Annotated in this window: 53 protein-coding genes (1 of these 53 running past the window's edge); 29 read left to right on the top strand and 24 right to left on the bottom strand. The window is 60.5% G+C overall.

Annotation, left to right across the window (positions count from 1 at the left end; translation table 11 throughout):
- Positions 1–293: 293 nt before the first annotated feature.
- The 4 genes from QWI18_RS15475 (at position 294) to QWI18_RS15490 (ending at position 3847) form a co-directional block, all read left to right on the top strand.
- Positions 294–1091, top strand: coding sequence for a hydroxymethylpyrimidine/phosphomethylpyrimidine kinase (locus QWI18_RS15475; RefSeq protein ID WP_065988475.1), 798 nt, complete (start codon positions 294–296; stop codon positions 1089–1091).
- Positions 1092–1114: 23 nt separating this feature from the next.
- A complete protein-coding gene (gene thiE / locus QWI18_RS15480; RefSeq protein ID WP_369319209.1) occupies positions 1115–1741 on the top strand; it encodes a thiamine phosphate synthase in 627 nt (208 codons plus the stop codon).
- 57 nt (positions 1742–1798) lie between these two features.
- Positions 1799–3082 carry a glutamate-1-semialdehyde 2,1-aminomutase gene (hemL, locus tag QWI18_RS15485; RefSeq protein WP_369319210.1) on the top strand — a complete coding sequence of 428 codons (1284 nt, stop codon included), beginning with the start codon at positions 1799–1801 and terminating at the stop codon, positions 3080–3082.
- A gap of 198 nt (positions 3083–3280) precedes the next feature.
- The gene (locus QWI18_RS15490; protein WP_065988476.1) at positions 3281–3847 is read left to right on the top strand and encodes a tetratricopeptide repeat protein; all 567 of its coding nucleotides are present in this window, start codon (positions 3281–3283) and stop codon (positions 3845–3847) included.
- A 54-nt stretch (positions 3848–3901) separates the two neighbouring features.
- Here QWI18_RS15490 and QWI18_RS15495 read toward each other — a convergent pair whose 3' ends face one another.
- Entirely contained in the window at positions 3902–4228 is a 327-nt protein-coding gene (locus QWI18_RS15495) for a DUF1820 family protein (RefSeq protein WP_065988358.1), read from the bottom strand.
- Between the two features lie 131 nt (positions 4229–4359).
- Here QWI18_RS15495 and miaB point away from each other — a divergent pair, with 131 nt between their 5' ends.
- The 5 genes from miaB (at position 4360) to lnt (ending at position 9885) form a co-directional block, all read left to right on the top strand.
- A complete protein-coding gene (gene miaB / locus QWI18_RS15500) occupies positions 4360–5688 on the top strand; it encodes a tRNA (N6-isopentenyl adenosine(37)-C2)-methylthiotransferase MiaB (RefSeq protein WP_172609812.1) in 1329 nt (442 codons plus the stop codon).
- A gap of 262 nt (positions 5689–5950) precedes the next feature.
- Positions 5951–6967, top strand: a complete 1017-nt coding sequence (locus QWI18_RS15505; RefSeq protein ID WP_065988359.1) for a PhoH family protein — start codon at positions 5951–5953, stop codon at positions 6965–6967.
- Positions 6960–7490, top strand: a complete 531-nt coding sequence (gene ybeY / locus QWI18_RS15510) for an rRNA maturation RNase YbeY (RefSeq protein WP_369319211.1) — start codon at positions 6960–6962, stop codon at positions 7488–7490. Before QWI18_RS15505 ends, ybeY begins: the two co-directional genes overlap by 8 nt.
- A gap of 5 nt (positions 7491–7495) precedes the next feature.
- Positions 7496–8338, top strand: coding sequence for an HlyC/CorC family transporter (locus QWI18_RS15515; protein WP_065988361.1), 843 nt, complete (start codon positions 7496–7498; stop codon positions 8336–8338).
- 26 nt (positions 8339–8364) lie between these two features.
- Positions 8365–9885 carry an apolipoprotein N-acyltransferase gene (gene lnt / locus QWI18_RS15520; RefSeq protein ID WP_192133537.1) on the top strand — a complete coding sequence of 507 codons (1521 nt, stop codon included), beginning with the start codon at positions 8365–8367 and terminating at the stop codon, positions 9883–9885.
- A gap of 749 nt (positions 9886–10634) precedes the next feature.
- Here the strand turns inward: lnt and QWI18_RS15525 are convergent.
- The 3 genes from QWI18_RS15525 to QWI18_RS15535 form a co-directional block, all read right to left on the bottom strand.
- Positions 10635–11111, bottom strand: a complete 477-nt coding sequence (locus QWI18_RS15525) for a transposase (RefSeq protein WP_369319212.1) — start codon at positions 11109–11111, stop codon at positions 10635–10637.
- Between the two features lie 474 nt (positions 11112–11585).
- The gene (locus QWI18_RS15530; protein WP_192133533.1) at positions 11586–12347 is read right to left on the bottom strand and encodes a YdcF family protein; all 762 of its coding nucleotides are present in this window, start codon (positions 12345–12347) and stop codon (positions 11586–11588) included.
- Positions 12348–12432: 85 nt separating this feature from the next.
- Positions 12433–12804: a hypothetical protein gene (locus tag QWI18_RS15535; RefSeq protein ID WP_065988365.1), complete on the bottom strand. Its 372-nt coding sequence runs from the start codon at positions 12802–12804 to the stop codon at positions 12433–12435.
- Between the two features lie 300 nt (positions 12805–13104).
- Here QWI18_RS15535 and leuS point away from each other — a divergent pair, with 300 nt between their 5' ends.
- The 5 genes from leuS (at position 13105) to QWI18_RS15560 (ending at position 19163) form a co-directional block, all read left to right on the top strand.
- A complete protein-coding gene (leuS, locus tag QWI18_RS15540; RefSeq protein ID WP_369319213.1) occupies positions 13105–15711 on the top strand; it encodes a leucine--tRNA ligase in 2607 nt (868 codons plus the stop codon).
- 88 nt (positions 15712–15799) lie between these two features.
- The gene (gene lptE, locus QWI18_RS15545) at positions 15800–16405 is read left to right on the top strand and encodes an LPS assembly lipoprotein LptE (RefSeq protein WP_065988367.1); all 606 of its coding nucleotides are present in this window, start codon (positions 15800–15802) and stop codon (positions 16403–16405) included.
- Between the two features lie 42 nt (positions 16406–16447).
- The gene (gene holA, locus QWI18_RS15550; RefSeq protein WP_065988368.1) at positions 16448–17485 is read left to right on the top strand and encodes a DNA polymerase III subunit delta; all 1038 of its coding nucleotides are present in this window, start codon (positions 16448–16450) and stop codon (positions 17483–17485) included.
- Between the two features lie 95 nt (positions 17486–17580).
- Positions 17581–17739, top strand: a complete 159-nt coding sequence (arfA, locus tag QWI18_RS15555) for an alternative ribosome rescue factor ArfA (protein ID WP_037017982.1) — start codon at positions 17581–17583, stop codon at positions 17737–17739.
- A gap of 86 nt (positions 17740–17825) precedes the next feature.
- Entirely contained in the window at positions 17826–19163 is a 1338-nt protein-coding gene (locus tag QWI18_RS15560; protein WP_065988369.1) for a lytic murein transglycosylase, read from the top strand.
- A gap of 85 nt (positions 19164–19248) precedes the next feature.
- Here the strand turns inward: QWI18_RS15560 and lipA are convergent, their stop codons facing one another.
- The 12 genes from lipA to QWI18_RS15620 form a co-directional block, all read right to left on the bottom strand.
- The gene (gene lipA, locus QWI18_RS15565) at positions 19249–20310 is read right to left on the bottom strand and encodes a lipoyl synthase (RefSeq protein WP_065988370.1); all 1062 of its coding nucleotides are present in this window, start codon (positions 20308–20310) and stop codon (positions 19249–19251) included.
- A gap of 1 nt (position 20311) precedes the next feature.
- Positions 20312–20959 (bottom strand): lipoyl(octanoyl) transferase LipB, encoded by a 648-nt coding sequence (lipB, locus tag QWI18_RS15570; protein ID WP_192133528.1) that lies wholly within the window; start codon positions 20957–20959, stop codon positions 20312–20314.
- On the bottom strand, positions 20959–21234 hold the full coding sequence (locus QWI18_RS15575; protein ID WP_065988372.1) for a DUF493 domain-containing protein: 276 nt from the start codon (positions 21232–21234) through the stop codon (positions 20959–20961). The genes lipB and QWI18_RS15575 overlap by 1 nt, the downstream gene beginning before the upstream one ends.
- A gap of 98 nt (positions 21235–21332) precedes the next feature.
- Complete coding sequence (locus QWI18_RS15580; protein WP_192133526.1) at positions 21333–22493, bottom strand: D-alanyl-D-alanine carboxypeptidase family protein; 1161 nt, start codon at positions 22491–22493, stop codon at positions 21333–21335.
- Positions 22494–22688: 195 nt separating this feature from the next.
- The gene (locus QWI18_RS15585) at positions 22689–23732 is read right to left on the bottom strand and encodes a septal ring lytic transglycosylase RlpA family protein (RefSeq protein ID WP_065988374.1); all 1044 of its coding nucleotides are present in this window, start codon (positions 23730–23732) and stop codon (positions 22689–22691) included.
- Complete coding sequence (gene mltB / locus QWI18_RS15590; protein ID WP_296306871.1) at positions 23732–24742, bottom strand: lytic murein transglycosylase B; 1011 nt, start codon at positions 24740–24742, stop codon at positions 23732–23734. The genes QWI18_RS15585 and mltB overlap by 1 nt, the downstream gene beginning before the upstream one ends.
- A gap of 17 nt (positions 24743–24759) precedes the next feature.
- Positions 24760–25863: a rod shape-determining protein RodA gene (rodA, locus tag QWI18_RS15595; RefSeq protein WP_065988478.1), complete on the bottom strand. Its 1104-nt coding sequence runs from the start codon at positions 25861–25863 to the stop codon at positions 24760–24762.
- Between the two features lie 31 nt (positions 25864–25894).
- Positions 25895–27793 (bottom strand): penicillin-binding protein 2, encoded by a 1899-nt coding sequence (gene mrdA / locus QWI18_RS15600; protein ID WP_065988376.1) that lies wholly within the window; start codon positions 27791–27793, stop codon positions 25895–25897.
- A gap of 31 nt (positions 27794–27824) precedes the next feature.
- Positions 27825–28292, bottom strand: a complete 468-nt coding sequence (rlmH, locus tag QWI18_RS15605) for a 23S rRNA (pseudouridine(1915)-N(3))-methyltransferase RlmH (RefSeq protein ID WP_065988377.1) — start codon at positions 28290–28292, stop codon at positions 27825–27827.
- 9 nt (positions 28293–28301) lie between these two features.
- Entirely contained in the window at positions 28302–28721 is a 420-nt protein-coding gene (gene rsfS, locus QWI18_RS15610) for a ribosome silencing factor (RefSeq protein ID WP_369319214.1), read from the bottom strand.
- 66 nt (positions 28722–28787) lie between these two features.
- Entirely contained in the window at positions 28788–29432 is a 645-nt protein-coding gene (nadD, locus tag QWI18_RS15615; RefSeq protein WP_167355788.1) for a nicotinate-nucleotide adenylyltransferase, read from the bottom strand.
- Between the two features lie 82 nt (positions 29433–29514).
- Positions 29515–30789, bottom strand: a complete 1275-nt coding sequence (locus tag QWI18_RS15620) for a glutamate-5-semialdehyde dehydrogenase (RefSeq protein WP_369319215.1) — start codon at positions 30787–30789, stop codon at positions 29515–29517.
- A 698-nt stretch (positions 30790–31487) separates the two neighbouring features.
- Here QWI18_RS15620 and QWI18_RS15625 point away from each other — a divergent pair.
- Together QWI18_RS15625 and QWI18_RS15630 are read left to right on the top strand one after the other, a co-directional pair.
- Positions 31488–32171, top strand: coding sequence for a DNA-3-methyladenine glycosylase (locus tag QWI18_RS15625; RefSeq protein ID WP_296306863.1), 684 nt, complete (start codon positions 31488–31490; stop codon positions 32169–32171).
- A gap of 4 nt (positions 32172–32175) precedes the next feature.
- Entirely contained in the window at positions 32176–33492 is a 1317-nt protein-coding gene (locus tag QWI18_RS15630) for a bifunctional DedA family/phosphatase PAP2 family protein (RefSeq protein WP_369319216.1), read from the top strand.
- Positions 33493–33549: 57 nt separating this feature from the next.
- Here QWI18_RS15630 and QWI18_RS15635 read toward each other — a convergent pair whose 3' ends face one another.
- Genes QWI18_RS15635 through QWI18_RS15645 form a run of 3 tightly spaced genes read right to left on the bottom strand, consistent with a single transcriptional unit; the run spans position 33550 to position 35226 of the window.
- The gene (locus QWI18_RS15635; RefSeq protein WP_369319217.1) at positions 33550–34140 is read right to left on the bottom strand and encodes an LON peptidase substrate-binding domain-containing protein; all 591 of its coding nucleotides are present in this window, start codon (positions 34138–34140) and stop codon (positions 33550–33552) included.
- Between the two features lie 10 nt (positions 34141–34150).
- Positions 34151–34861, bottom strand: coding sequence for an LrgB family protein (locus QWI18_RS15640; protein ID WP_192133651.1), 711 nt, complete (start codon positions 34859–34861; stop codon positions 34151–34153).
- A 2-nt stretch (positions 34862–34863) separates the two neighbouring features.
- Positions 34864–35226: a CidA/LrgA family protein gene (locus tag QWI18_RS15645; protein ID WP_065988384.1), complete on the bottom strand. Its 363-nt coding sequence runs from the start codon at positions 35224–35226 to the stop codon at positions 34864–34866.
- Positions 35227–35422: 196 nt separating this feature from the next.
- Here QWI18_RS15645 and QWI18_RS15650 point away from each other — a divergent pair, with 196 nt between their 5' ends.
- The 3 genes from QWI18_RS15650 (at position 35423) to QWI18_RS15660 (ending at position 38588) form a co-directional block, all read left to right on the top strand.
- A complete protein-coding gene (locus QWI18_RS15650) occupies positions 35423–35878 on the top strand; it encodes a MaoC family dehydratase (protein WP_065988385.1) in 456 nt (151 codons plus the stop codon).
- 171 nt (positions 35879–36049) lie between these two features.
- The gene (locus tag QWI18_RS15655) at positions 36050–37744 is read left to right on the top strand and encodes a C13 family peptidase (protein ID WP_296306856.1); all 1695 of its coding nucleotides are present in this window, start codon (positions 36050–36052) and stop codon (positions 37742–37744) included.
- Positions 37745–37946: 202 nt separating this feature from the next.
- A complete protein-coding gene (locus QWI18_RS15660) occupies positions 37947–38588 on the top strand; it encodes an oxidoreductase (protein ID WP_369319218.1) in 642 nt (213 codons plus the stop codon).
- Between the two features lie 138 nt (positions 38589–38726).
- On the opposite strand, the gene QWI18_RS15665 is transcribed toward QWI18_RS15660, so the two are convergent.
- From QWI18_RS15665 to QWI18_RS15680, 4 genes are all read right to left on the bottom strand, one after another.
- Complete coding sequence (locus QWI18_RS15665) at positions 38727–39014, bottom strand: YceK/YidQ family lipoprotein (RefSeq protein WP_369319219.1); 288 nt, start codon at positions 39012–39014, stop codon at positions 38727–38729.
- Positions 39007–39636: a flavin prenyltransferase UbiX gene (gene ubiX, locus QWI18_RS15670; RefSeq protein ID WP_065988388.1), complete on the bottom strand. Its 630-nt coding sequence runs from the start codon at positions 39634–39636 to the stop codon at positions 39007–39009. The genes QWI18_RS15665 and ubiX overlap by 8 nt, the downstream gene beginning before the upstream one ends.
- Positions 39633–40982 (bottom strand): UDP-N-acetylmuramate:L-alanyl-gamma-D-glutamyl-meso-diaminopimelate ligase, encoded by a 1350-nt coding sequence (gene mpl, locus QWI18_RS15675; RefSeq protein WP_369319220.1) that lies wholly within the window; start codon positions 40980–40982, stop codon positions 39633–39635. The genes ubiX and mpl overlap by 4 nt, the downstream gene beginning before the upstream one ends.
- Before the next feature lie 391 nt (positions 40983–41373).
- Entirely contained in the window at positions 41374–43278 is a 1905-nt protein-coding gene (locus tag QWI18_RS15680; protein WP_369319221.1) for a sigma-54-dependent Fis family transcriptional regulator, read from the bottom strand.
- A 313-nt stretch (positions 43279–43591) separates the two neighbouring features.
- Between QWI18_RS15680 and QWI18_RS15685 the strand changes: the two genes are divergently transcribed.
- From QWI18_RS15685 to QWI18_RS15725, 9 genes are all read left to right on the top strand, one after another.
- Positions 43592–45112 carry an aldehyde dehydrogenase family protein gene (locus QWI18_RS15685; RefSeq protein WP_065988391.1) on the top strand — a complete coding sequence of 507 codons (1521 nt, stop codon included), beginning with the start codon at positions 43592–43594 and terminating at the stop codon, positions 45110–45112.
- A 366-nt stretch (positions 45113–45478) separates the two neighbouring features.
- On the top strand, positions 45479–46126 hold the full coding sequence (locus QWI18_RS15690) for a DedA family protein (RefSeq protein ID WP_065988392.1): 648 nt from the start codon (positions 45479–45481) through the stop codon (positions 46124–46126).
- A 4-nt stretch (positions 46127–46130) separates the two neighbouring features.
- The gene (locus QWI18_RS15695) at positions 46131–46949 is read left to right on the top strand and encodes a zinc-dependent peptidase (RefSeq protein WP_369319222.1); all 819 of its coding nucleotides are present in this window, start codon (positions 46131–46133) and stop codon (positions 46947–46949) included.
- Between the two features lie 107 nt (positions 46950–47056).
- On the top strand, positions 47057–47584 hold the full coding sequence (ppa, locus tag QWI18_RS15700; protein ID WP_369319223.1) for an inorganic diphosphatase: 528 nt from the start codon (positions 47057–47059) through the stop codon (positions 47582–47584).
- Positions 47585–48025: 441 nt separating this feature from the next.
- A complete protein-coding gene (locus tag QWI18_RS15705) occupies positions 48026–48748 on the top strand; it encodes a helix-turn-helix transcriptional regulator (protein WP_369319224.1) in 723 nt (240 codons plus the stop codon).
- Between the two features lie 371 nt (positions 48749–49119).
- On the top strand, positions 49120–49629 hold the full coding sequence (locus QWI18_RS15710; protein WP_369319225.1) for a TIR domain-containing protein: 510 nt from the start codon (positions 49120–49122) through the stop codon (positions 49627–49629).
- Positions 49629–50480 (top strand): macro domain-containing protein, encoded by an 852-nt coding sequence (locus QWI18_RS15715; RefSeq protein ID WP_369319226.1) that lies wholly within the window; start codon positions 49629–49631, stop codon positions 50478–50480. Before QWI18_RS15710 ends, QWI18_RS15715 begins: the two co-directional genes overlap by 1 nt.
- Positions 50477–50917 (top strand): HIT family protein, encoded by a 441-nt coding sequence (locus tag QWI18_RS15720; RefSeq protein WP_369319227.1) that lies wholly within the window; start codon positions 50477–50479, stop codon positions 50915–50917. The genes QWI18_RS15715 and QWI18_RS15720 overlap by 4 nt, the downstream gene beginning before the upstream one ends.
- A 500-nt stretch (positions 50918–51417) precedes the next feature.
- Positions 51418–52329, top strand: coding sequence for a restriction endonuclease (locus QWI18_RS15725; protein WP_369319228.1), 912 nt, complete (start codon positions 51418–51420; stop codon positions 52327–52329).
- A 122-nt stretch (positions 52330–52451) separates the two neighbouring features.
- Here QWI18_RS15725 and QWI18_RS15730 read toward each other — a convergent pair whose 3' ends face one another.
- The gene (locus tag QWI18_RS15730; protein WP_369319229.1) at positions 52452–55064 is read right to left on the bottom strand and encodes an AAA family ATPase; all 2613 of its coding nucleotides are present in this window, start codon (positions 55062–55064) and stop codon (positions 52452–52454) included.
- Between the two features lie 1892 nt (positions 55065–56956).
- On the opposite strand from QWI18_RS15730, the gene QWI18_RS15735 reads away from it, so the two are divergent.
- Positions 56957–57200: the 5' end (the start) of a site-specific DNA-methyltransferase gene (locus tag QWI18_RS15735; protein WP_369319230.1), read on the top strand. The gene runs 1289 nt beyond the window's last position; only the first 244 of its 1533 coding nucleotides appear in the window; the start codon lies at positions 56957–56959; the stop codon falls past the right edge of the window.

A 57200-nucleotide genomic window follows, 5' to 3' on the forward strand; every position in this document is an offset into this window, starting at 1 on the left:
GCCGGGAAGGCGTCGGATGTCTCGCTGCAAAATCAATGGTGAACGCACCTGCCTCTTCCCGGCTGAAGCCGGTCCTACTGAAACACAGCGTTCCCTTGTAGGACTGGCTTTAGCCGGGAAGGCGTCGGATGTCTCACCGCAAAATTGATGGTGTTTGCACTGGCGCTTTCCCGGCTGAAGCCAGTCCTACTAACAGCATGCGTCCTGCCGCAAAATTGATGGTGTTTGTACTGGCGCCTTCCCGGCTGAAGCCGGTCCCACCGGCAAAAACTTTAGTGGTAAGCTCGCGCACCATGAATATCTATAGCTCCCGCCCTGTTGTCCTCTGTCTCTCCGGTCACGACCCCAGTGGCGGCGCCGGCTTGCAGGCAGATATCGAAGCCCTGCTCGCCCAGGGTTGCCACGCGGCTCCCGCCATCACCGCCCTCACTGTTCAAGACACCGTGAACGTCACTGACTTTCGCGTGCTGGATCGTGAGTGGGTGCTGGCGCAAGCCAATGCCGTGCTCAACGATTCCGTCGTCGCGGCAGTGAAGCTGGGCATGCTGGGTTCGCTGGAGATGGTCGACACCGTCGTCGAACTGCTGACGGCGCATCCGCACCTGCCCATGGTCTGCGATCCGGTGTTGCGTGCCGGTGGCGGCGGTCGGCTGGGCAAGGACGAAGTGGGTTACGCCATGCGCGAGCGTCTTTTGCCTCTGGCGACTATCGCCACGCCGAACCTGCCGGAAGCGCGCATTCTGGCTGAGCTGCCTGAAGGCACGGCCGATGAGTGCGCCGAGAAGCTGCTGCCGTTCTGTGAGCACCTGTTGATTACCGGCGGTCATGGCGATGAGCACGAAGTTCACAACCGCCTGTACATCCGCGGCGGTCAGTCACGCACCTTTACCTGTCAGCGTCTGCCGGGCAGCTATCACGGCTCCGGCTGCACACTGGCCAGCGCACTGGCGGGAAGACTGGCCCAGGGTCAGGACCTGATCGGCGCTGTGCAAATGGCGCTGGACTACACTTGGCGCACGCTGCGCGATGCCGAACAGCTGGGCCGGGGACAATTTGTTCCGCGCCGCCTGCCGCTGGATTTCTGCTCGTAACGCCACGAAAAAGAGGCACCTTGATGAGATTACGTGGCTTGTATGCCGTGACCGACAGCCAGCTGTTGGCCGGTAAATTCCTGTCTTACGTCGAAGCCGCCCTCGATGGCGGTGTGACCCTTCTGCAATACCGCGACAAATCCGGTGACGAGACCCGCCGCCTGCGTGAGGCCTCGGCGCTGCTCAAACTGTGCGAGCGCTACAAGACCCGCCTGATCATCAACGACGACGCCGAAGTGGCCGCGCGGCTGGGTGTCGGCGTGCATCTGGGGCAAACCGATGGCTCGCTGCCGGACGCCCGCGCCCTGCTCGGTCACAAAGCCATTGTCGGGGCGACCTGCCACGCGCAGCTTGAGCTGGCCGACAAGGCCAAGGCCGACGGCGCCACCTATGTCGCCCTCGGACGCTTTTTCAATTCCCAGACCAAACCCGGCGCGCCGACGTGCAGCCTCGACCTGCTCAGCCAGGCGCGCAAGCGCATCAATCTGCCCATCGCGGTGATTGGTGGGATTACCCTGGAAAACGCCGCGCCGCTGGTGGCCCATGGCGCCGACTTGCTGGCCGTCGTGCACGGGCTGTTCGGCGCGGAAACCACCCAGGAAGTCACCCGCCGCGCCCGCGCCTTCAACGATTTGTTCAAGCCCGCCTGATTCTGAATCAGGCCGGTTACGCACTCATTCATTCCCGATTCAAACAGAGACCTCATCATGTCCCGTTCTGAAACCCTGTTCGCCAACGCCCAGAAACACATCCCCGGCGGCGTCAACTCGCCGGTCCGCGCCTTCAAAAGCGTCGGTGGCACGCCGCTGTTCTTCAAGCACGCGGTGGGCGCCTACGTCACCGATGAAGACGACAAGCGTTACGTCGATTACGTAGGCTCGTGGGGCCCGATGATTCTGGGCCACAGCCACCCGGACGTGCTGGACGCCGTGCGCAAGCAGCTGGAACACGGTCTGTCGTACGGCGCGCCGACCGCGATGGAAACCGAGATGGCCGATCTGGTCTGCTCGATCGTGCCGTCGATGGAAATGGTGCGCATGGTCAGCTCCGGCACCGAAGCGACCATGAGCGCGATCCGTCTGGCCCGTGGTTTTACCGGTCGGGACAGCATCATCAAATTCGAGGGCTGCTACCACGGCCACTCCGACAGCCTGCTGGTGAAAGCCGGTTCGGGGGCACTGACCCTGGGCGTACCGAGTTCGCCCGGCGTACCGGCGGCGTTCGCCAAGCACACGCTGACCCTGCCGTTCAACGACATCGACGCGGTCAAGACGATGCTGGCTGACGTTGGCCAGGAAGTGGCGTGCATCATCGTCGAGCCGGTGGCGGGCAACATGAACTGCGTGCCGCCCGCGCCGGGTTTCCTGCAAGGCCTGCGCGAGGCCTGCGACGAACATGGCGTGGTGCTGATTTTCGACGAAGTGATGACCGGTTTCCGCGTTGCCCTCGGCGGCGCGCAGGCGTACTACGGCGTGAAGCCGGACCTGAGCACCTTCGGCAAGATCATCGGCGGCGGCATGCCGGTCGGCTGCTTCGGCGGCAAGCACGAAATCATGTCGCACATCGCGCCGCTGGGCCCGGTGTATCAGGCCGGCACTCTGTCGGGTAACCCGCTGGCGATGGCGGCGGGTCTGACCACCCTGCGTCTGATCAGCCGCCCGGGTTTCCACGACGAACTGACTGCGTTCACCACGCGCCTGCTGGAAGGCCTGCAACAGCGCGCCGACGCCGCCGGCATCCCGTTCGTGACCACCCAGGCGGGCGGCATGTTCGGCCTGTACTTCAGCGACGCCAAAGAAATCGTCACCTTCCAGGACGTGATGACCAGCGACGCCAATCGCTTCAAGCAGTTCTTCCACCTGATGCTGGAAGGCGGCGTGTACCTGGCGCCAAGCGCCTTCGAGGCCGGCTTCACCTCCATCGCCCACGGTGATGCGGAGTTGCAGCAGACGCTGGACGCGGCAGAAAAAGCATTCGCTCAACTGAAATGACCGGCAGACCGGGCGGAACGGATGCCGCCCGAGTGTCTACGGCCTGCTCAACCGCCCTGAATTCAGGTCTATCAAGCCCGCGCAGCAGAAAATCAGTAAAGACTTTGTAAGGTTGCCCTCGCTTATTTCATAATGCGCAGCCAGCACGTTTCGCTGGACGGGCATGCCCGCACCTTTTTCAGAGGTAAGTCGACTTCCATGAATCGCACCGGCCGCACCCTTGCATTGGGCTGCCTGTTGCTTCTTCATCCCCTGCTGGCTAATGCAGGTGGCAACTCGTTGTTGATCCCGGCGGTGGGTCGTTGCACCCTCGATACCCAGCCAGACAACCTGCCAGCAGCGTTGTCCGCTTGTCAGCAGGCGGCTCAGGATGGGGATGCGCAGGCGCAATACGAGTTGGGGGAGTTCTATTACGAGGGCAAAAGTGCGCCACGTGACTTGCCCCAGGCACTCAACTATTTCGAAAAAGCTTCGTTGCAGGGCCATGCCCAGGCGCAGTACCAGCTGGGTTTGATGTTCTTTCGTGGCGAAGGGGTGCAGGCCAATAACATTCAGGCGTATATCGTGCTGAAGATGGCGGCGGTCAACGGTTCGGAAGATGCACTGGACCAGGCGGATGAAGTGTCGGCACAGATGAAGCGCGAGGATCTCGAAGTGGCCACACAAGTGCTCGGGCAGATCTTCCGCAAATACCTGCTGGAGCTGCAAACCGCTGAAGGACGCACACCGTTTGCGCCCTTCCCTGCCGACAGCGTCAAGCCCTGATCCCGGTGTTATTGCCGATCGCCTGTCCGGTATCGGCTACTTGTAGACCGTCGGTTACTTGTCCGGCATGGGCATCGGAAACGGCATGACGTTGCCGGTGTGACGCGCCTCGGTGATCTTCGCTGTGCCCATCCGCTCGACTTCATCGATCCGCACGATCGAGTGCATCGGCACGAAGCTGCGTACGACACCATCGAACTGCGCCTTCAGCTTCTCTTCACTCGGGTCGACCACCACGGTGGTGCGCTCGCCGAAGACGAATTCTTCCACTTCCAGAAAACCCCACAGATCGCTCTGATAGATCTGTTTGGCGTACATCTCGAACACCTGTCCCTGGTTGAGAAAAATCACCTTGTAGATTGGAGCTTCGCGTTTGGTCATAACAGGCAGGCAGTGGTCAGCGTTTTGAAAAGGGCGCGAACTATAGCATGCCGCTGGTTAGACGACGCTAGGAAGCCGGGGCCCGCATCCCTATAATGCGCGGTTCTTTGAATCACCTGATGAACCCGCGCATGGCCAAGAAGCTTTACATCGAAACCCACGGCTGCCAGATGAACGAGTACGACAGCTCGCGCATGGTCGATCTGCTGGGCGAACATCAAGCACTGGAAGTCACCGCACGGGCGGAAGACGCCGACGTCATCCTGCTCAACACCTGTTCAATCCGCGAGCGGGCGCAGGATCGGGTGTACTCCCAGCTTGGCCGCTGGCGGGAACTGAAGCTGGCGAACCCGGAAATGGTCATCGCCGTCGGTGGCTGCGTGGCGAGTCAGGAAGGCGCGGCCATCCGCGACCGCGCACCGTACGTCGACGTGGTCTTCGGCCCGCAGACCCTGCACCGCCTGCCGGAAATGATCGACGCGGCGCGCATCACGCGCCTGCCCCAGGTTGACGTCTCGTTTCCTGAAATCGAAAAATTCGATCACCTGCCCGAGCCCCGTGTCGATGGCCCGAGCGCTTATGTGTCGGTCATGGAAGGCTGCAGCAAATACTGCACGTTCTGCGTGGTGCCTTACACCCGTGGCGAGGAAGTCAGCCGGCCGTTCGACGACGTCATTAACGAGGTGCTTCATCTGGCCGAGAACGGCGTGCGTGAAGTGACCCTGCTGGGCCAGAACGTCAACGGCTATCGTGGCACAACCCACGACGGGCGCCTCGCTGATCTGGCCGAATTGATCCGCGTGGTTGCAGCCATCGACGGCATCGACCGCATTCGCTACACCACCTCGCACCCGCTGGAATTCTCCGACAGCCTGATTCAAGCCCACGCCGAAGTGCCGGAACTGGTAAAGCATCTGCATTTGCCCGTGCAATCAGGTTCCGACCGGATTCTTGCGGCGATGAAACGCAATCACACCGTGCTCGAATACAAGTCACGCCTGCGCAAGCTGCGCGCGGCGGTACCGGACATCTGCATCAGCTCCGACTTCATCGTCGGCTTCCCGGGCGAAACCGAGAAGGATCACCTGCAAACCATGAAGCTGGTTGAAGACGTCGGCATGGATTTCTCCTACTCCTTCGTTTACAGCGCGCGCCCCGGCACGCCCGCGGCCGATCTGGCCGATGACACGTCGGAAGAAGTGAAGAAAGAACGCCTCAAGCAGCTGCAGGACCTGATCAACCGTCAGGGTCTGGATATCAGCCGCAAGATGGCCGGCACCGTGCAGCGCATTCTGGTCACCGACTATTCGAAGAAGGACCCGGGCGAATTGCAGGGCCGTACCGAGAACAACCGGATCGTCAATTTCCGCTGCGACAACCCCCGGCTGATCGGCCAGTTCACCGACGTGTACATCGACAGCGCCCAACCCCACTCGCTGCGCGGGTCGTTGTTGCAATAAGCCAAAAGCGCCCCAATGTAATCGTCACGTCTATTTTTTCGTGCAGGCCCAAGCGTTGAATCAGGTGCCGGACAGCCGCCATACGTCGGCTGCACCGGCCCGCGATTCGGCGCACGGACACGGCGGGCTGTCTGCCAAAGGGCATCCTGCCGGGCGTCTGCTGACCTCATTTACCCATTAGTGCGCGAACCCTTCCGGACACTGCCTGCAGGGGTTATCCTTCACGTCACTTCACATTGCCGTCGGGCGGCCCAAAACCACTTTGAACGCACCTATCGAACCACATCGCTTCAGCCTCGAACCTATCGAGGCTCACCGCTTCGCCAATCTGTGCGGGCAATTCGACGAGCATCTGCGCTTGATCGAACAGCGCCTGGACATCGAGATCCGCAATCGCGGAGGCCAGTTCGAGATGATCGGCGAACGCAAACAAACCACCTCGGCAGAGAACCTGCTGCGCCGGCTGTATCGGGAAACGAAAGCGACCGAGCTGTCACCGGACATGGTCCATCTGTTTCTGCAGGAATCCGGCGTCGAAGAGCTGGACAACCACCCTGCTGCCGAGGTCGGCGTCGCTTTGCGTACCAAGAAAGGCATGATTCGCCCCCGTGGCTTGAATCAGCAGCGGTACGTGAAGGAAATCCTCGCCAACGACATCAACTTCGGCATCGGCCCGGCCGGTACCGGCAAGACCTATCTGGCGGTGGCCGCTGCGGTGGATGCGCTTGAGCGCGAGACCATCCGCCGCATTCTGCTGGTGCGTCCTGCCGTAGAAGCGGGCGAAAAGCTCGGCTTCCTGCCCGGCGATCTGTCCCAGAAAATCGACCCGTACCTGCGCCCGCTGTATGACGCGCTGTACGAAATGCTCGGCTTCGAATACGTCGCCAAGCTGATCGAGAAGCAGGTGATCGAAGTCGCGCCGCTGGCTTACATGCGCGGTCGCACGCTTAACAATAGCTTCATCATTCTCGACGAGAGTCAGAACACCACCGTCGAGCAGATGAAAATGTTCCTGACCCGTATCGGCTTCGGCTCCACGGCCGTGATCACCGGTGACGTGACCCAGATCGACTTGCCCAAGGGCACGAAATCCGGTCTGAACCACGTCATTGAAGTGCTCAAGGACGTGCCGGGCATCAGCTTCACCCACTTCAAGCCCAAGGACGTCGTGCGCCACCCGCTGGTGCAGCGCATCGTCGAAGCCTACGAGCGCTACGAAGAACGCACCGACAATCCGGCCGCTCCCCACGGTTCACCGGACACTCGCCGCGATGCTTGAGCTGGATCTGCAACTTGCGAGTCAGGCCAGCGCCCCGAGCGAAGCCCAGTTCCGCCTCTGGTGTGAAATGGGCCTGCGTCAGCGTCCGGCTGACTCGGAACTGACGATTCGCCTCGTCGACGAAGCGGAAGGCCGAGAGCTGAACAACACGTGGCGGCACAAGGATTACGCCACCAACGTGTTGTCGTTTCCTGCCGACGTCCCCGACGAGATGCTGGACATTCCGTTGTTGGGCGATCTGGTCATCTGCGTGCCTGTGGTCACCCGTGAAGCCACTGAACAGGGCAAATCACTGGATGCCCATTGGGCGCATCTGGTGATTCATGGTTGCCTGCATCTGTTGGGCTACGATCACATCGATGATGACGAAGCGGAAGAGATGGAAGCGCTGGAACGGGAGTTGCTTGCAGAACTTGGCTATCCGGATCCCTACGCGGACGACGAACCTGTCGACGCTGTTCATTCAGAAGCATCGCATTCCGATACACCCCATTTAGAAACATCAGCCAAGGACCACGAGTAAGGGCTATGAGCGAAGACCGATCGAGCAACGGGCAAAAGTCATGGTTGGGCAAACTGACCCAGGCATTTGCCCATGAGCCGAAAAACCGTCAGGAGCTATTGGAGCTGCTGCGCGAAGCCCATCAGAACAAGCTGCTGGACAGTGAAGCGCTGGCCATCGTCGAGGGCGCTATCCAGGTCGCCGACCTGCAGGTCCGCGACATCATGGTGCCGCGTTCGCAGATGATCAGCATCAAGGCCAGCCAGACCCCGCGCGAATTCCTGCCAGCCGTGATCGATTCGGCGCACTCACGCTACCCGGTCATCGGCGAAAGCCACGATGACGTGCTGGGCGTATTGCTTGCCAAAGACCTGCTGCCGCTGATTCTCAAGGAAGACGGTGGCAGCGGCGACGTGAAAAGTCTGCTGCGCCCGGCGACCTTCGTCCCTGAATCCAAGCGCCTGAACGTGCTGTTGCGGGAATTCCGCGCCAACCACAATCACATGGCCATCGTCATCGACGAATACGGCGGCGTGGCGGGTCTGGTGACCATCGAAGACGTGCTCGAGCAAATCGTCGGCGACATCGAAGACGAGCACGACGTCGAGGAAGACAGCTACATCAAGCCGCTGCCCAGTGGCGATTTCCTGGTCAAGGCGCTGACCCCGATCGAGAGCTTCAACGAGTTCTTCGACAGCGGGTTCTCCGATGACGAATTCGACACCGTCGGCGGTCTGGTGATGAACGCGTTCGGGCATCTGCCCAAGCGTAATGAAATCACCGAAATCGGCGCGTACCGTTTCCGCATCCTGAATGCCGACAGCCGTCGTATTCACTTGCTGCGCCTGAGCCCGATCAACCGCACGTAATGCCCTACCCGCTTTAAGGAATGTAAATGCGCTGGATCACCCGCCCCGGCTGGCCCGGTAACCTGCTGGCCATGGTGGCCGGCGCGTTGATTACCCTGGCCCTGGCACCGTTCGATATCTGGCCCCTGGCGATTGTCGCGCTGGTGGTTTTCTATCTCGGTCTGCGTGACCTCACACCGCGTCAGGCCCTCTGGCGCGGCTGGTCCTACGGGTTCGGCCTGTTCGGCGGCGGCACCAGCTGGATTTACGTCAGCATCCACACCTATGGCGAGGCGCCGGTCTGGCTGGCGGCTTTCCTGATGGTGCTGTTCTGCGCAGCGGTGGCGTTTTTCTTCGCCCTGCCGGCGTGGATCTGGGCCCGCTGGATCCGTCGTAACGAAGCGCCGCTGGCAGACTCTCTAGCCTTCGCAGCCCTGTGGTTCGGCCAGGAGATGTTTCGCGGCTGGTTCCTCACCGGTTTCCCCTGGCTTTATTCCGGCTACAGCCAATTGGACGGCCCCCTCAAAGGACTCGCGCCACTGGGCGGCATGTGGCTGATCTCCTTTGTGCTCGCCCTGAGTGCCGCGCTGCTGTGCAATCTGCCTCGTTTGCGCACCCGCGCGCCAAAATTGGCGGCAGGCATTGCGTTGCTGCTGGCGCCATGGGTTGCCGGGCTGGCCCTGAAAGATCACGCCTGGACCGAGCCTGCCGGCAAGCCGCTGACCGTCGCAGCCATGCAGGGCAACGTCGAACAGAGCATGAAGTGGGACCCGGCGGCGCTCAACGCGCAACTGGCGCTGTACCGCGACATGACGTTCACCTCGAAGAAAGCTGACCTGATCATCTGGCCGGAAACCGCCGTGCCTGTGCTCAAGGAATCGGTCGAAGGCTACCTGTCGGTGATGGGCAAGTTTGCGGCCGAGCGCGATTCGGCGCTGATCACCGGCGTGCCACTGCGAGAGAAAGGCACCCATGGGGAATACCGTTACTACAACGCCATTACCGTAACCGGTGAAGGCGATGGCACTTACCTGAAGCAGAAGCTCGTGCCGTTTGGTGAGTACGTGCCGTTGCAGGACCTGCTGCGGGGGTTGATCGGGTTCTTCAACCTGCCGATGTCCGACTTTGCGCGCGGGCCGTCCGGGCAAGCGCTGTTGCAGGCCAAGGGTTATGAGATCGCGCCGTTTATTTGCTACGAAGTGGTGTACCCGGAGTTCGCCGCAGGGCTGTCGGCGCAAAGCGATCTGCTGCTGACGGTGAGCAATGACACGTGGTTCGGCACCTCGATCGGTCCGCTGCAGCACTTGCAGATGGCGCAGATGCGCGCCCTGGAAGCCGGCCGCTGGATGATCCGCGCCACCAACAACGGCGTCAGCGCGCTGATCGACCCGTTCGGCGAAATCACTACCACCGTGCCGCAGTTCGAGCGCGCCGTGATGTACGGCGAAGTCACCCCGATGCAAAACCTCACGCCGTACCTGCACTGGCGCTCGTGGCCGTTGATCGTGCTGTCACTGCTGCTGATCGGCTGGGCGTTCTTCGCGGGTCGGATGGCGAAGGCGGTGTGAGCCCTCGAGCGCAGCCAGCTCCGCTGACTGCGCTTGGTCCTACAACTGGCCTGCTCCCGCCTGACTGAATGCACGCGGACCATTAGTGGGACCGGCTTCAGCCGGGAAAGGGCCAGCGCGGACACCATCAAACATGCGGTGTGACACCCGACGCTTTCCCGGCTAAAGCCGGTCCCACAATAAATCTCAGCCAGTCTCACCGAATGCGGACAGTCCCACCATTGAGCCACAGCCAGCCCCGCTGACCGCGCGCGATCCTACAATTGGGCCTGCACCAGCCTGAATGAATGCACGCGGACCATTAGTGTGACCGGCTTCAGCCGGGAAGAGGCCGGCACGAACACCATCAAACATGCGGTATGTCACCTGACGCTTTCCCGGCTAAAGCCGGTCCCACAATAAATCTCAGCCAGTCTCACCGAATGCGGACGGTCCCACCATTGAGCCACAGCCAGTCCCGCTGACTGCGCGCGATCCTACAATTGGGCCTGCACCCGCCTGAATGAATGCACGCGGACTATTAGTGGGACCGGCTTTAGCCGGGAAGAAGCCGGCACGAACACCATCAAATATGCGGTGTGACACCCGACGCTTTCCCGGCTAAAGCCGGTCCCACAATAAATCTCGCCAGTCCCGCTGACTGCGCACAGTCGCACCATTGAGCCTCAGCCAGCCCCGCTGACTGCTTGAGGTCTCACAGTTGGCCTGCACCAGCCTGATTGAACGCACGCGGTCTATTAGTGGGACAGCTAAAGGCAGTCCCACTCAAGCATCCATTCGCAGTCCCACAGTGGATAGTCCCCCCGGTGCATCACCAGCCCTGCTCGAATCGGGTTGTTAATGACATAGCGAGCCATTTCGACGAGCTCCTCATCGGCCCTGACCCCATGATCGTGATAACCCTTCTGCCATGTCATTTTTTTTGCGCCATGTGCCTTGTTCACTGCGAAAGCGGTTCTGCCCTTCAGCGCTTGCATGAGCGCAGGCAGTGATCCTGACTTGAGTTCAAACAGCCAATGCAGATGATCGGGCATAACCACCCAGGCGAATGAGTGCACAACGCCTGAGTCGTGCAAACGTTTCATTTCCTGAACCGCTAGGCGGCCTATTTGAATATTACTGAACAGAGGGGTGCGATCCTTCACCACAGAGGTTACGAGATAGACGTTCCCCTGTTGGGAATATCGACCGATACGCAAAGACCGTTCATGTTTGCTTCCATACATTTCGCCGCTCTCCCTCGTTGTGAAGGCGAACAGTAAAAGCAGTGAACCCTTTACCTATAGCGGGTGGGTATCGAGAGATTTCTGATAGATGATGACATCCCCATGGGACCGGCTTCAGCGGGGAGAGGCCCGCATGAACACCATCAAATATGCGGTGTGATACCCGACCCCTTCCCGGCTAAAGCCGGTCCCACATTAAACCGCAGCCAGTCTCGCTGAACGCGTACGGTTCCACCATTGGGCCACCGCCAGTCCCGCTGAGTGCGCATGATCTTACAATTGGGCACCAGCATGACTGGATGCATGCGGTCTATTAGTGGGACCGGCTTTAGCCGGGAAGAGGCCAGTTTGCGCATCATCAGATTTGCAGTGTGACACCCGGCGCTTTCCCGGCTAAAGCCGGTCCCACTAACAGCGTGCGCGGTGTCAGGGGATACGCGCTTTGACAGCGGGACCGAACGCCTGCTGCTCAGCTCACCGGTAAAACAACCGATACCCCACCAACCCCGCCGCTTCGTTGATCAATTGCCCGTTCTGCCACACCGCCCTCGCCTCCGGCGTCCAGCCTCCAAATGGGCGGGCGTTGTCCACGCTCAGGAAGCCGACCGGAGCTGGAACCACGCTGAACCCGGCCTTCTCGAAACTCCAGACCGAACGCGGCATGTGCCACGCCTGGGTCACCACGACCACACGCTTGATGCCCTGGGGCAATAGGATCGCGGCCGTCATCTTGGCGTTTTCCCAGGTCGTGCGGCTTTCACCTTCCTGCCAACGGACAGTCACGCCAAAGTCGTCGCGCAGGGAGTCGGCCATGATCGCCGCCTCGCTCGGCGGCTCGCCGTAATGCAGCCCGCCGGTGGTGAGGATCGGCAGGCCCGACGCCTTCGACAGACGCGCGGCGTATCTCATGCGTTCCAGCGCAACCCCCGTCGGGATGTCGGTGCCCCAGCTCGGGTCATTGCGTTCCCGGCCCGAGCCCAGAATCACGATCGCATCGGCGCGCTGGGCCAGCGTTGCCCACTTGCTCTGCGGCAGCGGCGGGATGCGCTCGATGCCCTTCGCCGACCACTCCACCACAATCGGCAGACTCATCGCGGCCATCCCGCCAACGCCCATCACGAACAGCACCCGCGCCAACACCGGTCGCCTGTTTCTCAACCACCAGGCGAGCACTAACAACAGCAGGAAAAGGCCCGGAGGCAGCAGCAGATTTTTGATGAAGTAACGAAAGGGCATCGGGCATCTCCAAAGATGCCCGAAGCCTAGAAGCAATGACGCTAAGCAGCAATGCTCGATTGGCCGGGGTCAGCCCCCGCAGAAGTTAACGCTTGAAATGTTTGCTGGAACTGTAGCGACTCAACTTTGCCGACACCTTGGCTCGGCGCTGATCCTTGAGCCAGATGACATTGGCGTGGGGATGGGACGCTCGCATCGGCTCTGAAGGCTCCCGTGAGGTGCTGGAACTTCCCCTCGTGGCGATCGGAGAATCCTCTTTGACAACGACTTCGGTTCTGCCCAGATAAGCCTCGATCAACTGAAACTCGGCGTGACTCAAGCCACGCAACTCAAGCTCAACGGGGGATTCGTTTCGAAGTCGCACCGCTGTTTTTGCCGTGTCCAGAGCCAGGCCCAGACGATCGATCAGACGGTCATACACATCAGGTTGCTCTACTTCATGCTGCAGCTCTGCCATCCGTTCACCTCACTGAAGATAAACACTTACCCCCGTCAGTGAGCTTAGCGCCACTGCAAAAACCGGCGCGATGCCGCGACCAACGGCGGATGCCGCAGATGCCGAGTCTTGAGCACGCAATCAGGGTTTCCCTCGGCTTGGTAGCCTCATGTATGCTACGGCGCTTCCTGTAAATCCACTTCCGCCCAACCGGGCATGGATGCATCGCAATGCGGACGGCCCCGTCTGGCATGCGAAGGCTTCCTGATCCGGTCACGCCGAGAAGCGGTCAAGGGTCACTCATTTCAGCCAAAAGTAGCCATGCACGAACTCTACCAGCCCCGCGAAATCGAAGCCGCCGCCCAGACCTTCTGGGACGAGCAAAAGTCTTTTGAAGTCAGTGAACAGCCAGGCAAGGACACCTTCTACTGCCTGTCGATGTTCCCTTACCCCAGCGGCAAGCTACACATGGGTCACGTGCGCAACTACACCATCGGCGACGTGATCGCCCGCTATCAGCGCATGCAAGGCAAAAACGTGCTGCAGCCGATGGGCTGGGACGCGTTCGGCATGCCGGCGGAAAACGCCGCGATGAAGAACAACGTCGCCCCCGCCAAGTGGACCTACGAAAACATCGCCTACATGAAGAACCAGCTCAAGAGCCTGGGTCTGGCGATCGACTGGTCCCGCGAAATCACCACCTGCAAACCCGATTACTACCGCTGGGAACAATGGCTGTTCACTCGCCTGTTCCAAAAAGGCGTGATCTACCGCAAGAACGGCACCGTGAACTGGGACCCGGTCGACCAGACCGTCCTGGCCAACGAGCAAGTCATCGACGGGCGCGGCTGGCGGTCGGGCGCGGTGATCGAAAAGCGCGAAATCCCGATGTACTACTTCAAGATCACCGCCTACGCGGATGAGCTGCTGGAGAGCCTCGACGAGTTGCCGGGCTGGCCTGAACAGGTCAAGACCATGCAGCGCAACTGGATCGGCAAATCCCGCGGCATGGAAGTGCAGTTCCCGTACGACCAGGCGTCCATCGGCGAAGCCGGCACCCTGAAAGTCTTCACCACCCGCCCCGACACCCTGATGGGCGCGACCTACGTCGCCGTTGCCGCCGAGCACCCGCTGGCGACCCTGGCCGCGCAGAATAATCCCGAGCTGCAAGCGTTCATCAACGAATGCAAAAGCGGCAGCGTCGCCGAAGCCGACGTCGCTACCCAGGAAAAGAAAGGCCTGCCGACCTCGCTGTTCGTCGAACACCCGCTGACCGGCGAGAAGCTCCCGGTGTGGGTCGCCAACTACGTGCTGATGCATTACGGCGACGGTGCGGTCATGGCCGTGCCTGCACACGACGAACGCGATTTCGAGTTCGCCACCAAGTACAGCCTGCCGATCAAAGCCGTTGTGCGCACCAGCGCGGGCGATGAAACCCCTGCGCCTTGGCAGGACGCGTACGGCGAGCACGGCCAGCTCATCAATTCCGGTGAGTTCGACGGCCTGGACTTCACCGGCGCGTTCGACGCCATGGAAGCCGCGCTGCTCAAGAAAGAACTGGGCAACTCACGCACCCAGTTCCGCCTGCGCGACTGGGGCATCAGCCGCCAGCGCTACTGGGGCTGCCCGATCCCGATCATCCACTGTGACACGTGCGGCGACGTGCCTGTCCCGGAAGATCAACTCCCGGTCAAGCTGCCTGAAGACGTGGTACCGGACGGCGCGGGCTCACCGCTGGCGCGCATGCCCGAGTTCTACGAGTGCAGCTGCCCGACCTGCGGTGCGCCGGCCAAGCGCGAAACCGACACCATGGACACCTTCGTCGAGTCCTCGTGGTATTTCGCCCGCTATGCCTCGCCTCATTACGAAGGCGGCATGGTCGACCCGAAGGCCGCGAACCACTGGCTGCCGGTTGATCAGTACATCGGCGGTATCGAACACGCGATCCTGCACCTGCTGTACGCGCGCTTCTTCCACAAGCTGATGCGCGACGAAGGCCTGGTCAGCTCCAACGAGCCGTTCAAGAACCTGCTCACCCAGGGCATGGTCGTGGCCGAGACGTTCTATCGTCTGGAAGCCAACGGCAGCAAAACCTGGTTCAACCCGGCGGATGTCGAGTTCGAACGCGACAGCAAGGCCAAGATTATCGGCGCCAAGCTGATTGCCGATGGCCAGCCGGTTGAAATCGGCGGCATCGAAAAGATGGCGAAATCGAAGAACAACGGCGTCGACCCCCAGTCGATGATCGACCAGTACGGCGCCGACACCTGCCGCCTGTTCATGATGTTTGCCTCGCCGCCTGACATGAGCCTGGAGTGGTCTGACTCCGGCGTGGAAGGCTCCCATCGCTTCCTCAAGCGCGTCTGGCGTCTGGCGCAGGCTCACGTGACGGCGGGCGCTGCAGGCGCACTCGACAAAACCGCGCTGAACGACGACCAGAAGGCCATTCGCCGCTCGATCCACCTGGCCATCAAGCAGGCAGGTCAGGACGTGGGCCAGCACCACAAATTCAACACCGCTATCGCTCAGGTGATGACGCTGATGAACGTCCTGGAAAAAGCGCCGCAGGTGTCGGCTCAGGACTGCGCGCTGTTGCAGGAAGGTCTGGAGACGGTCGCCCTGCTGCTGGCGCCGATCACCCCGCACATCAGCCACCAATTGTGGGCGGCGCTGGGCCACTCAGGTCCAATCATCGACGCCGGCTGGCCTGTGGTGGATGACTCGGCACTGGTGCAGGACACGTTGCAGCTGGTGATTCAGGTCAACGGCAAGCTGCGTGGCCATATCGAGATGCCGGCCAGCGCCACCCGCGAGGAAGTCGAGGCTGCCGCACGGATCAACGAAAACGTGCTGCGCTTCATCGACGGCCTGACGATCCGCAAGGTCATCGTGGTGCCGGGCAAACTGGTTAATATCGTCGCCAGCTGACGCAATCATCGGGCGCCTGTCTGCAGGCCCCGCATAAATTTCAAGAACCCGGGATGCCGGGTTCTAACGGATTCAAGGGAGCAACAAGATGATCAAACGCAATCTGCTGGTAATGGGACTCGCGGTTCTGCTGAGCGCCTGCGGTTTCCAGCTGCGCGGCACCGGCACCAACGCCCTGTCGATCAAGGAACTGGACGTGAGCGCGCGCGACGCTTACGGCGACGTCGTCACCCAGCTGCGTCAGACCCTGACCAACAGCGGCGTGCACGTCTACACCGGCGCCCAGTACAAGCTGTTCATCGCCCGTGAAGACGAAGCCCAGCGCACGGCGAGCTACGCCGGCTCCGGTCGCTCCGCCGAATACGAGCTGACCACCGTGCTCAAGTACGAAATTCACGGCAGCAAAGATGTTCTGCTGCTTGATGACTCCGTGCAGTCGCAGAAAGTCTTTGTCCATGACGGCAACAACCTGATCGGCTCTGACCAGGAAGCCGATCAGATCCGTAAGGAAATGCGCACTGACCTCGTGCAGAAAGTGCTGGCCCGTCTGCAGCAGCTGACACCTCAGCGCCTTGACGAGCTGCAAGCCAAAGCCGACGCCGCTGCCCGCGCCCAGGCGGATGCCGAAGCCGCTGCTCAGCGCATTCGCGACGAGACGCCACAGCAGTCGCCTATCGAAATCCCGTCCAAGTGACGGCGTCGGGGCCGGTTCGCCGGCCCTGATCTTTTCTGACCCATGAAACTCGCCCCCGCCCAGCTTTCCAAACACCTTCAAGGTGCGCTTGCGCCTGTCTACATCGTCAGCGGCGATGACCCGCTGCAATGTCAGGAGGCGTGCGACGCCATCCGTGCGGCTGCGCGCCAGCAAGGCTATGACGAACGTCAGGTGTTCAGCGCAGACTCGAGCTTCGACTGGGGCACCCTGCTTCAGGCGGGCGCGAGCATGTCGCTGTTCGCCGAGCGCAGGCTGCTGGAGTTGCGCCTGCCGTCCGGCAAACCCGGCGACAAAGGCGCCGCCGCACTGCTGGAATACTGCGGCCGCCCTGCCGAAGACACGCTGCTGTTGATCAGCCTGCCCAAGCTCGACGGCTCGGCGCAGAAAACCAAATGGGGCAAAGCGCTGGTCGAAGGGCCGCAGACACAGTTCGTGCAGATCTGGCCGGTGGACGCCAGCCAGTTGCCGCAATGGATTCGTCAGCGCCTGTCACAGGCCGGCCTCGCAGCGACCCCGGACGCCATCGAACTGATCGCGGCGCGGGTTGAAGGCAACTTGCTCGCCGCTGCGCAGGAAATCGAAAAGCTCAAGCTGATGGCCGAAGAAGGCCAGATCACGGTCGAGACCGTGCAGGCGGCGGTGGCCGACAGCGCACGCTTCGATGTTTTCGGTCTGACTGACGCCATCCTCAACGGCGAAGCGGCCCACGCGCTGCGGATGCTCGAAGGCCTGCGCGGAGAAGGCGTCGAGCCTCCGGTCATTCTCTGGGCGCTGTCCCGCGAGCTTCGCGTGCTGGCCAATCTGGCGTTGCAGTTCAGTCAGGGCATCCCGCTGGACAAAGCCTTCAGCCAGGCGCGTCCGCCCATCTGGGACAAGCGCAAGCCGTTGATGAGCAAAGCCCTGCAACGCCACTCGGCGCGACGCTGGGGCCAGTTGTTGATGGACGCCCAACACATCGACGCGCAGATCAAAGGCCAGGCCCAGGGATCGGTCTGGAGCAGCCTCAGTCGTCTGACGCTGCTGATGGCGGGGCAACGGCTGGCATTGCCGGCGGAATAATCTGTAACGTTTCGATAGCTCAGGTTAATTGGACAGCGGCGCCTAACTGGCAGAATATCCCCGCTGCTCCACCCCACCACTTGAGCGAGAACGCCATGAGCAAAGCCAAAAAGCGGCCGAACAAGGCCAAATCCATCATCGCCCAGCCACTGTTCCGCAGCCGTCAGGAACAACCCGGCAAGGGCAAAGGCAGCTACCGCCGCGAAGCCTTCCAGTCTAAAAGCTGGGAGGCTTCTTCCGTTATGGCGGCTTGAAAACTTCAGGTTACTGACTGACGCCCCACCGACAGGGCCGGCATGTTAAGGTCTGCACCTTCCGGTTTAGCCCTGTGGACCCCAGAATGCCCCCAAGCTTTCCCCGTCGCTGGCACCTCCGCCAGTTGATCGCCGCTTCCAGCCTCTTCGCGCTGGTCGCCTGTGCCGAGCAGCCTACCGCTGCCGTTGCCACCCCGCTCCAGGCCGCACCCGCGGCGCAAGTCGTCAAAAGTCTGCCCGTGCCCTCCGGCGCTGTTGCGCAACCTGACGACGGTAACTTTGAAATCCAGCCCGCAATGACCTTCAGCGAGTGGCAGAGCCAGTTTCGTGCTCTCGCGCTGAACGCGGGTGTGCGCCCGGAGGTGTTTGATAACGCATTTGCCGGCGTCACGCCGGACATGAGCGTGGTCAAGGCCGATCGCAGCCAGCCGGAGTTCAGTCGTCCGGTGTGGGAATACCTCGACGGCGCAATGTCCGCCGTGCGTGTACGCAAGGGTCAGGCCCTGCTCAATCAATACGCCGACGCGCTGAGCGCCATCGAGCAGCGTTATGGCGTCGATCGCCAGGCACTGGTCGCCGTGTGGGGGATGGAGAGCAGCTTCGGTCAGTTCCAGGGCACGCAGTCGGTGATTCGCTCGCTGGCGACGCTGGCCTATGAGGGACGCCGACCACAGTTCGCCCAGGATCAACTGATCGCCGCGCTGCAGATCATTCAGCACGGCGACATCGATGCGCCGAGCATGCTGGGCTCCTGGGCTGGCGCCATGGGCCAGACGCAGTTCATACCGACGACCTACAACACCCACGCGGTGGATTTCGACGGCGACGGTCGCCGTGATATCTGGAACTCCCCCACCGACGCACTGGCCTCCACTGCACATTACCTGCAAAGCTCGGGCTGGCAGAAAGGCCAGCCCTGGGGATTCGAAGTGCAGCTGGCTCAGGGGTTTGACTACGCCCTGGCGGACGCCTCAACGCGCAAATCCATCGGCGAATGGCAGCAGCTGGGCCTGAAGCTGCCGAGCGGCTCTGCGCTGCCGGCCAATCTGCTGCAACAGCAAGCCGCCTTGCTGCTGCCTGCGGGCTATAAAGGCCCGGCCTTTCTGGTGATGGATAACTTCCGCGCCATCCTGAAGTACAACAACTCGTCGTCCTATGCGATGGCGATCGGCTTGCTGTCCGAACGATTCAGCGGCGGCGGTTATGTGCAGGGAAGCTGGCCGCGCGGTGATCGTCCGCTGAGCCGCACCGAGCGTATCGAGCTGCAGACGCTGCTCTCGGCCCGACAGTACGACGCAGGCGCGCCGGACGGGATCATCGGCGCCAACACGCGCAAGGCGATTCGCAGCGCGCAGCAATCCTTTGGCTGGCCGGCGGACGGGTACCCGACCCAGGAATTGCTGCAGCAGTTACGCCAGCCGTAACTGCGCAGAATGAAACGCAACACAAAAAAACGGGCCGGATATTTCTATCCGGCCCGTTTTGCTTTCTGCGTCAGCGACGCCGTGATCAACCCGCCGTGAGCAGCGACTTGACCAGCTTGGCTTGCTCGTCCGCATGGTACGAGGAGCGGACCAACGGGCCGGAGGCGACGTTCTTGAAGCCCATTTTGTAGCCTTCTTCGGCGAACCAGTCGAATACGTCAGGGTGCACGAAGCGCTGCACCGGCAAGTGGTTGCGCGACGGTTGCAGGTACTGACCCAGGGTCAGCATGTCAATGTTGTGCTCGCGCATGCGCTGCATGACTTCGATGACTTCTTCATCCGTCTCGCCCAGGCCCAGCATCAGCCCGGATTTGGTCGGCACGTGGGGAACCATTTCCTTGAAACGCTTGAGCAAGGTCAGCGACCACTGGTAATCCGAACCCGGACGCGCGGCCTTGTACAGGCGCGGTACGGTTTCCAGGTTGTGGTTGAAGACGTCTGGCGGCGTCGCGGCGGTGATTTCCAGCGCGATGTCCATACGGCCACGGTAATCCGGGACCAGGGTCTCCAGCTGGACGTTCGGCGACAGCAGGCGGATTTCGCGGATGCAGTCGGCGAAGTGCTGAGCGCCGCCATCGCGCAGGTCGTCACGGTCCACGGAAGTGATCACGACGTACTTGAGTTTGAGGTCAGCGATGGCGACGGCGAGGTTCTTCGGCTCATCGGTGTCCAGCGCCTTCGGACGGCCATGGCCGACGTCGCAGAACGGGCAGCGACGGGTGCAGATGTCGCCCATGATCATGAAGGTCGCGGTGCCGCCAGAGAAGCACTCGCCCAGGTTCGGGCAGGACGCCTCTTCGCACACGCTGTGCAGCTTGTGCTTGCGCAGCAGCGCTTTGATGCGGTCGACTTCCGGCGAGACCGGGATACGCACACGAATCCAGTCCGGCTTCTTCGGCAGATCGACCGTCGGAATGATCTTCACCGGGATGCGCGCGACTTTTTCGGCGCCGCGCAGCTTCACGCCGGCTTCCACTTTAGGACGCGCCACACGCTCAGGCGTGGCCACGTTCACCGTCGGGATCAGGGTTTGTACGGCATTCTCTGTATTCACGACAGTGTCAGCTGCCTCATACGCAGTAGTCATATCAATCGATTCCGCCCGTTAGGGTCGTCTGCTCAGCGTAGTCGAGGTGGTTGACGAGCTGCGCACGCAGCCGGGCACTAACCTCGGCAAATTCAATCGGACCTGCCTGTTCGCGCAGCTGGGTCATTGCCAGCCCCGCATACCCGCAGGGATTTATCCGTTTAAAAGGGTCCAGATCCATATCGACGTTCAGCGCAAGGCCATGAAACGAACAGCCGTTACGGATGCGCAGCCCCAGTGAGGCAATCTTGGCGCCGTCGACGTAGACCCCTGGCGCATCAGCCTTGGCTGCGGCGGTGACACCATAACCGGCCAGCAGGTCGATCAGGCTGTGTTCGATCCGGGTGACCAGGTCGCGAACGCCAAAGCCCAGACGGCGCACGTCCAGCAGCAGATACGCTACCAGTTGGCCGGGGCCATGATAAGTCACTTGGCCGCCGCGATCGACCTGCACCACCGGGATATCCCCCGGGAGCAATAAATGCTCGGGCTTGCCGGACTGGCCCTGGGTGAAGACAGGCGGATGCTGCACAAGCCAGACCTCATCGGCGGTTTCGCGGTCGCGGCCGTCGGTGAAGCGTTTCATGGCCTGCCAGGTGGGCTCGTAGTCGGTCAGACCGAGTTCACGAAAGCCCAGAGCAGCACCCATCACAGCACCATGTGCACGAAGCCGGTGGCCCGCAATTCGCTGTTGATGTCGTAAAGCTGGTCTTGCCCGGTGGCAATGATGTGCAGCTGAACGGTGGTGTACTTGCCGTTGCTGCTCTGGCGCTCGGCCAGGGTTTTCATATCGACGGTGGCGTGCTTCTCAAGAATCTCGATGACCTTGTCTTTGAAGCCCACGCCCGTGTCGCCGATGATCTTGATGGGATAGTCGGCGCAGGGAAATTCGATTTTTGGCGCTTTTACTTCGGTATCTGTCATGGCAGTAACGGCCTCGTAAGCCGGAAAACGGACAGGCCCCCGGCGCGATCGGCGACGGGGGCGTACGGAGCAACGGTCAGCGTTTGATCAATCGTTGATCAGTTGAACAGACCGTAGAAGAACAAGCGGATGCTATCCCACAGGCGGCGGAAGATACCACCCTCCTCGACGGCGTCCAGAGCGATCAGGTTGGCACTGTGCACGACCTTGTCGTCCAGCTTGACCTCAACCTTGCCGATGACGTCGCCTTTGGCGATCGGCGCAACCAGCTGTGGATTCATGGTCATGCTCGCGGCCAGCTTCTTCAGCTCGCCTTTTGGCATGGTCATGGTCAGGTCTTCAGCCAGACCGGCTTTGACTTGACGCTCTGTGCCTTTCCAGACCGGCGCCTGAGCCAGTTCGGTGCCCTTCTGATAGAAGGTCTGGGTTTCGAAGAAACGGAAACCGTAGGTCAGCAGCTTCTGGGTTTCGGCAGCACGAGCTTGCTCGCTGTTGGTGCCGAACACGACAGCAATCAGACGCATGCCATCACGCACGGCCGAGGACACCATGCAGTAGCCGGCTTCTTCGGTGTGACCGGTTTTCAGACCGTCGACGGTCTTGTCACGCCACAGCAGCAGGTTGCGGTTTGGCTGCTTGATGCCGTTCCAGAAGAACTCTTTCTGCGAGTAGATCGCGTAGTGCGCCGGGTCTTCGTGGATGATCGCGCGCGCCAGCAGGGCCATGTCATGGGCGGTGGCGTAGTGATCAGGGTTCGGCAGGCCGGTCGGGTTCATGAAGTGGCTGTTGACCATACCCAGGTCGGCAGCGGTCTTGTTCATCAGGTCGGCGAAGGCGTCTTCGCTGCCGGCGATGTGCTCGGAAAGCGCAACGCTGGCGTCGTTACCCGACTGAATGATGATGCCGTGCAGCAGGTCACTGACGGTGACCTGGCTGCCCACTTTGATGAACATCCGCGAACCGCCGGTGCGCCAGGCGTTTTCGCTGACGGTCACCGGGTCGTTTTCGCCGATCTGGCCACGACGGATTTCCAGCGTGGCGATGTAGGCGGTCATCAGCTTGGTCAGACTGGCCGGTGGCAGGCGCTGGTCGCCATTGTTTTCGACCAGAACGTTGCCACTGTTGGCGTCCATCAGCACATAAGCCTTGGCAGCCAGTTGCGGTGGCGATGGCGTCATCTGTTCGACCGCAAACACGGCAGGCGTGGTGAATAGCGGGATAAGCAGGCAAAGGCGTTTTGCAAAGCTGGTGATGTTCATCCGTCTCTCGAAAATGCTAATGGGCAAACATGCCCTTGCGGGCAAAGCGGGTGCCGGGCTACCCCGGCAAACGGGTTCACATTCTACAGAACGTGCCGTGAAAAGCTGCTGACAACGACAAACCCGGTCGGCATGTCGTCGGTCAGGCAGCGAAACGCGCCTCCGTTGCCGGGGCGTTAATCGCTGATGAAAGCGTTACTGGTCCGACGTGACGACGCTTGGCGAGCCGAGATTGGCCGACCTTACGCTGTTTTGCAGCTGCTGGGCTTCACCCGGCGTGTCGACCGGTCCCATCCGCACGCGATAGAGCGTCTGTTGGTTGCGCGCGATCGAACTCACGAACACCGGCGCGCGGACCATCCCGCTCAATTTCGACCTCAGGAGTTCCGCAGCGTCCGGGTTGGCGAAGGCTCCCACTTGGAGAAACAGCCCAGACGCTTGTCCGGAAGCGTTTTTTTTTGCGTCAATCGGCACGGGCGTGACCGGAGCCGCGTGTTGCTGCGGCGGTGGCGTCCATTGCTCGATCGTACCGGCCGATGCGGTAATCACCGGCGCCGCTGCCTGCCGAGGCGGCGGATTGCTGCTTGCCACTTGCGGCTGATCCAGCATCAACGGCGCCGGTTTGCCGCGCTGCGCCCAATACTGAGAAGGGTCGATGCCTTCAACTTTCACCCGTGCGGTGCCGTTTTCGGCATAACCGAGCTTCTTCGCCGCTGCATAGGACAGGTCGATGATGCGGTCCGAATAGAACGGGCCGCGATCGTTGACCCGCAGGATCACGGTGCGGTTGTTGTCCAGGTTGGTCACGCGAACATAGCTGGGCAGTGGCAGCGTCTTGTGCGCCGCGCTCATGCCATACAGGTCATAGACTTCGCCGTTGGCCGTATTTTGCCCGTGGAACTTGGTGCCGTACCACGACGCCGTTCCCGTCTGGGAATAGGTCCTGGAATCGCTGAGGGGGAAATAGGTCTTGCCCAGCACAGTGTACGGGTTGGCCTTGTACGGGCCGGTGTGCAGGGTCGGAATGGCATCGGGGATGCGCGACACATCAACGTCCCACCAGGGCGCGCCGTCTTTGTGCGCCCTGTTGATATCCAGCCCGGGCTGCGAGCGAATGACGTTGCCCTGCTGCCGCTGCGTCGTTGTCGTCGGGCGGCTGGTCGAGCAGCTGACGATCAGCAACGTCAGTGCCGTGAAGGCCATCAGTTTCAATGGTTGGTGCATCGGCAGTGGCCGCATTACTTGACGTCCCGGGCTTGAACAAGCATTTCAGACAGTTGATGCACGGCCATGGCGTACATCACGCTGCGGTTGTATCGCGTGATTGCGTAAAAATTCTTCAGGCCCATCCAGTATTCAGGGCCTTTGTCGCCATCGAGGCGAAATGCCGTGACCGGCATGTCGTCGCGCAGCGCATCATGACTCGCCCAGCCCAACGCTCGCAACTCCCCAACAGTCTTCACCGGATCGATGCCCGGGCTCAAGCCCTGATCGACGCGGTCACCGCGCACGTCCGCGCGGCTAACAACCGGCTGGCCGGCCACCCAGCCGTGACGCTGAAAGTAGCTGGCCACGCTGCCGATTGCATCGTCCGGGTCGTTCCAGATGTTGATGTGGCCATCGCCGTCGAAGTCCACTGCATAGGCGCGGAAACTGCTCGGCATGAACTGGGGCAAGCCCATCGCCCCGGCGTAGGAGCCTTTGAGCGTCAGCGGATCGACCTGCTGTTCGCGGGACAGCAGCAGGAACTCGCGCAGCTCCTTGCGGAAAAAGTCGGCGCGCTGGGGATAGTCGAACGCCAGGGTCGACAATGCGTCCATCACCCGGTAATTCCCGGTATTGCGGCCGAAAAACGTCTCGACGCCGATGATCGATACGATCACCTGAGCGGGCACGCCGTACTCCTGCTCGGCGCGCGCCAGGGCGGCCTCGTGCTGACGCCAGAAGTCGACGCCCCGGGCAACGCGGGCGTCGGTGAGGAACATCGGGCGATAGTCTTTCCACGGTTTGACGCGTTCGGCAGGCCTGGAAATGGCATCGAGGATTGCCTGCTTGCGCTGCACATCGCGGAACACATCGATCAGTTGTTCACCCGCGAATCCATAATCGCGGGTCATTTCGCTGACGAACTGGGCGACTTGAGGAGAGCCGTCATAGTCACCGGCAAGTGATTCCTGCACTGAGCCGAAGATGCCCATCAGACCGACCAGCGGCGCATATCGAGCAGCCCAGCCACGCACTACTTGCATTGAGTTCTTCACCTTAATCAAACCTGAGCGATCCATTTGCGATGCGTATGGACCGACATCAAAACACCAAACGCTGACAGCAGCGTCACCAGCGAAGTTCCGCCGTAGCTAATGAAGGGCAACGGCACGCCTACGACCGGCAGCAGACCGCTGACCATACCGATATTGACGAAAACGTAAACAAAAAAGGTCATGGTCAGGCTGCCCGCGAGCAGCTTGCCGTAGAGCGTCTGCGCCTGGGCGGTGATCACCAGCCCGCGGCCGATGAGCAACAGATAGATCAGCAGCAGCGCGCAAATCCCGACCAGCCCGAATTCCTCGCCGAGCACCGCAATGATGAAGTCGGTGTGACTTTCAGGCAGGAAGTCCAGGTGCGACTGCGTCCCCATGAGCCAGCCTTTGCCGAACACGCCCCCCGAACCGATCGCCGCCTTGGATTGGATGATGTTCCAGCCGGTGCCGAGCGGATCGCTTTCCGGGTCGAGGAAGGTCAGGATCCGCTGCTTCTGGTAGTCGTGCATGAAGAAGAACCACATGCCCACCGCCACCGGGACCGCTGCCGCCACCACGCTGATGATCCAGCGCCAGCGCAGGCCGGCCATGAACAGTACGAAGGTGCCGGAGGCCAGAATCAGCAGCGAGGTGCCGAGGTCTGGCTGACGCACGATCAGAATGAACGGCAGACCAATCAGCCCGAGGCTCACCGCCACGTGCTTGAGGTGCGGCGGCAGCGTGCGCTTGGACAGGTACCAGGCGATGGTCGCCGGCATGATGATCTTCATGAATTCCGAGGGCTGAAAGCGGATGACCCCGGGAATGTTGATCCAGCGCGTCGCGCCCATGGCGTTGTGGCCCATGACGTCCACCGCCACCAGCAGCAGAACGCCGATCACGTAGGCGGCGGGCACCCAGCGGGCCATGAATCGGGGTTCAAGCTGCGCGATGACGAACATCGACACCAGGCCGATGCCGAAGGAGGTTGCTTGCTTGATCAGCAGGTCCCAGCTCTTGCCGCTGGCCGAATACAGCACGAACAGACTGCCCGCCGCCAATGTCAGCAGCAGGATCAGCAGCGGGCCATCAACGTGGATTTTCTGCAGGAACGTGGCGCGACGGCGCATCACATCTTCGCTGGACAGGATGCGGTCGAAATTACTCTTCACGGGCCGCGGTCTCCGGAGGCTGTGCATTGCTGGCGTATTCGGGTTTCAGATGGCCCTGGGGATCAAGCAGCCAGGCGTCCATGACCTGCCGCACCACCGGCGCGGCAACGCCCGATCCCGACTCGCCGTTTTCGATCATCACCGCAACGACGATCTTCGGGCTGTCGGCCGGCGCGAAGCCGACGAACAAGGCGTGGTCGCGGTGGCGTTCCTGAACTTTCGAACGGTCGTACTTCTCGCCCTGCCGAATCGCCACGACCTGGGCCGTACCGCTCTTGCCGGCGATGCGGTACTGGGCACCGATCGCGGCCTTGCGAGCGGTGCCGCGAGCGCCGTGCATCACTTGCTGCATGCCGTGGTTGACCTTGGCCCAGTCCGACGGATCACGCAGGACGATGTCCGGCATCGGGTTGTGGTCCACCGGCTTCTGCCCTTCGACGGTCCTGGCCAGATGCGGGCGGTTCCATTTGCCTTTGTTGGCCACCAGCGCGGTGGCCTGGGCCAACTGCAGCGGGGTGGCCTGCATGTAGCCCTGGCCGATCCCCAGAATGAGTGTTTCACCCGGGAACCACGCCTGCCGCCGTGTGACACGTTTCCAGTCACGGGACGGCATCAGGCCGGGGGATTCTTCGAACATGTCCAGCGAGACTTTCTGGCCGATGCCGAACTTGTTCAGGTAGGCCGACAGCCGATCGATCCCGACCTTGTGGGCCAGATCGTAAAAGTAGGTGTCGTTGGAGCGCATGATCGCCGTGTCCAGATCCACCCAGCCATCGCCGGTGCGGTTCCAGTTGCGGTATTTGTGGTCGTAGTTCGGCAGCATGTAGTAGCCGGGGTCGAATACCCGCGTGCTCGCTGTGATCACGCCGGTGTCGAGACCGGCAATCGCCACCGCCGGCTTGATCGTCGAACCCGGTGGATACAGGCCTCGAAGGATGCGATTGAACAGTGGGCGGTCGACCGAATCTCGCAGTTCGGAGTACGCCTTGAAGCTGATGCCGGTGACGAACAGATTCGGGTCGAAGCTCGGCTGGCTGACCATCGCCAGCACCTCGCCGGTGCTTGGGTCCAACGCCACCACGGCGCCGCGACGCCCGGCCAGCGCGGCTTCGGCGGCTTCCTGCAACTGGATGTCGAGGCTCAGGACGATGTCCTTGCCGGGCACCGGATCGGTCCGTTTGAGCACGCGCAAGACGCGGCCGCGGGCGTTGGTTTCGACTTCTTCGTAGCCGACCTGGCCGTGCAGCTCGGGCTCGTAAAAGCGCTCGATACCGGTTTTGCCCATGTGGTGAGTGCCGCTGTAATTCACGGGATCGAGGCTTTTCAGCTCTTTCTCGTTGATCCGCCCCATGTAACCCACCGAGTGGGCGAAGTGCTCGCCCTGCGGATAGTGACGAACCAGCTGCGCCACCACTTCAACGCCCGGCAGCCGGAACTGATTAACGGCGATACGGGCGATTTGCTCTTCGGTCAGCTCGAACAGAATGGGCACCGGCTCGAACGGCCGTCGCCCCTGCTTCATGCGTTTTTCGAAGATGATCCGATCATCCGGCGTCAGCTCAAGCACTTGAACGATGGTGTCCAGCACTTGGGTCCAGTCACCGGAACGTTCGCGGGTCATGCTCAGGCTGAAGCTCGGCCGGTTGTCGGCAATGACCACGCCGTTGCGGTCGTAGATCAGCCCGCGACTCGGCGGAATCGGCTGCACGTGAACGCGATTGTTCTCGGACAGCGTCGAGTGGTACTCGTACTGGATGACCTGCAGGAAATACAGCCGCGCGATCAGCACGCAGATCAGCACGACGACCGCGACTGCACCGACCACGACTCGGCTGCGCACCAGGCGTGCGTCCTTTTCGTGGTCTTTCAGGCGGATCGGCTGAGACATTTAGGGCAGGTTCACAGTGAAGGCAGCGGCGCTACTTGTGATAAGGGTGACCGGACAGCACGGTCCAGGCACGATAAATCTGCTCGCCGATGAGGATGCGCACCAGCGGGTGCGGCAACGTCAGTGGCGACAACGACCAACGCTGCTCGGCCCGTGCACAGACTTCCGGCGCCAGCCCTTCCGGACCGCCGACCATCAGGTTGACCGTGCGCGAATCCAGACGCCAGCGATCGAGCTCGCCCGCCAGTTGCTCGGTGCTCCAGGGCTTGCCATGCACTTCAAGCGTGACGATCCGCTCGCCCGGCTGCACTTTCGCCAGCATGGCCTCGCCTTCCTGACGGATGAGGCGTGCCACGTCGGCGTTCTTGCCACGGGTATTGAGCGGAATTTCCACCAGGTCCAGCGCCAGCTCGGATGGCAGACGCTTGGCATACTCATGCCAACCCTCTTCCACCCACTTGGGCATGCGGGAACCGACAGCGATCAGACGCAGACGCACAACGACGCCTTAGGCCTGGTCTTTGTTCAGCTTGTCGAAATGCTCGTGAGCGCTTTCCGGGCTGTGGTGTGCAGCGCTGGCCGAACGGCTCTGCTCGGCACCGGCCCACAGACGCTCGAGGTCGTAAAACTGGCGAGCGGAGGCGGTCATCATGTGAACAATGGCGATGTCCAGGTCCAGCAGCACCCAGTCGCTGTCGCCCTTGCCTTCTTCGCCCAGCGGCTTGAGGCCCTGCTTTTTGACTTCTTCGCGGACCTTGTCGAGCATCGCGTTGATCTGGCGATTGGAAGTACCGGTCGCGATGACCATGTAATCAGTGATGCTTTGTTTGTCACGAACGTCCAGCACCTGGATATCCTGGGCCTTGACGTCTTCCAGGGCAGCCCTGATCACTTCGATGATTGGGTTTACAGCGCGTTTGTCAGTCATAAAAAACTCTTTTAACTCGTATGTTTGGGCGTTTCTTCGCGCACTTGGCTGCGTAGCAACACACCTTCAGTTCGACGCACGGTACAGCCCGTGCGTATCGATATAGGCCAGTACCGCGTCTGGCACCAGAAAACGTACCGACTTACCGCTGGCCAGCAGTTGACGGATCTGGGTGGCAGACACCGAAAGCGGCGTCTGCCAGACGAACGTAATCTTTCCGCCGGGCCCCTTGAGGGCCTTTGGATCACTGACGGCACGTCCCGCGAGCAGATTTCGCATCGCATCCGGGGACTCGCTGTCGGCGTCCGGGCGTTGCAGCACCACGATATGGCAGTGCTCCAGCAACTCTTCCCACCGATGCCAGGAAGGCAGCCCGCAAAAGGCGTCCCAACCCAGCAATAAAAATAGCTGGTCATCGGCGGCGAGTTCCGCGCGCATCGATTCCAGCGTGTCGATCGTGTACGACGGCTTGTCGCGCAACAGCTCGCGATCATCCACCGTCAAGGGTGGCACCCCGGCGACCGCGCACTGCACCATCGCCAGACGGTCCTGCGCCGACACGCTCGGCGTGTCGCGATGAGGCGGTCGGGCGCTGGGCGTCAGGCGCAGCTCATCAAGTTCCAGCAGTTCGGCAACTTCCAGTGCGCCACGCAAGTGGCCAATGTGCACCGGGTCGAACGTGCCGCCGAGTATGCCGATGCGCTGTGGCACCCGTGCCGTGTTCAGCGGAACCGCAATCGGATCGGCCATTGCCTGCGCGCCGCTGCCTGAAGCCTGACCGACGTGGGCCAAGTCAGACCGGCCCCTGCCCGCGCAACTGCGTGCCATCGCCGACGACGATGTATTTCTCGCAGGTCAGGCCTTCAAGCCCCACGGGACCGCGCGCGTGAATCTTGTCGGTCGAAATGCCGATTTCCGCGCCCAGGCCGTATTCGAAACCGTCGGCAAAACTGGTGGGCGCGTTGACCATCACCGAACTCGAGTCGACTTCAGCCATGAAGCGGCGAGTCTGGGCTTGCGAGTCGGAGATGATGGCGTCGCTGTGATGCGAGCCGTAGTGATTGATGTGTTCGATGGCTTGGTCCAGACCGGTGACGATGCGGATCGACAGGATCGGCGCAAGGTACTCGGTGTGCCAGTCGTCTTCGGTGGCCGGCAAGACATCGATCAGGTCGCGGGTGCGCTCGCAGCCGCGCAGTTCGACGCCTTTCTCGCGAAACTGGGCGGCCATGGGGGGCAGAAACTCTGCGGCAATAGCTTGATCGACCAGCAGGGTTTCCATCGCGCCGCAGATGCCATACCGGTAGGTCTTGGCGTTGAAACTGATGCGCTGGGCAGCGGCCAGGTCGGCATGGGCACTGACGTAGACGTGGCAGATGCCGTCCAGGTGTTTGATGACCGGGACTTTGGCGTCACGGCTGACGCGTTCGATCAGGCCTTTGCCTCCACGGGGAACGATGACGTCCACGTACTCCGGCATGGTGATCAGTGCGCCAACGGCGGCACGGTCCGTGGTTTCGACGACTTGTACGACGGCGGCCGGCAAACCTGCGTCATCTAGGCCGCGCTGGATGCAGGCGGCGATGGCGCGGTTGGAATGTATGGCTTCGGAGCCGCCACGCAGGATGGTGGCGTTGCCGGATTTGAGACAGAGGCTGGCGGCGTCGATGGTTACGTTGGGACGCGACTCATAGATGATGCCGACGACGCCCAGTGGCACGCGCATTTTGCCGACCTGGATGCCGGAGGGCTGGAAGCTCATGTCGCGCAGGGTGCCGATGGGGTCTGGCAGGCTGGCGACCTGGCGCAGGCCGGCGATCATGCTGTCGATGCGGGCCGGGGTCAGGGAGAGGCGTTCGAGCAGAGCGGGTTCGAGTCCATTGGCGCGGCCAGCGGCGAGGTCCTGTTCGTTGGCGGCGGTCAGCTCGGCACGGGAAGCGTCCAGCGCGGCAGCGGTGGCTGCGAGGGCGCGGTTCTTCTGTGCGGTGCTGGCACGGCCGATCACGCGGGAGGCTTCGCGGGCGGCGCGACCCAGGCGGGTCATGTAGTCAAGAACGGACTCAGTCATGGTCTCGGGGGTCTTGGCAAATGGGAAAGCGGCGGATTATAGCTGTCGGGCGTGCTGAACGACAGCGGCGACAGGCGGATGGTCGGAATAAGGAGGTTTTGTTCAGTGAACCAGGCCCACCGAGCGTGGATTCCGCCTAACGGCGGAACTGTTTCGCCTTCGGCGAGTTACTTGGAAAAGCACCCCAAGTAACCAAGGGTGCCTGCTCCTGGTTGGGCCCTTCCTTCGTCAGGGTTCCTTCACTCCGGTCTCGCTCCGTGGGCCCGCGCGGAACGGACATCCATGTCCTGACGGCGCTCTCGCCGCATCCATGCGGCTCGGCCCACTGCGCGAGACCTGCGTTCAGCCTGCACCCAAGTCGCGTTTGGCGGTGTCTGGGCTTTTTGTGTATGGAGATCAAGATCAAAAGCGCGTTTAGGCAGATCAAGAGCTTCCCGGCTGAAGCCGGTCCTACAGGGATCGCCGCCGGTCTCACTGGCGGGACGCGATGCTTTTTAGTGGGACCGGCTTTAGCCGGGAAGGCGCACGTGTGGGCAATGAGATTTTTGATCTGCTCCCCGTTGGTAGGGGACTGATTTATTTACAGCGCTTCACCGTAAATCAATCTGTCCCCGGCTTCGCGCCCACCCTCACCCATTCAGCTCCAATTAAGGCCGATGTTGATATGATCGCGGTCCATTCTCTGACTGCATTTGTTTATGCCTGACCAATCGCCACGCGCCCTGCCGGACAGTTTTTTTCATCGCGACGCGCAGACGCTTGCCCGGGAGTTACTCGGCAAGGTCATTCGTCACAAGGTCGACGGGGTGTGGTTGTCGGCCCGGATTATTGAGACGGAGGCGTATTACGTGGCCGAGAAAGGCAGTCATGCGTCCCTCGGTTACACGGAAAAACGTAAGGCTTTGTTTCTGGAAGGCGGGCACATTTATATGTATTACGCCCGCGGCGGTGATTCGCTGAATTTCAGTGCGGAGGGCCCGGGCAATGCGGTGTTGATCAAATCGGCCTATCCCTGGGTCGATGCGGTGTCCGATGAGAACGCCCTCGCCCGCATGCTGTTGAACAATCCCGACGCCAGTGGCAACGTGCGCACGCCCGAGCGGCTGTGCGCTGGACAGACATTACTGTGCAAGGCGCTGGGCCTGAAAGTGCCGATGTGGGACGCCAGGCGCTTCGATGAAGAGCAACTCTTTGTCGAGGACGTGGGTCAGCGACCGCCGCGGATTATTCAAACCACGCGCCTGGGCATTCCCGCCGGGCGTGACGAACACCTGATGTACCGGTTCGTTGACGCCGCCTATGCCCGCTTCTGCACACGGAACCCGATCAGACGCGGGCAAGTCGAAGGGCGCGACTATATTCTCATCGAGCAAGGAAACTGAACCCATGGGCGCATGGCTCGACAGCATCACTTCTTGGCTAAGCGCCAACCCTTCCTGGCTCGGCGCGGCGATTTTTATCGTCGCGTTCATCGAATGCCTGGCGATTGCCGGCATCGTCGTCCCCGGCACCGTTGTGCTGTTCGCGATTGCCGCACTGGCCGGCAGCGGGATACTCCCATTGAGCGAAGCGCTTTTGCTGGGCTTCCTCGGCGGTATCCTGGGCGACCTGGTGTCGTACTTCCTCGGCCGGCGCTTCCATCAGAGGATTCGTCAATTGCCGGGTCTGCGCAGTCACCCGGAGTGGATCAGCGGCGCCGAGACCTACTTTCAGCGCTACGGCATTGCCAGCCTGCTGGTCGGCCGCTTCATCGGCCCGCTGCGCCCGATGCTGCCGATGGTGGCCGGGATGTGCGACATGCCGTTCGTGCGCTTTGCCGGCGTCAGCCTGATCGCCGCGGCCGGATGGTCCGTGGCCTATATTCTGCCGGGCTGGGCGACCGGTGCTGCGATCCGCCTGCCGCTGCCGGAAAACTTCTGGCCCCAGGCTGCCGTGGTGGGCGGCGGGCTGGCGCTTCTGCTGGGCATCAGCATCCAAAGCAGCCTGCGACAAAAGCCCTACGCGACGAAAGTTATCGCCTTGACCTGCTTCATTTTGCTGGCAAGCGTTTTCCTGGGCTGGCCGTACCTGGCCGATTTCGATCAGGGCATCATGACTGTGGTGCAGGCCAGCCGGAGCGCTGCAGCCGAGAACTTCGTGGTGATGGTGACGGGCCTGGGGGATTTCCGGACTCAGTTCTGCGCGGCCGCCCTGCTGACCATCCTGCTGGTCGTCACGCGGCAATGGCGCCATGCAATCTTCGTGATCGGCACCACCCTTGGCGCGGCGCTGATCAATCAGAGCATGAAATACACCTTCGCCCGCGCACGGCCTGAGGTCCTGACGGAGGCCCTGGGGACTTACAGCATGCCGAGCGGACATGCCTCGGCCTCGTTTGCGCTATTCATGTCGCTGGCGGTGCTTGCCGGCCGGGGTCAGCCGGTTCGGCTGCGATTGACCTGGCTGCTGCTGGGCGGGATTCCGGCGCTGGCGATCGCCATGTCTCGGGTGTATCTGGGGGTGCACTGGCCGACGGATGTCACGGCCGGGATGCTGCTGGCGTTTTTCACCTGCGCCGCGAGCCTTGCCTTCGTGCAGAACAAGAAGCCGTTGGAGGCGCTGCCAATCAAGGTGTGGTGGCTGGTGCTGCCGGCGATGGTGGCGCTGTTCGGCGGGTTCGGTCTGCACTCGTTCCCCCACGGTTTGATCCGCTACCAGTACTGACGCGACGTGCATGCGGCCCGGCGGGGTAACGAGCCGGGCTGCGAGCAACATCTAGCATCAGGCCTGCATGTCGCCCTGCATTTCGTCGAGCAGGTCCTGAATCGCATCAAGCCGTTCTTCGGCGTCTTCGATTTCCAGCAGCTCGATCTTGTCTTCTTCCGCGAACGGCAACAGGTACGCCAGTTGATTGGCCAGCGAGTGCTGACCGCTGGCGGTGAGGCCCATGTTCAGCGCGGCCACCATCGGGTGTTCAGCCAGCGCAGCGAGCAACGCGACCAGATCGTCGTCCTCTTCCTGCAGCGGTTGCTCCTGGGGATCGTCCAGCCACTCGACTTCGCCGACCAGCAGGTTGTCGCGCTGGGTGCTGTAGTGCTTCACCCGAAAACGTCGAGCCCCAACAACGCGAATGCCGAGCAGGCCGTTGTCCTGCTTCTGGAAATCGGTCACCCGTGCTTCGCAGCCGATCAGCGAGAAACCGTCCGGCACGTCGCCCGTCTCACTGCCTTCAGTGATACAGACCACGCCGAAGCCTTCGCCCTGCTTCATGCAGCGGCCAATCATGTCGAGGTAGCGCGCCTCGAAGAGCTGCAGATCGAGCACGCACCCCGGGAACAGCACGGCATTCAGTGGAAACAACGGCAACGACATAAACCCATCCTCAAGCAACCAGAGACACCGCCAACGGCAGGAACAAGGCCGTGGCGACACCCATCAAACTCATTGCCAGCGCCGCGAAGGCGCCGCATTCCTCACTTTCCTGCAGGGCCGCCGACGTACCCACCGCGTGGGCCGTCAGCCCGAGGGCCATGCCTCGCGCTTCCGGGCTGGTTACCCGCGCCAGGGTCAGCAGACCGGGGCCGAATATGCCGCCGATCACCCCGGTTATCAACACAAACACCGCGGCCAGCGCCGCCACGCCGCCAATCTGCTCGGCGACGAGCATGGCGATCGGCGAGGTCACGGACTTGGGCGCCATGGTCATCAGGATCATGTGATCGGCGCCGAGCATCCAGCCCAGCCCCACGCACAGCCCGGTGGCCAGCACGCCACCCACCACCAGCGTAGTCAATACCGGCCAGAACAGTTGCCGGATGCGCCGCAGATTCAGATAAAGCGGCACCGCCAACGCAACCGTGGCGGGGCCCAGCAGAATGCTGAGGATTTCAGTGCTCTTGCGGTACTCGACGTAGGACAGTCCGCAGCTCACCAATACGCCAATCACCACCAGCATGGAGATGAGCACCGGTTGCAGAAACACCCAGCGGGTTTTCTCGTAACCGGCCAGCACCAGTTGATAAGCGCCCAGCGTGATGGCGATGCCGAACAAGGGGTGATGAATCACCGACAGCCAGGCGCCGTGCCAGTCCAGACTCATGATGGCTCCCGGCGATTGGCCTGACGGTCGATGAGTTTCTGCATCAGCCAGCCGGCGAAGGTCAGCGAGACCATCAGAGAAATCACCAGCGAGCCGACGATCGCCCAGAAATCTTCGGCGATCTGGTCCGCATACACCATCACGCCCACGGCAGGCGGTACCAGCAGCAGCGGCAGGTAGCGCAGCAGGCTGCTGGCCGCCAAACTGATGGGTTCGCTGACTTCGCCGCGGGTCATCAGGTAGATCATCAGCAGCACCAGCCCGATGATCGGGCCGGGCAGGATCGACAGAAACAGGTGATTGAGCGCGGTTCCGATCAGTTGGAACAGCACAAGCCAGGTCAGGCCTCTTAGCAACATAGAAAACTCCAGCAGATTCGCGCCGACATTATAGGCACGCCACCCGCTCTGCCTATGGGGTGGCATTCGCCAGTTGAGGGAACGTTGACCCGCGCGGTGCGGCGTGCTGATCTTCAATGCCAAGCAATAACAGCGCCGACGCCACCGTGCCTGTGAAGATCGCGCGCAAAAACAATAACTGACAAGGAGAGTAGCGATGCCCCACGTACCCGTTGCAGAACTCAAACGCTATGAAGGCAAGGACCTGGGATGCTCCGAATGGCTGACCATCGATCAGGCGCGGATCAATCTGTTTGCCGAGGCCACCGGCGACTTTCAGTTTATCCACGTTGATCCGGTCAAAGCAGCGCAAACCCCGTTCGGATCGACCATCGCCCATGGCTTTCTGTCGCTGTCGCTGATCCCCAAGCTGATGGAGTCCCTGATGGTCGTACCCGAAGGCATGCAGATGGCGATCAACTATGGCCTGGACAGCGTGCGATTCATTCAGCCGGTGAAAGTGAATTCGCGCGTTCGTCTAAAAGTCACGCTGGCGCAGGTCACCGAAAAGAAGCCCGGCCAATGGCTGCTCAAAGCCACGGCAACGCTTGAAATCGAAGGCCTGGACAAGCCCGCGTTCATTGCTGAACCGCTTTCGCTGTGCTTCGTATAACCCCGCCGTCCCTCTACAAAGCCTCTGCAAACCTTCCAGAAACATGAAACAGTCGTAACAGACTGTTTCATGAGCGTTCCTCGCTGCGGCATACTCGCTGCGGCTGTGTGAGCGACTCGATACACGTACGCGATCAGATCACGCCGAAACATTTTTTTTTCGGGATTTACCATGCGCGCGTTTGCTCCTTTGGCCCTGACCTTCCTTCTTACCGCTTGCGGCGACGGCGAATCGCTGTTGCCCCCGGACGCTCGCCTGCCCGACGGCGGACGCTATCGCGGCGACGTGATCAATGGCGTGCTGCAAGGCAAGGGCCGGATCGATTACCCCAATGGCAGCTGGTACGCCGGGGAATTCAAGAGCGGGCAATGGAACGGCCAGGGCGAGTGGCACGCCAGCAACGGTGACGTGTACCGCGGCGGTTTTCAGGACGGGCTTTTCCATGGCCAGGGCTCGCTGACGACCAGCGCCGGCAGTTACGTCGGCGGCTACAAGCTGGGGCGGCGCGACGGGGAAGGCACGCTGAAAGAGCACGGCATGAGCTATCGCGGCGAGTTCAAGGCCGACCTGTACGACGGCGCCGGTCATCTGGAACTGGACGACGGCAGCGAGTATCAGGGCCAGTTCGCCCACGGCAAACCCAACGGCGAAGGCCAGCGCAACGATTCGGCGGGCAACCAGTTCAGCGGCAAGTTCGTCGATGGCCAGCTTGAAGGCACGGGCAATTTCAACAGCGCCGATGGTGATCAGTACGTCGGCGGCTTCCATAACAACCAGCTCAATGGCCGCGGTCGCTACGAAAACGCCGATGGCGATGTCTGGTCGGGGCAGTTCAAGGATGGCGCGTTCACCGGCAAGGGCGAGTTGATCGGCTCCGATGGCACCCGCTATCAAGGGGAGTTCAAGAACTGGCGCTTCGCAGGCTCAGGCAGCCTGAAGCTCCCGGACGGCAGCGTGTACATCGGCCAGTTCGAGAACGATAACTATCAAGGCAGCGGCGTGCTGACCACGGCGGACGGCGAAGTCCAGAGCGGCACCTGGTCCAACGGCCAGCGCGTGCGCGACGCGGCCGGCAAGCTGCTGCCGGACCCACTGGAAATGGGCCTGCTCGCCCAGGGCGCACTGGTCGAAAAAGCCCTCGCCGCCGTGCCCGCCTCCACGCCGGCCATCGAGCTGTACAGTCTTGTCGTGGGTGGCGATGGCAAGCAGAGCGTCTTTCTGCGCGAGGCCGATTACGTGAACAAGCTGCTCGCCACGCGCTTCGGTGCGTTTGGCCAGATCACGCTGGTCAACCATCGCGATCACATGGCCGATCGCCCGCTGGCAACCCGCGAAACCATCAGCCGCGCCGTGCAGACGTTGGCCAAGCGCAGTGGTCCGGAAGATTTGATCTTCATTTACCTCACCAGTCACGGCACCCATGAACACGAGCTGGTGCTGGATCAGCCGCGCCTGGAGCTGTCCGACCTGCCCGCCAACGAGATGGCCGGCGTGCTGGCTCCGCTGAAAAATCGCGACAAGGTGGTGGTGATTTCCGCGTGCTATTCGGGCGGTTTCATTCCGGCGATCAAGGACGAGCGGACGATGGTGATTACCGCATCCCGTGAGGACCGGGTGTCCTTTGGCTGTTCTGAAGAGGCGGATTTCACCTACTTCGGCGAGGCGCTGTTCGGCAAGGCGCTGGTGGAAACCGACGATCTAGTGCAAGCATTCAATGAGGCAAAAGACATCGTCGCTCAGCGTGAAACGGACGAAAGCTTCGAAGCCTCCGAGCCGCAGATGTGGGCACCGAAAGGCGTGGTCAACCATTGGCGGCAGCTGCGCAAAAGTCAGGCGGAGCGCGCGCTGAATACCGTTCGACGCTGAGTCCCATCGCACCTGATGCAGGACCGGCTTCAACCGGGAAGGGGCCGGGCGGGTCCGCCTGTAAACCGGTTCCGACAGATTGATCCAGGCCCAAGTGCGGGATGCGCGAACATTTCATGTGTTTTTGTGAAACCCTCCCGCTACGCCCGCAGTCTGTTCCGGTACAGCGCCTATGCTTGTGGCGTATCAAGGGAGAAAGATCATGTACTTGACGCCTCAGCACATCTTGCTTGCCGGAGCTACCGGATTGACTGGCGAGCACTTGCTCGACCGCCTGCTCAACGAACCCACTGTCACCCGCCTCCTCGCCCCCAGCCGTCGTCCCCTGGCTGAACACCCACGTCTGGAAAACCCGGTCGGCGATCTCCAGCGTTTGCTGCCCACCCTCGAAGGTCCTGTGGACATCGCCTTCTGCTGCCTGGGCACCACGATCAAACAGGCCGGCTCCCAGGATGCCTTCCGGGCCGTCGATCTGGACATGGTCGTAGCGTTTGGCAAACGTGCTCGCGAGCTGGGGGCGCGTCATTTGCTGGTGATCAGCGCAGTGAACGCGGACCCGCAATCGAGCATCTTTTACAGCCGTGTGAAAGGCGAGATGGAAGAAGCGCTGAAGCTTCAGGGCTGGCCGCAACTGACCATTGCCCAACCGTCGCTGCTGATTGGCGAGCGGCAGGATCAACGGTTTGTGGAACAGCTGGCCGCGCCTCTCGCCAAGCTGATTCCCGGCAAATACGGCGGCATCGAAGCCTGCAACCTCGCCCGCGCGCTATGGCGCCTGGCGCTGGAAGAGCAGGACGGCGTGCGGGTGGTTGAATCGGATGATTTGCGGCGGCTGGGGAAGTAGCGCCAAGCTGATCCACCTGACGACACAAACGGTGTAGGAGTGAGCTTGCTCGCGATCAGGTTCTGACAGTCACCATTAATGGAACGGTCAGACCGCAATCGCGAGCAAGCTCACTCCTACAGGGATCGCCGTTCTGAGTTACATCCCGCCCGTCGCCTGAAACCCCACACCCAGCGCGGTCAGAATCGACAATGGCAATAGCAGCGTGTCCAGCAGCGCGCTACCGGGCAGGTCGAGCATCGGGTATTTCGGCGCCTCGGTGCCAAAGCGCTCCCTCTCGCAGCAGCCCCCTTCAATGGCGTACAGATCCAGTCGCGTGCCGGCATAAACGACCGGTGCGCCGGGCTGATTGGCGTCGAGGGTGCGCACGGTCGAGCAGCCTGTCGTCAGCAACAGGCCCAGCGCAAGGACAACGAGCTTATTCATCGGCGCCAAAATGATGCTCGCCCCAACGCGGCAGCATGTCCTGCGGGATGTTGAGCAGGTTCAGAATCCGCGCGACGACGAAATCCACCAGATCGTCGATCGTCTGCGGCTGGTGATAGAAACCGGGCGACGCCGGCAGAATCACCGCGCCCATGTTCGACAGCTTGAGCATGTTCTCCAGATGAATGCTGGAGAACGGCGCCTCGCGGGGCACCAGGATCAACTGCCGACGCTCCTTCAACGTCACGTCCGCAGCGCGCTCGATCAGGTTGTTGCAGGCCCCCGTGGCGATTGCCGACAAGGTCCCGGTCGAACACGGCACCACGACCATCGCACTCGGCGAGCCTGAACCGGACGCCACTGGCGACATCCAGTCTTCCTTGCCGTACACGCGAATCTGGCCCGCTGTCGCGCCGGTGTATTCGTTGAGGAAGGCCTGCATCATCTGCGGTTTGGGCGGCAGATTGACGTCGGTCTCGGTGGCCATGACCAACTGCGCGGCTTTGGAAATGAGGAAGTGTACTTCGCGGTCCTCGCGCACCAGGCAGTCCAGCAGGCGCAGGCCGTATTGCGCGCCGGACGCGCCGGTCATCGCCAGGGTAATGCGTTCCGGGCCGCTCATCGCAGGGCCTCCGCGAGCTTGCCGTGCAGGCCGCCGAAGCCGCCGTTGCTCATGATGACCACGTGGGTGCCGGGCTCGGCCTGGTTTTTCACAAGCTCGATGATGCCGTCGAGGCTGTCGCACACCAACGATGGAATGGTGCACTCCGCGGCGGTTGCCGCCAGATCCCAACCCAGATTGGCCGGCGCATACCAGACCACCTGATCGGCCTGGACGACGCTTTCCGGCAGGCCGTCGCGGTGGGCGCCGAGCTTCATGGAGTTGGAGCGCGGCTCGACGATGGCGATGATCGGCGCATCGCCAACCTTTTTGCGCAGTCCATCCAGCGTGGTAGCGATGGCGGTCGGGTGGTGGGCGAAGTCATCGTAGATGGTGATGCCGCGCACTTCGGCGACCTTCTCCATGCGCCGCTTCACGCTCTTGAACGCACTCAGCGCGTCGACGCCCTGCTGTGGCACGACGCCAACGTGGCGGGCGGCGGCGAGGGTCGCCAAGGCATTCGCCACGTTGTGCTGGCCGGTCATGCCCCAATCGACGACGCCCTGGACCGCACCTTCGAAAATCACTTCGAATTTTGAACCGTCTTCGCTGAGCAGGTTCGCCTGCCATTGACCGCCCTCTCCGGTGGTCTGCACCGGCGTCCAGCAGCCCATTTGAATCACGCGCTCAAGTGCGGGCTCGGTGGTCGGGTGGATGACCAGGCCTTCGCTCGGGATGGTGCGCACGAGGTGGTGGAACTGCCGTTCGATGGCCGGGAGATCGGGGAAGATGTCGGCGTGATCGAATTCCAGGTTGTTGAGGATGGCGGTGCGCGGGCCGTAGTGGACGAACTTGGAGCGCTTGTCGAAGAAGGCGCTGTCGTATTCATCCGCCTCGACGACGAAGAATGGCGTTTCGCCCAGGCGCGCCGAGACATCGAAGTTCTGCGGCACGCCGCCAATCAGGAAGCCCGGGGCCATGCCGGCGTGTTCCAGCACCCAGGCGAGCATGCTGCTGGTGGTGGTTTTGCCGTGGGTGCCGGCGACGGCCAGCACCCAGCGACCGCGAAGGACGTGATCGGCCAGCCATTGCGGCCCGGAAACATAGGGCAGGCCCTTGTTCAGGACATGTTCGACCGCAGGATTGCCGCGCGACATGGCGTTGCCGACCACCACCAGATCCGGTGCCGGTTCGAGGTGCGAAGGGTCGTAACCCTGCATCAACTGAATGCCCTGCGCTTCGAGCTGCGTGCTCATCGGCGGGTAGACGTTGGCATCGGAGCCCGTGACTTTATGGCCCAGATCCTTGGCGAGCACCGCCAGCGAACCCATGAACGTGCCGCAGATACCCAGAATATGAATGTGCATGACCGACCTCTTAGAACATGGGCCGCAGGTTAGCGTAGAAGGCAGTGGATGCGCACGGGGGAATTGAGGGTGCTCGATCAGACTGGTTGAAGGGAACTGAAGGTTGAAGGGGACTGATTTATTTACAACGCTTCACCGTAAATTAATCTGTCCCCGCTTCAGACAGTGCCCCCTGCGGTGTGACGCCTGGCGCCTTCCCGGCTAAAGCCGGTCCCACAAATTGACCGCGATCCCCCTGCAGGACTGGCTTTAGCCGGGAAGACGTCAGATCGCACACTGCAGAATTGATGGCGCTCAAACCGGGCTCTTCCCGGCTGAAGCCGGTCCTACAGGGGACCGCATGCACACGCAGAATTCCGAGCATTCACACCGGTTTCATCCACCCAGAACCTCAGCGATTGATCCCATGCTTGCGCAGCTTTCTGTACAGCGTATTGCGGCTCACCCCCAGCTCCCGGGCGGCGTGGGTCATGTGCCAGCGCTGGGCGTCCAGGGTGGCGATGAGCGCTGCGCGTTCGGCATCGTCCAACGGCGAATGGGCCTCATCGGGCTTGGTCTGCGCACTCCCCTGCCGAATCGCCGCCGGCAGATCTTCATAACCAATCCGCCCCTCATCACACAGCGCCGCCAGGGTCCGCAGCACGTTGCGCATCTGCCGCACGTTGCCGGGCCAGTTGAAGTCGAGCAGCGCCTGCCTCGCCTTCGCCTCAATCACAATCGAAAGCCCATCCGCCTCTTGCTTCAGCAACAACTCCATCAACTGCGCCTTATCACTCCGCTCTCTCAACGGCGGCAAGGCGATTTCCAGCCCATTAAGCCGATAAAACAAATCCTCGCGAAAGCTGCCATCCTCCACGCGCTCCAGCAGATTCCGGTGGGTCGCGCTGATCAGTCGTACATCCACTTCTTGCGGCTCGCCGCCGATGGGCACCACCAACCGGTCTTCCAGCACTCGCAGTAAACGGGTCTGCAAGGCCACCGGCATGTCGCCGATCTCATCCAGAAACAACGTGCCGCCATCGGCCTGTTGCAGCTTGCCGCGCATGCCTTCCTTGCGCGCGCCGGTAAAGCTGCCGCCGCGATAACCGAACAGCTCGCTCTCGATCAGGCTTTCCGGAATGGCCGCGCAGTTCAGCGCCACGAACGGCTTGGCGGAGCGCTGACTCGCCTGATGCACTGCCTTGGCAAACGCCTCCTTGCCAGAGCCGGTTTCACCGTTGATCAGCAACGGCACGTCGCGCTCGAATACCTTCAGCGCCCTGCGGAAATCAGTTTGCAGCGACGCGTCGCCCAGGCAGATGTCGTGCGAAAAAAGCGGCACAGCCAACGTGCTGACCATCGGCTTAACAAGGCCCTTCAGCTCGGCACGCGATTGCCCACGCAGTAAGGCGAAGAATCCCCGCCCGTCACGGGTACGCAAAGGCCAACTGGCGGCAGCCTCCGGCGAAGCGCGGCCCAGCAGTTCATCCAGCGAGCAGTCAAATATCGATTCCACGCCCTGGCCCACCAGATCGCCACGGCTCAAGCCCAGCAGATTCAGCGCGCTCTGGTTCAGCGCACTGACGCGGCCCTCACCGTCTAACGCCAACAGCCCCTCGCTGAACAAACCGACTGCACCGGCCTGAAGATGAAAACGCAGGAGCCACTGACCGTCGAAATGACGCAGGAAATAGCTGCTTTCGATCATCTTCGCCGACAGATTCACCAGCGCCATGGTGTGAAACTGGCTCTGGCGGGACACGTCATGACGCGCCGATGAGACGTCCAGCACCGCAAGCAGATCGCCATGGGGATCGAACACCGGGCTCGCCGAACAGGTGAGCCCGGTATGTCGGCCGCGAAAATGCTCGTCACGATGGATCGTCACCGATTGACGCTCGACCAGGCAGGTGCCGATGCCGTTGGTACCCTCCCGCGCCTCGCTCCAGTCGGCCCCCAGCCAGAGGCCGGCGCGCTCGAAAATCCGCCGATCGCCTGGCTCGGTCACGCAGTTGAGGATGATCCCGCGGGCATCGGTCAATAGCACCGCGCTGCCGCCGGCAAGCTGGCGATGAAGGCTGTTCATCTCGTCGCCGGCGATGGTCAGGACCTGCTGCAACTGCTCGCGACTCTCCAGCACGCGCGCATGCTCCAGCACGGTGGGCGCCATCGCTTGCGCGGGGTCGAGGTGGTAATCCTCCAGGCAGCGCAGCCATGAACGTGCAATAGACGGGTCGGTAGCAAGGTGATGGGGCGTTTTGCCTTGGGCAACGGTCAACACTTGTTCGGCGTGGCGCGTCAGGTGATTACTGTGCATTTTTATTCTTCATCCTGAGCCAGGGCTCTGCGGAGGATTTGCCGATCAGCATCCTCCTCGCCCCGATTCATTGCAATGCTGCGAAAGGCGGGGTCCGCCAAGCTGTCACGCAAAGGATACAAAGTGTCACTCCCGCCGTCCCGACGTTGATACATCACGCGGCCAGAACCGCACGATGCATCGACAAAACCCCGCTAAAACGGGGGCCGGACGGCAGTGGCCCGCGCTTTGCTCTACGCTCTACCCATGCGACCTCGTCATGCGCCGCAACGCGTTATCCCCAGACAATCACAAGAGCAAGGAGATATTCACCATGCGTTATGCCCACCCCGGTACTGAAGGCTCAATCGTTACCTTCAAGACCCAGTACGGCAACTACATCGGTGGCGAATTCGTGCCGCCGGTCAAAGGCCAATACTTCGAAAACATTTCGCCGATCACCGGCAAGCTAATCGCAGAATTCCCTCGCTCCACCGCCGAAGACATCGACAAAGCCCTCGACGCCGCCCATGCCGCGGCCGATGCGTGGGGTAAAACCTCGGTGCAGGAACGCTCGCTGACCCTGCTGAAAATCGCTGACCGCATCGAACAGAACCTGGAATTGCTGGCCGTCACCGAGACCTGGGACAACGGCAAAGCCGTGCGCGAAACCCTCAACGCGGACATCCCCCTGGCAGTCGACCACTTCCGTTATTTCGCCGGCGTGCTGCGTGCCCAGGAAGGCTCTGCTGCGGAGATCGACGGCAACACCGTGGCGTATCACATTCACGAGCCGTTGGGCGTGGTCGGGCAGATCATCCCGTGGAACTTCCCGCTGTTGATGGCCGCCTGGAAACTCGCGCCCGCCCTCGCCGCCGGTAACTGCATCGTCCTCAAACCCGCCGAGCAAACGCCGCTGGGCATCACCGTGCTGATGGAACTGATCGGCGATCTGCTGCCAAAAGGCGTGCTCAACGTGGTGCAGGGTTATGGCCGCGAAGCCGGTGAAGCGCTGGCCAGCAGCAAGCGTATCGCCAAGATCGCTTTCACCGGTTCGACGCCGGTGGGTTCGCACATCATGAAACTGGCGGCCGACAGCATCATCCCGTCCACCGTGGAACTGGGCGGCAAGTCGCCGAACATCTTCTTCGAAGACATCATGCAGGCCGAACCGGAGTTTATCGACAAAGCCGCTGAAGGCGTGGTGCTGGCGTTCTTCAACCAGGGCGAAGTCTGCACCTGCCCGTCCCGCTGTCTGGTTCAGGAATCGATCTACCCGCAGTTCATGGAAGTGGTGATGAAGAAGGTCCTGAAGATCCAGCGCGGCGATCCGCTGGACACCGACACCATGGTGGGTGCGCAGGCGTCGCAGCAGCAGTTCGACAAGATTCTTTCGTACCTCGAAATTGCTCAGGGCGAAGGCGCCGAGCTGCTGACCGGTGGCAAGGTCGAGAAGCTCGAAGGCTCGCTGGCGACCGGCTATTACATCCAGCCGACGCTGCTGAAAGGCAACAACAAGATGCGCGTCTTCCAGGAAGAAATCTTCGGCCCGGTAGTCAGCGTGACCACCTTCAAGGACGAAGCGGAAGCCCTGGCCATCGCCAACGACACCGAATTCGGCCTGGGTGCCGGCGTCTGGACCCGCGACATCAATCGCGCCTATCGCGTGGGCCGCGCAATCAAGGCCGGTCGCGTCTGGACCAACTGCTATCACTTGTACCCGGCCCATGCTGCCTTCGGCGGTTACAAGAAATCCGGCGTCGGCCGCGAAACCCACAAGGTCGCGCTCGAGCACTATCAGCAGACCAAGAACCTGCTGGTGAGCTACGACATCAACCCGCTGGGCTTTTTTTGATCAGCGTATTCGGGTGACAAGCAACGGCCTCTTCGGAGGCCGTTTTTGTTGGCAGATAGCGACTAGCACCCTGTAGGAGCGTGGCTTGTCCCGCGATCTGGCGCGCAGCGGCAGCAATCCGGCCAATGCGGGCTATCCATAATCGCGCGGCGGCAGGTTTACGACTGCTTCGCAGCCGATCGCGGGACAAGCCACGCTCCTACCGGTTCGTACCCGCCGTTGACACGTAGCAGACGCAAACCCTGCGGGAGTGAAAGGGGGCGGCATGTCGAGCGCCATAATTGCATTGCATGCCTCTATAATGCCGCGCACATTTCCCCTCTTCGCCCCGCACGACCCGGATCGGGTCTCAAAACCAGGTGCCTAATGGATTTCAATCCGCTTGATCTTATTCTTCATCTCGACGTTTACCTCGACCTGCTTGTGACCCAATACGGCACCTGGGTGTACGCGATCCTGTTCCTGGTGATCTTTTGCGAAACCGGCCTGGTGGTCATGCCTTTCCTGCCAGGCGATTCGCTACTGTTCATCGCGGGCGCCGTCGCGGCCGGTGGCGGCATGGACCCGGTGTTGCTGGCGTGCCTGCTGATGGCGGCGGCGATACTCGGCGACAGCACCAACTACATCATCGGCCGCACGGCCGGCGACAAGCTGTTCAGCAACCCGAATTCGAAAATCTTCCGTCGCGATTACCTGACCAAAACCCAGGAATTCTACGGTCGCCACGGCGGCAAGACTGTCACCCTCGCGCGCTTCCTGCCGATCATCCGCACCTTCGCCCCCTTCGTGGCCGGTCTTGGCCGCATGCCTTACCTGCGCTTTCTCGGGTTCAGCGTGCTGGGCTCGGTGCTGTGGGTCGGCGGGCTGGTCACTCTGGGCTTCTTCTTCGGCAATATCCCGTTCATCAAGAAGAACCTCACGCTGCTGGTGCTGGCGATCATTCTGATCTCGCTGCTGCCGATGATCATCGGTCTGATCCGCAGCCGCGCAGGTCGCTCCGCCGAGGCGCGCTGAGGCCATGTGGTGGTTCCGGGAATGGCGCAAACGGCGCACGTTGGCCCGCCATCCGGTCGATCCGCAGGTGTGGGAACGCGTACGCCAGCGCCTGCCGATCCTCGACGGGCTGACGGCCGATGAGGACCGCTACTTGCTCGACAGTTGCGTGCTGTTCCTGCAGGCCAAACACTTGACCGCGCTGGAAGGGGTCGGGCTGGATGATGAATCGCGGCTGTTTCTGGCTGCTCAGGCGCAACTGCCGTTGCTCGCCCTGGGCGATCTGAACTGGTACCAGGGTTTTCACGAAATCATCCTCTACGCCGACGATTTCATCAGCCCGCAACGCCATCGCGACGCCAGCGGCGTCGAGCACGAATGGGATGGCGAGCACAGCGGTGAGGCGTGGTCCCAGGGCCCGGTGATTCTGGCCTGGCCCGGTGTGCTGACCAGCGGCGGGTGGGAAGCCTATAACCTGGTAATCCACGAACTGGCGCACAAGCTGGACATGCTCAACGGCGAGGCGAACGGGCTGCCACCGCTGCACCCGGACATGCGCGTCAGTGACTGGGCCAGCGCCATGCAGAGCGCGTACGACGATCTCAACCGGCAACTCGACGCCAACCCGGACGCTGAGACGGCCATCGATCCGTATGCCGCAGAAAACCCCGCCGAGTTTTTCGCGGTCATCAGCGAATACTTCTTCAGCGCCCCGGATTTGCTCGTCGACGCCTATCCCGCCGTCTACGGGCAGCTGAAAGCGTTCTATCGGCAGGATCCGTTGGCGCGGCTGACGGCACTTCAGCACGACAACCCTGTCTATCAGGCTCAACACGACGCCTGAAGCCCGCCGTCACGCATGGCAACGCTTCAGGAATGTGCCTATAATCCGGGCCACTTTTTGGCGTTGCATGCCAGATTCTGAATGGTCAACCAAGGGGGCAAAGCCCAATGAGCTACAGCAAGATTCCGGCCGGTAAAGACCTGCCGAATGACATCTACGTCGCAATCGAGATCCCGGCAAACCACGCGCCGATCAAGTACGAAATCGACAAAGAAAGCGACTGCCTTTTCGTTGACCGTTTCATGGCCACTCCGATGTTCTACCCGGCCAACTACGGTTTCATCCCCAACACACTGGCTGACGACGGCGACCCCCTCGACGTGCTGGTCGTGACCCCTTATCCGGTCACCCCGGGTTCCGTGATTCGCGCCCGTCCGGTCGGCGTGCTGAACATGACCGACGACGGCGGCGGCGATGCCAAAGTCATCGCAGTCCCCCACGACAAGCTGTCCCAGCTGTACGTGGACGTGAAGGAATACACCGATCTGCCAGCGCTGCTGATCCAGCAGATCGAGCACTTCTTCGCGAACTACAAAGACCTCGAAAAAGGCAAATGGGTGAAGATCGAAGGTTGGGCTGGCGCTGACGCCGCTCGCGAAGCGATCACCAAATCGGTAGCGGCCTACAAGGGCTGATCCGGTTGTGCCCCGCCGAAGCGCTCGCCGCTTCGACGGGGCCACCTTTTACCCGCACGTCCCCGCCTCCTGCTTTTTGACCCCCCCTCCTCCGTACATCCCGCTTTTTTTTCGTCCTCTGTCGTTACGCAAATGTTTAAAACTCGCCTCGTGCACACAGAGTGTTTAATTGCGTCGTATGATTTTCTTCTTTGAACACGATCGGGCGTTTGAAACTTCTCTGGCAGCCGCTTTAATCAGGCCCCTGTGCCCGTTAATCGCCCATACCCAAGAAGGACAACGGTTTCAGCCATTGTTGACGCAAACGAAAACAGTGAAAGAAACGGCCTACAAAAACAGCCGAAGGTTGTAATCCCTACATTCACGCTCAAGCATGACGGCCTGCTCATTTGAACACTTCGTTCATTTAAACGAGCTTCAACCCACCGTAAACTTCGGCCCATGAATACATCAGGTGATCGACTGCGCGGCCTTTTGCGAGAGTGCCATCTCTCCGCAACAGACTTTGCCGCCAACCGAAAAGTTACGCCGCAACACGTGAACAACTGGTTCAAGCGCGGCATCCCCATGGCGCGTATTGAAGAAGTCGCCGAACTGCTGAGCGTCAACGCGCGTTGGCTGCGCAGTGGCGAGGGACCCAAGCACCCTGGACACGATCGGGACACTGGCCAAAAGGCAGAGACTCAACCACCCCGGCCCGAGCGAAACGTACGCGAAGAACTGGAAATGCCGGTCTACACCGAACTGGAGACGCAAAGCTCCGGCCGGACCGCGGTGGCCGAAATCCATAACCACAAAGTGCGCTTGTCCCGGCGCGTGCTCGAAACCATGGACGTTGAGCTGCACAACGCGATCTGCGTGGCGATGGTCGGCAACAGCATGGCGGACAAGATCCAGGACGGTTCGCTGATCGGCATTGATCGCGGGCGCGTGCAGATCATCGATGGCGAAATGTACGCCCTCGAACACGACGGCATGCTGCGGGTGAAATACCTGTATCGCCTGCCGGGCGGCGGGTTGCGCTTGCGCAGCCACAATTGCGCCGAGTACCCGGACGAGATTTTCAGCGCCGAACAGGTGCAGGCGCAGCACATTCAGATCCTGGGCTGGATCTTCTGGTGGTCGACGCTCAATAACCGCCGCCATCCGGCCACATTGCGGTGAGGCTAGGAATGAGCGTGTTTCGGAACTGGGCAGACGCGAACAACATGGGTATCCTGCACGCCTTCGTTTCAGCACCAGTCGGCCACACGCGGATGGGTGATCGACCTGGCACCGTCTCCGTGACCTGCCCTGTCTACCTGACAAGCGCCTCCTCGCAGCGCGCACTTTTGCGGACGGGTGCGGTTAGCCAAAAACTAACCAAACCCGTCACCGAGAAGCCGGCCACAAGCCGGCTTTTTAACTTCCCATGAATACGTCGAACCGCTAATCCACGCGGCGCCTCCGCGCGCGCGTCAATCGGCAATCAATGGAATGAGCGCTTTGATCAACGAAGCAGACAACCGCCTCCGCTTTACTACAGGAAGTTCATCATGAGTTATCGCAACAAGACTTACATCGCCTTCGCCAGTGAAGACATCAAGCATTACTGGCTGATGAAAGCCTGGAAACAGAACGAGAAAATCGACTTCGACTTCTTCAATGCCCATGACTTGTTCGAAGCACGGGATAGCAGTTCGCCCGAGACCATCAAACGCCGACTGCGCGAACGCCTCAACAACACCAAACAATTCATCTTTCTGGGCAGCGAAGATGGCCGTCGCAAAGGCGGCGACGGGGATTCCTTTCTTGCTTATGAAATCGAGGTGATTCTCGAACTGGATCTTCCCATCGTCATCGCGAATCTCTGCCAGAGCAGAAACATCGTCATGGACAACATTCCCCAGCCGCTCATTGATCAAAAACACTTCAACGTTTCGGTGTCTTTCCAGCCCAAAATCATTCAGTACACGCTGGACAACTACGTTGCGGGTTACGCGAAGAGCGACCTGCAAGGTCCCCATCGATATGTCGGCAGAATCTACGACGGGCTGGGCATCTGATGCCCCTTCTTCAGGACATGCAGACATGGCGCTTCTGGCGCCACTTTCTGGTGGCGTTGTTCGCCTGTGTCGGCGGGCTGTCGACGATCATGCAGACCTTCAACGTCATTTACCCCGGCAGCCATGCGATGGAAGGTGTCGGCATCCTGATAGCAATCATCGTGGCGTCTGTTTCCGCCGCGTTGTTTAAGGCATGGCCGCGCCCGATTGCCGAGGAATACAACGCGCCGAAAACGCGGATCACCATCGTGCCCGGCGACCTTCTTAAGGAAGACGGCCATCTGGTGATCGGTACCAACGACACCTTCGACACGGAAACGCCGAACATCATTGCCACTTCCAGCCTGCAGGGCCAGGCGCTGCAGGTGCTCTACGGCGGCGACCTGAAAGAACTTGATCGGCACCTGGACGACGCGCTGGTCAACGCGCCCTGCGTCGGCACGCTCAACAAGCCAGGCAAACAGGTGCAATACGGTGTCGGCACCATCGCGACGCTCAAACATGCACACCGGCTGATCTTCTTCCTGGCCTACTGCGAAATGGACGCCCAGAACGTCGCGCGCTCCACGCCAGACAAAGTGTGGAAAGGCTTGCTCGCGCTGTGGGCCGAAGTGTCCCGGCGCGGCAACGGCGGGACGATCTCGATCCCGGTGATCGGCGGCGGACAGGCGCGACTGTCCAGCGTGCTCCCCGCCCAGGACGCCATCCGCTTCACCCTGCTCTCGTTCATGTTCGCCTCCCGCAACTCGAAGGTCTGCGACGAACTGCGCATCGTCGTCCGCCCCGACGACTACCGAAAACTTGATCGTCTGGAGCTGCAGTCGTTCCTCTCGTCATTGAGGTCATCATGAGCCGGGAAACAAGCCTCGACCTGCCGGACAACCCCGACTGCGCGTTCTGCGCGTACCTGAAAGGCAAACGGCCCTACACCATCCTCTCGTGCACCACCGAAACCGCGACCTTTGTGACCCGCGAACAACGGGGTCACCCGCACGTGCTGGTGCTGCCCCAACGCCACGTGCCTTCGTTGCTGGAAATGACCGACGAGGAGGTTGCAGCGGTTGCGGTGGAAGTGCGCAATGCGGCGAGGCTGATTGAAAAGGCGTATGGGAAAACCGGGATTGCGGTCTGGCAGAACAACGGCGTGCCGGCGGGCCAGGCGATCGGGCATGTGCACTTTCATGTGGCGGGGACGTTGTCGGGTGGGGGGACGGAGTTTGGGGAAGTGCAGGAGATATCGGTGATGGAGACGGATGAGATTGCGCGGCGGTTGGTTGGGGGGAGTTAGAAGAGACGGACCCGGACTAGAACCTGGCGCCCCCCAGCAGCGTGCCACATCGCTTCCAATCCTGTTTCGCAACCACTCCCTTCGGTTTGAGGATCAACTGCGCCGCGTACCCCACTTGGTCCGTCGGACTTGTATCTGCGCGGCATCCGTACCGTTGGAACAACCAACCACTAAGGATTTCTTAGTAGTTCACCAGTAGGAGCTAGTCAGATGCGGCGCATCGAGCAACCAGTCTCGATGCCATCATTCGATAGGCATCGAGTGTCCTCATTACTAAGGCTGAGGACAGTTGTCAGCCGGAATACCACCATGAGTTAAACGCCCGGAGCCACAGATATCATCTGTAGCCGTAGTCATCTCAGAATGAGGCTTCAATGGCGAAGTTCTACAAAGCTGGCCATCGTGATGTGGCAAAGTGTCGGGGTCAACGCCCTACTTCATTACGAACAACTGCGCTGCAATGCGCAGCTCAGGCTAGCCAACTGAAAAGGAAGTCATCGATGCCCATCCCGGATTTTCAAAGTGTCATGCGACCGATACTAAGCACCGTTGCCGACGGCGTCCCGCTAGCTTTGGGCGAACTGCGTGAGCGCATCGCCAGCGATTTCCAACTCAGTGAAGACGAACGCAGCGAGCGTTTGCCATCAGGTAAGCAGACGGTGATGAACAATCGGGTCGGCTGGGGACGGACTTATTTGAACAAAGCCGGGCTTCTAAGCATTCCTACCAAAGGTATGGTGCAGATCACGGAACGCGGTCGGGAGGCCCTGAGCACTGGCCCGGCACGCATCACCGTTAGCTGGCTCAAACAATTTCCCGAATTTGCAGCTTTTCATACGTCGAGTCCTGCCGACAGTCCACCGCTAATCTTGCAGGGTGATCCGACCGAACAAGCTACCCCTGATGAGCAACTGGCCGCAGCACATCAAGCTTTGACGCAGTCACTAGCCGGTGATCTGCTGGCCCAAGTACGGGCAGCGTCGCCGACCTTTTTCGAGCAACTGGTGGTCGACCTCATGATTGCCATGGGCTACGGCGGCTCACGCAAGGAAGCGGGTCAAGCAACGCAGCAAACTAACGATGACGGCATTGACGGCATCATCAAGGAGGACAAGCTAGGGCTGGACGTCATTTACCTGCAAGCCAAGCGCTGGACCAACACCGTACACCGCCCGGAGATCGACAAGTTCATTGGCGCCCTCACCCGCCAGCGCGCTCGCAAAGGAGTGTTCATCACCACGTCGGACTTTTCGGACGGTGCTCGTAACGCGGCGATGAGCCTGGATATAAAGGTAGTGCTGATCGACGGCCCGGAGCTGGCTAGGCTGATGGTTGAAAACAATCTCGGCTGTAGCGTAAGACAGGTATACGAAGTGAGGCAGCTGGACAGCGATTACTTCGTGGAGTATTGAATGCCACCTCGAACTCACGGCATCGAGCGAACAGCCCGCTGCTGTGACCGATGAATCGGCGCCCACGGCGTGGTACCAGCGGGTATCGAATCGATGTTCCCGCAGATTCAATTAGACATCACCTACTTACGCTTTGCCTCAACGCCAGCCTTCCTAGCCTCGACGCTGACCCGCCAAGCTTCTAGTTGATCTATGTCTCCCCCCAGCTCATCTGGGTGGGGCGTCGGCAAGTGAGCAGCCGCCGCAGGATCGTGACCCGCAAATTTTGAGCTTTTGGTCATTCCTGCATTGATGGCTTCGTAATCACTATCCTCCACGACGACATATTTCAGTTTCTGCGTGGATACACCTTCAATAAATCGAGTCACTACGCCCTGGAAGAGAACCTCCTCTACGCCACGCTCCCACGCCATACGTAGATGAGAGTAGGCATCACGAGTAAGACGGGTTGTTTCAGCTTCGTCGCCCAATTTGTGGTGTTTAGCGACCCGCGCTTGAAACTGACGCAATTCTTTAACACGCTTCGATGTACTTAGAGTATCGAATGGCAGCCGCTCTGTCTGAATTCCAAAACCTGCCGCCCCTCTACCAATGCACTGAGTCGCAGCAGGCACTCCAGCAAGCTCAGCCTCCTGCTGAACGATGCACAGAAAGTAGATATCGTGAGTAAACACAATCACCTGCCGATGCTTAGACTCCTGCACCAATCGGCTAGCCACATGCCACCTGCGGCGGTGATCTAGTGAGGAGACCGGATCGTCAAATACAATCCCCCCAAGCCCTCGACCTAACTTTACCTCAGCCAAAAAAGAGGCTATAGCGATGGCCCTTTGCTCTCCTTCACTGAGTACTGAAGACGGAGGACTGCCACCTGGGAGCTGTAGAGCAAGCTTAAATTGTGTCCGCCCTCCAGGAGACTCCGGCTTCATTACGACTTGAAGCTCATGAACGTTGAGTGCTTTGAGCCCAGCGTTGAGAGCGGTGACAACCTCTTCAGTCGCCATTGTATTCGATAAGGCGGTGGACTTTCTCGAAATGCCCGTGGTGACAATAGAGTCGATACAGGCTTGTAATTTCGAGCAATGTACTCGTTTATCAATTGCTTCTATAGCTGCAGCTTTGAGCTCGCAGAGCCTGCGACGTGCGTCAAGCTCAGCTTGCTCCACGACCATTTTGGCCCTTGCGTTTTCATCAATCGAATCCTCAAGTGCTTTTGCGTCGGCTAAAAGTTGAACAGATGCTGCGGTAAGCAAAGCGTGAGCATCACCGGGTAGTGGCGCAATGTCCCCCCAGGCAAACTTCCCACCCGACGCTTTTAGAGCGCTGGCCTGGCACTCTCTGAGAGCCGTTTGTAGCCTGAGACAGGCGTCAGCAATACCTTGGTTATAATCCGCAAGTTCCCTGGATAACGCGTCATCAATGCCAAGGTCTAGGTTAACTGTCTCAATCGAGCGGTACGAAGCCACCGCTAACGCCTTAGCATCCTTCGCTGCCTTCTCTGCTGCCTGTTTAACGAAAGCGTCAAAACCCGCCAATCGTGAAACACCTTCTTCACCCAGTGGGTTTTGGCAAAGTGGGCAAAGCGAGTCTGCGGAAACGTTCGGGAATTCATCATCAGGATGCGAGAGAAGCGCATAGGTCCGAGCGACTTCAAATAGTGCTTTCCACTCATCGCTTCCGGTGCCGGACAACAGACCTGGGCGCTGCTTAAACTCCTGCGCGGCCAATTCCGCTGCCGACTTGGCGATGTTGGATGCATTGACTAGGGTTTGAAGCTGCTCGATCTTCGCCTCACTGAGTGCCGCTAGAGCGGCCTGAACTTTCGTTGCCAACCCTGTAAAGCGCGTTCCTCGTAATCGAAGAACCTGGGCGCTCTGTTTGGGATTAGTCTCTGCAAGCGTCTTATTCAACGTTCCAAGCCGCTCAACCTCTGCATCGCTCATGGACGCCAGCGCTATCACGTTCTCAGCAGTAACGGCTCCCAGAAGGCCGCCAACGAGTTTTCCTACTGCAGTATTAGTGCCGGCAAGCGCTGAGAACATAGTGACATTTGGCGCATTGGCCGTCTTTTCCTGAACGGCTCTGGCCTTTATTTCGTTCGAAACTGCGACAAGATTGCCGAGAATATCGAGACCATACGGAGCATATGCAAAATCTCCTTGGTTATCGATGTACGCACGAGCGCAATGAGTATCGAAAATAGCAATTTCCGATAGCTCCTCTGGAGCTGGATGACCATACGTCCACGTAAGATCGAGCGGATCACCATTAACAAAGGCCTCGAACACCGCCTGGGGAGGACCAACGTCGCCAGGTTTTTTCTTTGCATCAGGGAGGATGGGCTCGCGCTGGTCGCGCGCACGACAAGCTTTTTTAAGGACTCGCGAGTAACCCGATTTACCCGTGCCATTTTCACCATAGATGATGGTCATTCCAACCGGTGCTATTGGTAATCGCTGATCGGCTGCTAGAGCATTAACATTTGAAAGCTGCTTTATCGCTCCGATTTGTACTAGTCGATCAGGTACAGGAGGTGCAGCGACTTGACCGGCAGCGAGCTTGCTTGGCTGTCGATTCTCAGGATCGTCAATTCCATATGCTGCCTTAGCCAAGGCAAACAGATGATCCTTGTTTTCCTGAGTTAGCGTTCGATTTGCGTAAAGCCGAGCAATTGCGTCCTGCTGCCAAACCGGCAGGGTTTGGGACCACGAATAGATTTCTTGAATGATCGACACCAGAACCTCCTTGTACCTGAATTGGCAGTAGCGGAGTCTTGCGCCTTATAGGAAATAGAGCAACAGCAACAGTCACCGTAACGGTGGCTAAATTTGCGCCGTCGAACGGTATGCTCCAGGTGAGCAAGGCCCGCACGCGCCAAACGTCCATTCGCTACGAGTTGAAACTCGATAAGATATTTGGACCCAGGGCTATGGCGAACGGGGACATGGCAGCGGATACAAAGATAGAGTCGCTACCCCTAGCCGGAGCTGGTTTACGCTGGAGGATCGGCAAGCGCTTGAGCAGGAGCTTTATGGCATGACCGAACGCGAACGTACCACTACCTTGGCTGGCATATCAGACCCACTCGACACTGACGTGTGACCTAGCACAAAGCAGGTAGGCTCTATTGAGGAACTGTGCATGATTTTTAACCCATCTCCCCTTGAAAAACGACTGATCTCCTCAATAGCAAAATTGGCGTCAACGTCGGCGTCGCTAGGGGACGCACTAATATGCGTAACCCAAACGAGAACGCAGCGTCATTTCACATTGTCAAAGATGGCCGCATGATTCATGGAAATGCCGCGTCCCTTCACATCGCTAGCAAAGTGGGTGGTGTCGATGGGTTTCTAGCGCGGTACGGCGAGCAAGTCATGCGCGGGGCACTTGGAAAAGTTCTGACAGATGCGCGAGAGTCACAGCCAAAATCTCAGCGACTGCGGAGCGTAACCAGATAAATAATCCAGCCATATTCCGCATACCCCTCATTGCCCCCTGGCGTCTCGAAGAGCCAGGCGTACAATTTTACGGGTAATTCGCACGCTAGGCGTGACAGGCCCTAATCTCCCACCGCTTAGCGCCTCAACATCACGATTCAGTCGATTGGGGGGCAAATGAAGGGGATAACTTGGAAAAATTCATATTTCTAATAATTAACGAAAAATCGGCGCCGTCCACAAGCCGAGGTTTTAACTTCATATGAGTACCGCGCACCGCTGCCCAAGCGGCGCCTCCCTGCGCCCTTGGATCGGCGATCAATGGACTGAGCGACTAACCGAGATGAGGACAACCGCTTTATTTTCCATACAGGAAGTTAGTCATAAGTCACCGCAAACACCAACATCGCCGCTCACCAGTCAAGACCTCAACTACTACCGGCTGAGCGAACGCATCAATAACACCAAATAGTTCATTTTTCTGGGCAGTAAAGGTGGGCGACGCAAGCACGGTGATGGCGGTTTAGTTCTAGCGCTTGAAATCGAGGCCATTTTCGAGCTCAACCTGCCTAACGTCATTGCAAACCTGTGCCAGACCAGGACTATCGTGACGGAAAACATTCCACAGCCGCTCATCGAGCAGAAACACTTCAACGTGTTCGTGTCCTTCCAGCAAAAAATCATTCAGTACGCGCTCCATAATTAAGCTGAAGGCTACGCTGACTGCGAAATGGACGCCCAGAACGTCGCGCGCTCCACACCGGCCAAGGTTTGGTAAAGGTTGCTTGCGCTATGGGCCGAAGTGTCCCGGCGCGGCGACCGCGGCACGATTCGATCCCGGTGATCGCCAGAACAAAGCTACTTTTTACGAATCATAGCTCCCGGAGCAGACATAAGCTGTTGCTGCCGACTGAACAGGCCCAAATGCTCAACTGTTCCAGCTCAAATGAGCAGGAGAACACAGCGTGGTCCGCATGAGAATGATGGGCAAAACACGACTGATACGACCTGCTCTGCACCACACATGAGGAAACCCGCGGCGCGTTGCCTCATGAGGGAACCCAAGGCACTGCATCTATAAGTGTTGGCTTTCTGGAGACTAGGCCGCATGGGCATCAGACAGCAGTGTTTTATTCACACGAACGGCAGATACAATACCCCTTTTTTGTGTCAATAAGGGCCAAGAGCACATGCCGTTTCTAGATTGGGTCAACAAAAGCCAAGCCAAAGAAATCCCGCTTGAGGTGCCGTACCACCTGCTGAAGCGTGAGAAAACCTACGGTGACTCTCAGGCCGCCAGCGACAATTTCATCGTTCAAGGTGACAACCTACTAGCCCTGAAATCGCTGATCCCTTTCTACGCCGGTCAGGTGAAATGCATTTTCATCGATCCTCCGTACAACACCAAAAGCGCATTCGAGCATTACGATGACA

The organism is Pseudomonas sp. W2Oct36 (assembly GCF_041060465.1).
GTDB classification, from domain to species: Bacteria; Pseudomonadota; Gammaproteobacteria; order Pseudomonadales; family Pseudomonadaceae; genus Aquipseudomonas; species Aquipseudomonas graminis_B.

Bases quoted from the DNA above. Each gene is read 5' to 3' on its own strand.
- QWI18_RS15475 (WP_065988475.1), top strand. From the start codon at position 294: ATGAATATCTATAGCTCCCGCCCTGTTGTCCTCTGTCTCTCCGGTCAC.
- thiE (WP_369319209.1), top strand. From the start codon at position 1,115: ATGAGATTACGTGGCTTGTATGCCGTGACCGACAGCCAGCTGTTGGCC.
- hemL (WP_369319210.1), top strand. From the start codon at position 1,799: ATGTCCCGTTCTGAAACCCTGTTCGCCAACGCCCAGAAACACATCCCC.
- QWI18_RS15490 (WP_065988476.1), top strand. From the start codon at position 3,281: ATGAATCGCACCGGCCGCACCCTTGCATTGGGCTGCCTGTTGCTTCTT.
- QWI18_RS15495 (WP_065988358.1), bottom strand. From the start codon at position 4,228: ATGACCAAACGCGAAGCTCCAATCTACAAGGTGATTTTTCTCAACCAG.
- miaB (WP_172609812.1), top strand. From the start codon at position 4,360: ATGGCCAAGAAGCTTTACATCGAAACCCACGGCTGCCAGATGAACGAG.
- ybeY (WP_369319211.1), top strand. From the start codon at position 6,960: ATGCTTGAGCTGGATCTGCAACTTGCGAGTCAGGCCAGCGCCCCGAGC.
- QWI18_RS15515 (WP_065988361.1), top strand. From the start codon at position 7,496: ATGAGCGAAGACCGATCGAGCAACGGGCAAAAGTCATGGTTGGGCAAA.
- lnt (WP_192133537.1), top strand. From the start codon at position 8,365: ATGCGCTGGATCACCCGCCCCGGCTGGCCCGGTAACCTGCTGGCCATG.
- QWI18_RS15525 (WP_369319212.1), bottom strand. From the start codon at position 11,111: ATGTATGGAAGCAAACATGAACGGTCTTTGCGTATCGGTCGATATTCC.
- QWI18_RS15530 (WP_192133533.1), bottom strand. From the start codon at position 12,347: ATGCCCTTTCGTTACTTCATCAAAAATCTGCTGCTGCCTCCGGGCCTT.
- QWI18_RS15535 (WP_065988365.1), bottom strand. From the start codon at position 12,804: ATGGCAGAGCTGCAGCATGAAGTAGAGCAACCTGATGTGTATGACCGT.
- leuS (WP_369319213.1), top strand. From the start codon at position 13,105: ATGCACGAACTCTACCAGCCCCGCGAAATCGAAGCCGCCGCCCAGACC.
- lptE (WP_065988367.1), top strand. From the start codon at position 15,800: ATGATCAAACGCAATCTGCTGGTAATGGGACTCGCGGTTCTGCTGAGC.
- holA (WP_065988368.1), top strand. From the start codon at position 16,448: ATGAAACTCGCCCCCGCCCAGCTTTCCAAACACCTTCAAGGTGCGCTT.
- arfA (WP_037017982.1), top strand. From the start codon at position 17,581: ATGAGCAAAGCCAAAAAGCGGCCGAACAAGGCCAAATCCATCATCGCC.
- QWI18_RS15560 (WP_065988369.1), top strand. From the start codon at position 17,826: ATGCCCCCAAGCTTTCCCCGTCGCTGGCACCTCCGCCAGTTGATCGCC.
- lipA (WP_065988370.1), bottom strand. From the start codon at position 20,310: ATGACTACTGCGTATGAGGCAGCTGACACTGTCGTGAATACAGAGAAT.
- lipB (WP_192133528.1), bottom strand. From the start codon at position 20,959: ATGGGTGCTGCTCTGGGCTTTCGTGAACTCGGTCTGACCGACTACGAG.
- QWI18_RS15575 (WP_065988372.1), bottom strand. From the start codon at position 21,234: ATGACAGATACCGAAGTAAAAGCGCCAAAAATCGAATTTCCCTGCGCC.
- QWI18_RS15580 (WP_192133526.1), bottom strand. From the start codon at position 22,493: ATGAACATCACCAGCTTTGCAAAACGCCTTTGCCTGCTTATCCCGCTA.
- QWI18_RS15585 (WP_065988374.1), bottom strand. From the start codon at position 23,732: ATGCGGCCACTGCCGATGCACCAACCATTGAAACTGATGGCCTTCACG.
- mltB (WP_296306871.1), bottom strand. From the start codon at position 24,742: ATGCAAGTAGTGCGTGGCTGGGCTGCTCGATATGCGCCGCTGGTCGGT.
- rodA (WP_065988478.1), bottom strand. From the start codon at position 25,863: ATGCGCCGTCGCGCCACGTTCCTGCAGAAAATCCACGTTGATGGCCCG.
- mrdA (WP_065988376.1), bottom strand. From the start codon at position 27,793: ATGTCTCAGCCGATCCGCCTGAAAGACCACGAAAAGGACGCACGCCTG.
- rsfS (WP_369319214.1), bottom strand. From the start codon at position 28,721: ATGACTGACAAACGCGCTGTAAACCCAATCATCGAAGTGATCAGGGCT.
- QWI18_RS15620 (WP_369319215.1), bottom strand. From the start codon at position 30,789: ATGACTGAGTCCGTTCTTGACTACATGACCCGCCTGGGTCGCGCCGCC.
- QWI18_RS15625 (WP_296306863.1), top strand. From the start codon at position 31,488: ATGCCTGACCAATCGCCACGCGCCCTGCCGGACAGTTTTTTTCATCGC.
- QWI18_RS15630 (WP_369319216.1), top strand. From the start codon at position 32,176: ATGGGCGCATGGCTCGACAGCATCACTTCTTGGCTAAGCGCCAACCCT.
- QWI18_RS15635 (WP_369319217.1), bottom strand. From the start codon at position 34,140: ATGTCGTTGCCGTTGTTTCCACTGAATGCCGTGCTGTTCCCGGGGTGC.
- QWI18_RS15645 (WP_065988384.1), bottom strand. From the start codon at position 35,226: ATGTTGCTAAGAGGCCTGACCTGGCTTGTGCTGTTCCAACTGATCGGA.
- QWI18_RS15650 (WP_065988385.1), top strand. From the start codon at position 35,423: ATGCCCCACGTACCCGTTGCAGAACTCAAACGCTATGAAGGCAAGGAC.
- QWI18_RS15655 (WP_296306856.1), top strand. From the start codon at position 36,050: ATGCGCGCGTTTGCTCCTTTGGCCCTGACCTTCCTTCTTACCGCTTGC.
- QWI18_RS15660 (WP_369319218.1), top strand. From the start codon at position 37,947: ATGTACTTGACGCCTCAGCACATCTTGCTTGCCGGAGCTACCGGATTG.
- QWI18_RS15665 (WP_369319219.1), bottom strand. From the start codon at position 39,014: ATGAATAAGCTCGTTGTCCTTGCGCTGGGCCTGTTGCTGACGACAGGC.
- ubiX (WP_065988388.1), bottom strand. From the start codon at position 39,636: ATGAGCGGCCCGGAACGCATTACCCTGGCGATGACCGGCGCGTCCGGC.
- mpl (WP_369319220.1), bottom strand. From the start codon at position 40,982: ATGCACATTCATATTCTGGGTATCTGCGGCACGTTCATGGGTTCGCTG.
- QWI18_RS15680 (WP_369319221.1), bottom strand. From the start codon at position 43,278: ATGCACAGTAATCACCTGACGCGCCACGCCGAACAAGTGTTGACCGTT.
- QWI18_RS15685 (WP_065988391.1), top strand. From the start codon at position 43,592: ATGCGTTATGCCCACCCCGGTACTGAAGGCTCAATCGTTACCTTCAAG.
- QWI18_RS15690 (WP_065988392.1), top strand. From the start codon at position 45,479: ATGGATTTCAATCCGCTTGATCTTATTCTTCATCTCGACGTTTACCTC.
- QWI18_RS15695 (WP_369319222.1), top strand. From the start codon at position 46,131: ATGTGGTGGTTCCGGGAATGGCGCAAACGGCGCACGTTGGCCCGCCAT.
- ppa (WP_369319223.1), top strand. From the start codon at position 47,057: ATGAGCTACAGCAAGATTCCGGCCGGTAAAGACCTGCCGAATGACATC.
- QWI18_RS15705 (WP_369319224.1), top strand. From the start codon at position 48,026: ATGAATACATCAGGTGATCGACTGCGCGGCCTTTTGCGAGAGTGCCAT.
- QWI18_RS15710 (WP_369319225.1), top strand. From the start codon at position 49,120: ATGAGTTATCGCAACAAGACTTACATCGCCTTCGCCAGTGAAGACATC.
- QWI18_RS15715 (WP_369319226.1), top strand. From the start codon at position 49,629: ATGCCCCTTCTTCAGGACATGCAGACATGGCGCTTCTGGCGCCACTTT.
- QWI18_RS15720 (WP_369319227.1), top strand. From the start codon at position 50,477: ATGAGCCGGGAAACAAGCCTCGACCTGCCGGACAACCCCGACTGCGCG.
- QWI18_RS15725 (WP_369319228.1), top strand. From the start codon at position 51,418: ATGCCCATCCCGGATTTTCAAAGTGTCATGCGACCGATACTAAGCACC.